The sequence below is a fragment of the Lacibacter sp. genome (genome assembly GCF_057361365.1).
The window spans coordinates 288201-345453 of record NZ_JBMQSG010000006.1 but is presented as its reverse complement, the minus strand read 5'-3'; the positions used below and the strand labels follow the sequence as shown (position 1 = coordinate 345453).

The 57253-nt window shown below is 40.6% G+C and carries 47 protein-coding genes (1 of these 47 running past the window's edge); 36 read left to right on the top strand and 11 right to left on the bottom strand.

Annotated features, from left to right (window positions below):
- The 3 genes from topA to ACO1QW_RS04875 form a co-directional block, all read right to left on the bottom strand.
- The coding region (gene topA, locus ACO1QW_RS04885; protein ID WP_486256232.1) for a type I DNA topoisomerase at positions 1 to 1352 on the bottom strand (1352 nt) is incomplete at its 3' end.
- 148 nt (positions 1353 to 1500) lie between these two features.
- Positions 1501 to 1854, bottom strand: coding sequence for a putative zinc-binding protein (locus tag ACO1QW_RS04880; RefSeq protein WP_486256230.1), 354 nt, complete (start codon positions 1852 to 1854; stop codon positions 1501 to 1503).
- Positions 1855 to 2011: 157 nt separating this feature from the next.
- Complete coding sequence (locus ACO1QW_RS04875; protein WP_486256228.1) at positions 2012 to 2854, bottom strand: alpha/beta hydrolase; 843 nt, start codon at positions 2852 to 2854, stop codon at positions 2012 to 2014.
- 65 nt (positions 2855 to 2919) lie between these two features.
- Here ACO1QW_RS04875 and ACO1QW_RS04870 point away from each other — a divergent pair, with 65 nt between their 5' ends.
- From ACO1QW_RS04870 to ACO1QW_RS04850, 5 genes are all read left to right on the top strand, one after another.
- On the top strand, positions 2920 to 3687 hold the full coding sequence (locus ACO1QW_RS04870) for a Rossmann-like and DUF2520 domain-containing protein (protein ID WP_486256226.1): 768 nt from the start codon (positions 2920 to 2922) through the stop codon (positions 3685 to 3687).
- Positions 3688 to 3711: 24 nt separating this feature from the next.
- Positions 3712 to 4236 carry a KdsC family phosphatase gene (locus tag ACO1QW_RS04865; RefSeq protein WP_486256225.1) on the top strand — a complete coding sequence of 175 codons (525 nt, stop codon included), beginning with the start codon at positions 3712 to 3714 and terminating at the stop codon, positions 4234 to 4236.
- A gap of 135 nt (positions 4237 to 4371) precedes the next feature.
- Positions 4372 to 5316 (top strand): geranylgeranylglycerol-phosphate geranylgeranyltransferase, encoded by a 945-nt coding sequence (locus ACO1QW_RS04860; RefSeq protein WP_486256223.1) that lies wholly within the window; start codon positions 4372 to 4374, stop codon positions 5314 to 5316.
- Positions 5316 to 5882 carry a Maf family protein gene (locus tag ACO1QW_RS04855; RefSeq protein ID WP_486256221.1) on the top strand — a complete coding sequence of 189 codons (567 nt, stop codon included), beginning with the start codon at positions 5316 to 5318 and terminating at the stop codon, positions 5880 to 5882. Before ACO1QW_RS04860 ends, ACO1QW_RS04855 begins: the two co-directional genes overlap by 1 nt.
- A gap of 110 nt (positions 5883 to 5992) precedes the next feature.
- On the top strand, positions 5993 to 7261 hold the full coding sequence (locus ACO1QW_RS04850; RefSeq protein ID WP_486256219.1) for a DUF2851 family protein: 1269 nt from the start codon (positions 5993 to 5995) through the stop codon (positions 7259 to 7261).
- Here ACO1QW_RS04850 and ACO1QW_RS04845 read toward each other — a convergent pair.
- Positions 7251 to 7655, bottom strand: coding sequence for an OsmC family protein (locus tag ACO1QW_RS04845; protein WP_486256217.1), 405 nt, complete (start codon positions 7653 to 7655; stop codon positions 7251 to 7253). The genes ACO1QW_RS04850 and ACO1QW_RS04845 overlap by 11 nt on opposite strands.
- A gap of 101 nt (positions 7656 to 7756) precedes the next feature.
- On the opposite strand from ACO1QW_RS04845, the gene ACO1QW_RS04840 reads away from it, so the two are divergent.
- The 9 genes from ACO1QW_RS04840 to ACO1QW_RS04800 all read left to right on the top strand — a co-directional run bounded on the left by ACO1QW_RS04840 (position 7757) and on the right by ACO1QW_RS04800 (position 18501).
- A complete protein-coding gene (locus ACO1QW_RS04840) occupies positions 7757 to 8581 on the top strand; it encodes a hypothetical protein (protein ID WP_486256215.1) in 825 nt (274 codons plus the stop codon).
- A 30-nt stretch (positions 8582 to 8611) separates the two neighbouring features.
- Positions 8612 to 9541, top strand: a complete 930-nt coding sequence (gene lipA / locus ACO1QW_RS04835) for a lipoyl synthase (protein ID WP_486256214.1) — start codon at positions 8612 to 8614, stop codon at positions 9539 to 9541.
- 7 nt (positions 9542 to 9548) lie between these two features.
- On the top strand, positions 9549 to 10499 hold the full coding sequence (locus ACO1QW_RS04830; RefSeq protein WP_486256212.1) for a phosphodiester glycosidase family protein: 951 nt from the start codon (positions 9549 to 9551) through the stop codon (positions 10497 to 10499).
- 120 nt (positions 10500 to 10619) lie between these two features.
- Positions 10620 to 11384 (top strand): DeoR/GlpR family DNA-binding transcription regulator, encoded by a 765-nt coding sequence (locus ACO1QW_RS04825; RefSeq protein WP_486256210.1) that lies wholly within the window; start codon positions 10620 to 10622, stop codon positions 11382 to 11384.
- 4 nt (positions 11385 to 11388) lie between these two features.
- Positions 11389 to 12807 carry an L-fucose/L-arabinose isomerase family protein gene (locus tag ACO1QW_RS04820; RefSeq protein ID WP_486256208.1) on the top strand — a complete coding sequence of 473 codons (1419 nt, stop codon included), beginning with the start codon at positions 11389 to 11391 and terminating at the stop codon, positions 12805 to 12807.
- A 10-nt stretch (positions 12808 to 12817) separates the two neighbouring features.
- Positions 12818 to 13642: a transketolase gene (locus ACO1QW_RS04815; RefSeq protein WP_486256206.1), complete on the top strand. Its 825-nt coding sequence runs from the start codon at positions 12818 to 12820 to the stop codon at positions 13640 to 13642.
- Between the two features lies 1 nt (position 13643).
- The gene (locus ACO1QW_RS04810; RefSeq protein ID WP_486256204.1) at positions 13644 to 14639 is read left to right on the top strand and encodes a transketolase family protein; all 996 of its coding nucleotides are present in this window, start codon (positions 13644 to 13646) and stop codon (positions 14637 to 14639) included.
- Positions 14636 to 16120, top strand: coding sequence for an FGGY family carbohydrate kinase (locus ACO1QW_RS04805; RefSeq protein WP_486256202.1), 1485 nt, complete (start codon positions 14636 to 14638; stop codon positions 16118 to 16120). Before ACO1QW_RS04810 ends, ACO1QW_RS04805 begins: the two co-directional genes overlap by 4 nt.
- Positions 16121 to 16344: 224 nt before the next feature.
- Positions 16345 to 18501, top strand: coding sequence for a carboxy terminal-processing peptidase (locus ACO1QW_RS04800; protein WP_486256201.1), 2157 nt, complete (start codon positions 16345 to 16347; stop codon positions 18499 to 18501).
- A 45-nt stretch (positions 18502 to 18546) separates the two neighbouring features.
- Here ACO1QW_RS04800 and ACO1QW_RS04795 read toward each other — a convergent pair whose 3' ends face one another.
- Positions 18547 to 19569, bottom strand: a complete 1023-nt coding sequence (locus tag ACO1QW_RS04795) for a threonine aldolase family protein (RefSeq protein ID WP_486256199.1) — start codon at positions 19567 to 19569, stop codon at positions 18547 to 18549.
- Between the two features lie 281 nt (positions 19570 to 19850).
- Between ACO1QW_RS04795 and ACO1QW_RS04790 the strand changes: the two genes are divergently transcribed.
- From ACO1QW_RS04790 to ACO1QW_RS04750, 9 genes are all read left to right on the top strand, one after another.
- Entirely contained in the window at positions 19851 to 20711 is an 861-nt protein-coding gene (locus tag ACO1QW_RS04790) for a sigma-70 family RNA polymerase sigma factor (RefSeq protein WP_129132464.1), read from the top strand.
- Positions 20712 to 20887: 176 nt separating this feature from the next.
- Positions 20888 to 21778: a DUF4249 domain-containing protein gene (locus ACO1QW_RS04785; protein ID WP_486256197.1), complete on the top strand. Its 891-nt coding sequence runs from the start codon at positions 20888 to 20890 to the stop codon at positions 21776 to 21778.
- Positions 21779 to 21867: 89 nt separating this feature from the next.
- The gene (gene trxB / locus ACO1QW_RS04780) at positions 21868 to 22809 is read left to right on the top strand and encodes a thioredoxin-disulfide reductase (RefSeq protein ID WP_486256196.1); all 942 of its coding nucleotides are present in this window, start codon (positions 21868 to 21870) and stop codon (positions 22807 to 22809) included.
- Between the two features lie 8 nt (positions 22810 to 22817).
- On the top strand, positions 22818 to 23219 hold the full coding sequence (gene folB, locus ACO1QW_RS04775; protein ID WP_486256195.1) for a dihydroneopterin aldolase: 402 nt from the start codon (positions 22818 to 22820) through the stop codon (positions 23217 to 23219).
- A 9-nt stretch (positions 23220 to 23228) separates the two neighbouring features.
- The gene (locus ACO1QW_RS04770) at positions 23229 to 23987 is read left to right on the top strand and encodes a tetratricopeptide repeat protein (protein WP_486256193.1); all 759 of its coding nucleotides are present in this window, start codon (positions 23229 to 23231) and stop codon (positions 23985 to 23987) included.
- A gap of 38 nt (positions 23988 to 24025) precedes the next feature.
- On the top strand, positions 24026 to 26221 hold the full coding sequence (locus tag ACO1QW_RS04765) for a B12-binding domain-containing radical SAM protein (protein WP_486256191.1): 2196 nt from the start codon (positions 24026 to 24028) through the stop codon (positions 26219 to 26221).
- 105 nt (positions 26222 to 26326) lie between these two features.
- The gene (locus ACO1QW_RS04760) at positions 26327 to 27004 is read left to right on the top strand and encodes a hypothetical protein (RefSeq protein ID WP_486256189.1); all 678 of its coding nucleotides are present in this window, start codon (positions 26327 to 26329) and stop codon (positions 27002 to 27004) included.
- A gap of 37 nt (positions 27005 to 27041) precedes the next feature.
- On the top strand, positions 27042 to 27689 hold the full coding sequence (locus tag ACO1QW_RS04755; RefSeq protein WP_486256188.1) for a protein-glutamine glutaminase family protein: 648 nt from the start codon (positions 27042 to 27044) through the stop codon (positions 27687 to 27689).
- A gap of 128 nt (positions 27690 to 27817) precedes the next feature.
- The gene (locus ACO1QW_RS04750) at positions 27818 to 29329 is read left to right on the top strand and encodes a fibronectin type III domain-containing protein (RefSeq protein WP_486256186.1); all 1512 of its coding nucleotides are present in this window, start codon (positions 27818 to 27820) and stop codon (positions 29327 to 29329) included.
- Positions 29330 to 29402: 73 nt separating this feature from the next.
- On the opposite strand, the gene ACO1QW_RS04745 is transcribed toward ACO1QW_RS04750, so the two are convergent.
- The 6 genes from ACO1QW_RS04745 to ACO1QW_RS04720 all read right to left on the bottom strand — a co-directional run bounded on the left by ACO1QW_RS04745 (position 29403) and on the right by ACO1QW_RS04720 (position 39172).
- Positions 29403 to 29813, bottom strand: a complete 411-nt coding sequence (locus ACO1QW_RS04745) for a hypothetical protein (RefSeq protein ID WP_486256184.1) — start codon at positions 29811 to 29813, stop codon at positions 29403 to 29405.
- A gap of 86 nt (positions 29814 to 29899) precedes the next feature.
- The gene (locus ACO1QW_RS04740; RefSeq protein WP_486256182.1) at positions 29900 to 30268 is read right to left on the bottom strand and encodes a response regulator; all 369 of its coding nucleotides are present in this window, start codon (positions 30266 to 30268) and stop codon (positions 29900 to 29902) included.
- Between the two features lie 21 nt (positions 30269 to 30289).
- Complete coding sequence (locus ACO1QW_RS04735; protein ID WP_486256180.1) at positions 30290 to 36184, bottom strand: PAS domain S-box protein; 5895 nt, start codon at positions 36182 to 36184, stop codon at positions 30290 to 30292.
- A gap of 465 nt (positions 36185 to 36649) precedes the next feature.
- Complete coding sequence (locus tag ACO1QW_RS04730) at positions 36650 to 37198, bottom strand: dihydrofolate reductase family protein (protein ID WP_486256178.1); 549 nt, start codon at positions 37196 to 37198, stop codon at positions 36650 to 36652.
- Positions 37199 to 37221: 23 nt separating this feature from the next.
- Positions 37222 to 37659, bottom strand: a complete 438-nt coding sequence (locus tag ACO1QW_RS04725; protein ID WP_486256176.1) for a VOC family protein — start codon at positions 37657 to 37659, stop codon at positions 37222 to 37224.
- Positions 37660 to 37813: 154 nt separating this feature from the next.
- Positions 37814 to 39172 (bottom strand): MATE family efflux transporter, encoded by a 1359-nt coding sequence (locus ACO1QW_RS04720; protein WP_486256174.1) that lies wholly within the window; start codon positions 39170 to 39172, stop codon positions 37814 to 37816.
- Between the two features lie 177 nt (positions 39173 to 39349).
- On the opposite strand from ACO1QW_RS04720, the gene ACO1QW_RS04715 reads away from it, so the two are divergent.
- The 13 genes from ACO1QW_RS04715 to ACO1QW_RS04655 all read left to right on the top strand — a co-directional run.
- On the top strand, positions 39350 to 40201 hold the full coding sequence (locus tag ACO1QW_RS04715) for a DUF3822 family protein (protein WP_486256172.1): 852 nt from the start codon (positions 39350 to 39352) through the stop codon (positions 40199 to 40201).
- On the top strand, positions 40189 to 40737 hold the full coding sequence (locus tag ACO1QW_RS04710) for an RsmD family RNA methyltransferase (protein ID WP_486256170.1): 549 nt from the start codon (positions 40189 to 40191) through the stop codon (positions 40735 to 40737). Before ACO1QW_RS04715 ends, ACO1QW_RS04710 begins: the two co-directional genes overlap by 13 nt.
- A complete protein-coding gene (locus tag ACO1QW_RS04705; RefSeq protein WP_486256168.1) occupies positions 40734 to 41306 on the top strand; it encodes a 5-formyltetrahydrofolate cyclo-ligase in 573 nt (190 codons plus the stop codon). The genes ACO1QW_RS04710 and ACO1QW_RS04705 overlap by 4 nt, the downstream gene beginning before the upstream one ends.
- Positions 41293 to 42405 carry a tetraacyldisaccharide 4'-kinase gene (gene lpxK / locus ACO1QW_RS04700; protein ID WP_486256166.1) on the top strand — a complete coding sequence of 371 codons (1113 nt, stop codon included), beginning with the start codon at positions 41293 to 41295 and terminating at the stop codon, positions 42403 to 42405. Before ACO1QW_RS04705 ends, lpxK begins: the two co-directional genes overlap by 14 nt.
- A gap of 47 nt (positions 42406 to 42452) precedes the next feature.
- On the top strand, positions 42453 to 44576 hold the full coding sequence (gene rnr, locus ACO1QW_RS04695; RefSeq protein WP_486256164.1) for a ribonuclease R: 2124 nt from the start codon (positions 42453 to 42455) through the stop codon (positions 44574 to 44576).
- Positions 44577 to 44762: 186 nt separating this feature from the next.
- Positions 44763 to 45725: a polyprenyl synthetase family protein gene (locus tag ACO1QW_RS04690; RefSeq protein WP_486256162.1), complete on the top strand. Its 963-nt coding sequence runs from the start codon at positions 44763 to 44765 to the stop codon at positions 45723 to 45725.
- Positions 45726 to 45934: 209 nt separating this feature from the next.
- Entirely contained in the window at positions 45935 to 50884 is a 4950-nt protein-coding gene (locus ACO1QW_RS04685; protein WP_486256160.1) for a PKD domain-containing protein, read from the top strand.
- 83 nt (positions 50885 to 50967) lie between these two features.
- Positions 50968 to 52653: an amino acid permease gene (locus ACO1QW_RS04680; RefSeq protein ID WP_486256158.1), complete on the top strand. Its 1686-nt coding sequence runs from the start codon at positions 50968 to 50970 to the stop codon at positions 52651 to 52653.
- Position 52654: 1 nt separating this feature from the next.
- Complete coding sequence (locus ACO1QW_RS04675; protein ID WP_486256156.1) at positions 52655 to 53107, top strand: methylglyoxal synthase; 453 nt, start codon at positions 52655 to 52657, stop codon at positions 53105 to 53107.
- A gap of 92 nt (positions 53108 to 53199) precedes the next feature.
- Positions 53200 to 53667 (top strand): DoxX family protein, encoded by a 468-nt coding sequence (locus ACO1QW_RS04670; protein ID WP_486256154.1) that lies wholly within the window; start codon positions 53200 to 53202, stop codon positions 53665 to 53667.
- A gap of 101 nt (positions 53668 to 53768) precedes the next feature.
- Complete coding sequence (locus ACO1QW_RS04665) at positions 53769 to 54791, top strand: Smr/MutS family protein (RefSeq protein WP_486256152.1); 1023 nt, start codon at positions 53769 to 53771, stop codon at positions 54789 to 54791.
- 85 nt (positions 54792 to 54876) lie between these two features.
- Entirely contained in the window at positions 54877 to 56166 is a 1290-nt protein-coding gene (locus tag ACO1QW_RS04660; RefSeq protein WP_486256150.1) for a prolipoprotein diacylglyceryl transferase, read from the top strand.
- Between the two features lie 290 nt (positions 56167 to 56456).
- Positions 56457 to 57253, top strand: partial view of a TonB-dependent receptor domain-containing protein gene (locus ACO1QW_RS04655; protein ID WP_486256148.1) — the 5' end (the start) only. 1681 nt of this gene lie beyond the right edge of the window; the window shows 797 of its 2478 coding nt (coding positions 1-797); its start codon is at positions 56457 to 56459; the stop codon falls past the right edge of the window.

Genomic DNA, 57253 nt, shown 5'->3' with positions numbered 1-57253 from the left:
TAACGTGGAGCAGGACGAGTAAAACGCTCTGTTGCATTCATTTCAATAAAAGGCAATTGCTGTCCAACTGTTAATGGTGGCAACATACCTTCCTGCAAATCATCTTCATTCACATCATCATCATCCCTGTCTTCACGATACACTTTTAAAAAGCCATCGAACTTTAATACTTCACCTTCGGCTTTTAATTCGTCTTTATTAGTAGAAATAGAAATGCTTGCTGTTGTACGTTCCAGTTCCGCATCGGCCATCTGGCATGCCATGGTGCGTTTCCAGATGAGTTCATACAAACGTTTCAGATCAGCATCATCCACCGTTGTATTTTCCATGTACGTTGGGCGAATGGCTTCGTGTGCTTCCTGTGCACTTTCATTTTTGTTTTTAAACTTGCGGAACTGGTGATATTTATCACCATACATTCCTTTAATGGTTTTTGTGAGATCACCAAGTGCAGTATCACTTAAGTTCACGCTGTCGGTACGCATATAAGTGATCTTACCACTTTCATATAACTTTTGTGCAAGTTGCATGGTGCGGCTTACACTATAACCAAGTTTACGACTTGCTTCCTGTTGAAGGGTAGATGTAGTAAATGGAGGTGCAGGCGATTTTTTTCCGGGTCGTACCTGTATGTCGCTTACTTTGTAGTCTGCGCCCTTGCAACTATTAAGAAAGAATTCAGCATCTTCTGAACTGTTTTGTTTTTTGCCTTCTGCTTTAAATGTTACGTTACGATCGCTTAGATCTTTGGCAGTAAACAGTGCTTCTATTTTAAAAGAAGAAGTAGCAGCAAATGCATTGATCTCCCTTTCACGTTCTGCAATTAAGCGAACTGCAACACTCTGCACACGACCGGCGCTAAGGTTATTCCGCATGCTCATCTTGCGCCATAAAACCGGGCTTAGTTCAAAACCAACGATACGATCAAGGATGCGGCGGGCCTGTTGTGCAAACACCAGGTCCATATTTACTGTGCGTGGATTTTGCACTGCCTTTTGAATTGCCGGCTTCGTAATTTCGTGGAAGACGATGCGTTTTGTTTTGTAGGGGTCGAGGCCGAGTACTTCACATAAATGCCAGCTGATGGCTTCTCCTTCACGGTCCTCATCCGTTGCCAGCCATACTTCGTCACTTTTTTTGGCCAGCGATTTCAGTTCTTTTACCACTCGTTCTTTTTCGTCGGGAACTATATAACGGGGTTCAAAATTGTTGTTTACATCAATACCCATCTCGTCTTTTTCAAGGTCACGGATATGGCCATAGCAACTCTTCACTTCAAAGTCTTTTCCAAGGATCTTTTCAATCGTTTTTGCTTTGGCAGGGCTCTCCACTATCAGTAAATTCTTAGCCATAAATTGGTTCCACAGCCGGTTTTTTTTGAGGACATCGGCAGCACAATATTATAAAATGATTGATAAATGCAAGAAAAGAGTGCGAAGAGGGACGATTGGTAATGAAGAATTAAAGAATGTAAATGGTTGGTTTTTAGTTGATGTTTGGTTACAGATTGGCTTGTACCTGTTGCAGAATTGCGTCCGCTTCTGCCAGATCGAAGTCGACGCCTTTTTGTTTTTTAACAGAATAGCCCGATAGTTCAAAATGCTGATCCGGTGTAATATCATGGTTACTTAAACAGGCTTTCACGCAGGCGAGAGGGCAGCCATCGATGGCAATGATCTTCCGGCCCGACTTGGCCGTTTTAACCAACGCTTTTACATTGCCACCCACACCGGCGATGCAGGACATTTCTGCTTTTCCCAAACGATCTAGTTTAATGGCAAGATGATTCGCCATTTGTGCAGCGCTTGAACAGCCGGAGCAGGAATAAACGAGAGGTTTGCTGACATCAGCCATGCGTACATTATTTATTATACGCAAAAATATTGGCGGGGAAGTGTTGATGGACTGCTTGCTGTCATGAAAGGGGATGATGTCTGTTCGCCCAACTGCTGCTTGCACATCATATTAAAAAGTAAATGTTGCACATCCAGCTTTCAGGTGTGCAGACAACTTACAAAAACTCCATAATCGCCTTCTTCACTTTGTTGTCCCTATAAATCCGTCGATGCCCTAAACCTTTGGTAAGCATGAATTGAAAGTTAGAATGATTCTCTGCCTGGATCTTTGCAGCATCGGTCCATGGCGTCACGTCATCATCTTCATCATGAATCCACAACACATCTGCTTTTATTTTTTTTGCTGCATGAAAAATGGAAATCTGGTCAGCCGTAAGTCCACTCTTTTCAAAAATGATCTTCCGCATTTCTTCTTTCACATCATCATTTATCCGTAAAAAATCTGCAAAGCTGTTAATGGCACTGTCGGTTTCTGTAGCAGGGGCGATGAACACCAGTTTTTTATTTTCCTGGTATTCCTGTTCTTCCATAAAAAGTGACAAGGCCAAACCTCCGAACGAGTGAGCAATAAAAGAATGGACAGGCCCGAATTTTTCATATACTGCTTTAATCGTATCACGGTATTGAAATCCATTGATGGTTTTTCCACTGCTATCGCCATGTGCAGGCGCATCAAAAGCAATTACTTCATATCCTTTCTTCACGAGTGGCATCACAAAGTGATCAAACTTTTTAATGGTCGAAGAGAAGCCATGTATTATCAATGCTTTCTTGACTTGCGGATGATTCCATCGATAGCCAACAAGATTATAATCTTCAAATTTTAAATGAAGCTTTTCTGCTTTATCAAACACCGGGGGCATTTTCTGTTTGTTGGTAGCGTATGGGGTGCAGAATAATTCAAATGCTTTTTCAGCAGCTTTTCGTTTCGATAGTTTGGCAAAGATGTTCAGCTTTGCCCTGTAATATCCAACTACTAATTTCTGGGCGAGTTTCATTATTCAGGAATGATGTTTTACTTTGTTGCAAATTACTTCTTCCGTTTCATTAACCCTTGCATTGTATGAACATTGTTCTTCTCGGTTCCGGTAATACAGCTACCGTGCTTGCCAAAATGATCAGGAAAGCCGACCACACAATTGCGCAGGTGTGGAGCAGGAATGCAGCACATGCCGAAGCACTTGCAGCCAAAGTAAACGCAAAAGCCATTACGTCATTAAACGATATTACTACAGAAGCCGATTTGTGTATTATGGCCGTAACCGACAGCGCTATTCCTGAACTTGCAAAACAATTACACTTTAAACGAAAGATATTGGTGCACACAGCCGGCAGCGTTAGTAAAGATGTGCTGCAAAATAGTTCGCCCAACTATGGTGTGTTGTATCCATTGCAAAGTTTACGTAAGGAAATGATGGTTATTCCCCCCGTACCTTTTTTGGTTGATGGAAGTTCTGATGAGGTAAATGTATTGCTGGCCGATTTTGCTGCTACTTTTTCTGAGAATGTACAGCCGGCAGATGATGATACCCGTTTAAAAATGCACCTCGCAGCGGTAATGGTGAGCAATTTCACTAATCACCTGTACGCACTAACTGAAGATTATTGCAAAGACCGCCACCTCGATTTTAAAATGCTGCATCCTTTAATTATAGAAGTGGCTTGCCGCTTAACGCAGGGGCATGCAGTGGATATGCAAACCGGTCCGGCCCGACGTGGCGATGAAGAAACCATTAAAAAACATTTGCTGTTGCTTGAAATTGATGAGCACCTGCAGGACCTTTACCACGAACTTTCAGAAAGCATCCGCAGGCTGTATCGAAAAAAATAAGAACTTCGGCCGTAACAATTTTATATGAACCTGCTCGAACGTTTTTCCAGTATTAAGACTTTTGTGTTTGATATGGATGGTGTGCTTACCGATGGATCGCTGATGATTCTGCCGGGGAATGAATTCGTACGCACCATGAATATTAAAGACGGTTATGCTTTACAGTTAGCTGTTAAGAAAGGTTACAATGTGGTGGTAATCTCAGGAAGTGTGAGCAAGCCATGTGCTGAGCGGTTGGAGTATTTGGGTGTGCGTAATGTATTTATGAAAGTGAAGGATAAAGAGGAAGTGCTGGCACAATTTCTATTATCGAATCATTTGAAATGGGAAGAAACACTGTTCATGGGTGATGATATTCCTGATCTTGAAGTAATGAAGCTGGTGGGGCTTTCTGCTTGTCCGGCCGATGCGGTGCCGGAGATCAAAGCACTATCAATTTTTATTTCTACCATCGATGGAGGTAAAGGTTGTGTGCGTGAAGTGATTGAAAAAGTGTTAAAGCTGAACAACGATTGGGCGGTTGATGCGGCAGCAACGAGTGCGTTATAATTTAAACAGATAAACAATTGGCAATAAGCAATAGCCAATAAGCAAAAAAGAAATGTTAGCTATTGCTACTTGTCTATTGCTTATTGCCAATTGGTAATTCGTATTTAGACTTATCTTCACAGTATAAATTACCCGATGCAGAAGCTCGCCGATTTTTTCAGATTAATTCGTTGGCCCAATCTAGTTTTTATTGCGTTAACACAATTCTTGTTTTTCTATTGCGTGGTGCAGCCTGTGCTTTTTGGTAACCTGTACATGACAAGAGAATATCATCAGTTGTTTTTAATTCTTTGTCTTTCGTCCATATTTATTGCTGCTGCCGGTTATGTCATTAACGATTATTTCGATCTTAATATTGATTTGGTAAATAAACCTGATCGAATGGTAGTTGATCGGGGTATCAGCCGCCGATGGGCCATTTTCTTTCATCTCTTCTTTTCTTTTGCAGGTGTTTTGATGGGCTTTTATATTGGCTTGCAAAATGGCAACTGGCTCATTGGATTTGCTAATATGGGCTGTGTGTTTGTGCTTTGGTTTTATAGCACAACGTTTAAAAAGAAACTATTGACGGGCAATATTCTTATTTCGCTGTTAACGGCATGGGTTGTATTTGTGGTGTATCTGTTGACTGTGCAACACAGTTTTCATTTAATGCATCCGGTACAATTAGGTGCTCATCAAAAACTATTGCGATTGGCTATTCTTTATTCAAGCTTTGCTTTTGTTATTACGCTCATTCGTGAAGTGGTAAAAGATATTGAGGATATGGATGGCGATGCTAAGTATGGTTGTAAAACGATGCCCATTGTGTGGGGCGTTTCGTTTTCGAAAGTGTTTGCCAGCATTTGGTTGATGATATTGCTGGTATTATTGCTGATCGTTTTTTTCTACGTATTGCAATTTAGAATGTGGATAGCTGCGGCATATAATCTTTTCCTGATCATATTGCCTGCTGCTTACTGTTTATACCTTTTGTTTAAAGCAAAGCAAACAAAAGATTTTGCTGCCTTAAGCAAATGGATAAAAGCTGTGATCTTCACCGGAATAGTCTCCATGGTATTGTTTAAATTTTTTGCCTGATGGAACGGATCATACTTGCCTCAAAATCGCCAAGGCGTAAGCAACTGCTCGAATGGGCAGAAATTCCTTTTGATGTAATGGTAAAGGATACGGATGAAATGTATCCGGCTTCGCTTAGTATTGAAAAAGTGCCGGTATATATTGCCCGTAATAAAGCATTGGCTGTAAAAGAGGAGTTGAGTCATGACCGGCTGATACTGGCAGCTGACACCATTGTGGTATTAAACGGAAAAGTGATCGGCAAACCAACAAGTAAAGACAATGCCATTGAAATATTGACTGAGCTTTCGGGCCAGGTTCACCAGGTAATCACCGGTGTGGTGCTTATGCGTGATGATACCGAAACGTCATTTGCTGATATCACCGAAGTCGAGTTTCACAAACTGAGTATTGCGCAGATCGAGTTTTATGTAAACAAATACAAACCTTACGACAAAGCCGGTGCCTATGCCATCCAGGAATGGATTGGGGTGGTGGGTATAAAGCGGGTGAAAGGTGATTTTTATAATGTGATGGGATTACCGGTAAGCAGGGTGATGAGAGCGATTAATGAATTTGAAATTTGAAAATGCAAATACAAAAGCTTCGGTTCTTTTGAACCTTCTTCTATTGACAATCTGAAATTCTTTCTCTAATTTTCAAATTATCAAATTTCCGCATTTTCAAATTGTATTCCATGAACGAACACCTGCTGCAATTCATCTGGCAGCATCTTTATTTTAACCGTGATCAACTTTTAACTGTACAGCAGGAGCCTGTACAAATCATTTCACAAGGCTTACTCAATACAAATCAAGGCCCGGATTTTCAGCATGCAAAATTGCTCATGAACAATGTTACCTGGGCCGGTGCCATCGAACTTCATTTGAAGACAAGTGATTGGCATAAACATGGTCATACTGATGATGAGCATTACAACAATGTAATACTTCACGTGGTGTATGAGCATGATGGAACAGGACCATCTTCTGTTCCCGTATTGGAATTAAAGAATCGTATTTCAGCATCTCTCTTGCAATACTATGCTCAAATGATGGAGCAAAACAGTTTTATTGCTTGCGATAATCAACTGTCGCAGGTAAACGCTATTGTTTGGGATAGTTGGAAAGAACGGATGCTGGCTGAACGATTGCAGCAAAAAAACGATCATATTCAAAATATACTGCAACGAACCAATCGTCATTGGGAAGAAGCATTCTGGCAATTGCTTGCTAAAAACTTCGGGAGCCCGTTAAATGGCGAAGCATTTGAAGCGATTGCACAAACCTTACCGGTTACATTACTCGCCAAACACAAAAACCAAATCCATCAGCTTGAAGCATTGTTGTTGGGGCAAGCAGGATTGTTGACCGGAGAGTTTACAGAAGATTATCCTATTATGCTACAGAAAGAATACAAGTTTCTTCAGCAGAAGCACCAATTAAAACCCATTGCACATCCCATTCATTTTTTAAGGATGCGGCCATCAAATTTTCCAACTATCAGGTTAGCACAACTGGCTATGCTTATTCATCAATCAAATCATTTGTTTTCAAAAGTGATGGAAGCCAAATCACTTGACACCATCAGGCAAATGTTTTCTGTTACTGCCAATGATTACTGGCATTATCATTATTTATTAAATGAAGAAAGTGCATACCGCAAAAAGCAAATGGGAAAAACGATGATCGATAACCTGCTCATCAATACAGTTATTCCCCTCTTGTTTGTATATGCCAATGAACATCGCAATGAACCGGCAAAAGAAAAGGCCATCCAATGGTTGCAGCAAATGCCCAAAGAGAAAAACAATATTACCCACCAATGGGAACAAGCCGGCGCAACTCATCAATCCGCTTTTGACTCACAGGCCTTGCTTTATCTCAAAAAGAATTACTGCGCAACCAAACGTTGCCTGCAATGTGCTGTTGGAAATAATATTTTAAAAAAGCAACTTACCAGTTAAAAACTACGTTCTGTTCTATATCGGGGTGAATGCTTTTCGCAACAGGACAGGTGAGAGCTGCATTTTTCATAATGGCTTTTTGTTTTTCATCGAGCTGAAGATTCGATGGAAACTGAAAGGTTACATCAATGGCACCTACACGACGGGGATCGGATTTCATGTGTTTTTGAATTTCAATCTTTACACCGGTGAGGTCGATTTGAATGTCTCTTGCTTTTATACCCATGATGGTAAGCATACAACTGCCTAATGAAGTTGCCATAAGGTCGGTTGGTGAAAATCGTTCTGCTTTTCCCTGGTTATCTAGGGGTGCATCGGTTTCAATAATATTATGGCTGTAGAGATGTTCTGCTTCGGTGCGTAATTCACCTTTATAAACAATGGATGAAGTCATGTTGTTAAATTTATGGTTCAGGATTTGTACAGCAATATACCATAATGCGGCACTAATCGTTTAAAGATGTAAATTTACGTTCAAACAATAATTTCAAGCTTGTGAAAATATTTTACCTGAGTTTTGCTCTTCTCCTGGTAGTTAGTACAACTGTTGCACAAGAAAAAAACAGCCGCCGAATAGAACGTGATGCAAAGAAAGAAGCACGCCGGGAGAAAATTGATAATCTGATCCGTCAGCAAGAAGAAGGCGCACTTGTTTTCAATAAACAAACCGTATTTGGATTACGACTAAACACCGATGGCTGGGGTTTGGTTTTTGAAAAAGGGTTTTTGAAAACCGTGAAGACCACCAATCTTTTTGCACTTGAGTTAAACGAAAAGAAACATCCAAAAGAGCAAAAGCTCAACAATCTTTTAAATAGCGGTGGGTTTCTTCAAATTGGAAATCCCTATGTATATGGCAAACGCAATAGTTTTTACCAACTAAAACTTTCTTATGGTCAGCAACGCATGATCGGCGGTAAAACAAATAAGAACGGTGTTGCCATTCATGCTATTTATGCCGGAGGTTTTTCTGCAGGGTTAGAACGTCCTTATTATGTTCGCATACAGGATAACAGCCCTGAAGGAACAAGAAATATAAAATACACACCGGCAGATAGTGCTGCATTTCTTCAACCAGGTAATATTTTAATGGGCACCGGTCTTCGCTTTGGTTGGAATGAAATAAAATTTGTTCCCGGTGTGCATGCTAAAGCTGCACTGCGTTTCGATTACGGTCGTTTTAATGAAGTGGTTACCGCTATTGAAGTAGGTGTAAACCTCGAAGCTTATTCCCGTAAAGTGCAGATCATGTTGCTGAATCCCGAACAGCAGGTGTTTTTCAACGGCTACATAGCCCTTATGTTTGGTAAACGAAAGTAGCCTAACTTTGCTCCTCATTTAGTTGAAATTATGCAGGAAATTGTAGTGAATGATGCTGCCGCAGAGCAGAAATTAAAAAAGCCCGATTGGTTAAGAGTACGTTTGCCCATTGGCGAAAGTTATCGCCACGTACGCAACCTGGTTGATAAGAATAAACTCCATACAATTTGTGAAAGTGGTAATTGTCCCAACATGGGCGAGTGCTGGGGCGAAGGCACAGCAACGTTCATGATTTTAGGAAATACCTGTACACGCAGCTGTGGTTTTTGTGCAGTTGCTACCGGCCGCCCCGATCCCATTGACTGGGATGAACCGCAACGTGTAGCCGAGGCAATTCATTTAATGAAAGTGAAGCACGCTGTACTTACTTCGGTTGATCGTGATGAAATAAAAGATGGCGGAAGTATTATTTGGTACAACACCATCCGTGCAGTAAAATCATTGAATCCTGATACGACATTAGAAACACTAATTCCTGATTTTAAAGGGCAGATGGAAAATGTGCAACGTATTGTAGAAGCACATCCCGAAGTAGTGTCGCATAACATTGAAACGGTTGAACGTTTAACACGGCAGGTACGCATCCAGGCAAAATACTGGCGAAGTATGGAAGTGTTGCGTTACCTGAAAGAAAACGGTATGCGGGTGAAGAGCGGTATTATGTTAGGTTTAGGTGAAACAAAAGAAGAAGTGATTCAGACATTACATGATCTGAAAGCGAACGGGGTTGATGTGGTTACCATTGGCCAGTATCTTCAACCAACCAAGAAACATTTAGCTGTGCAACGTTTTGTGCACCCCGATGAGTTTAAGGAATACCGTGAAGTTGGTTACAGTATTGGTTTGGATTATGTGGAGAGTGGTCCGTTGGTGCGTTCCAGTTACCACAGCGAAAAACATGTGCTTCCCGGTTACGGTAAAGCAAAATGGGAAGAAGAAAAAGCATCCATGATCTCATAAATAATACATGAAGAAATTTTTTGCAGGAGCAGTGTTGTATTTCATCACTGCTCCTTTTTGTTTGTCGCAGGTGAAGTGGACGAATGTTGATTCACTTTACGGGCCATTGCCTTCTTCGGTACATGTGTTTACAACCACGGACTTTGTTGAAGGCAAATCAAATATTGCCTACTATGTTATTGCCGATTTGAAAGACAGGAAACTAAATTTCACGACAGATACCACTTATCAACGCCGGTTTACTCCCCGACAGTTTTATGAAAAGAATAATCAGCCGTTATTGGTGGTGAACGGTACCTTTTTTGATTTTGCCACGAACAGGAATTTGAATGCGGTGATCAAAGATGGGAAATTGGTTTCGTACAATGTGCATACAACCGCATTGAAAGGAAAGGACACGTTGATGTATATGCATACGTTTCGCTCAGCGATTGGAATTAGCAAAAAACGCAAGGCCGATGTTGCCTGGTTGTATACAGATTCATCAACTCGATATGCCAAAGCATTTCAACAAGTGCCGGGCTTTTATAAGGATTCAGCTTCATCAATACAGAATAAAAACATATCAGGCCGGTCAACAAAATGGAAAATGAAAACAGCCATCGCAGGTGGACCGGTGTTGATACAAAGGGGGAAGATTTCTATCAGCAATAACGAAGAACGTATGTTCAGCGGCAAAGCCATTGATGACAAACATCCACGCACGGCAATGGGCTATACTGCCGATGGCAAATTGATCATTCTTGTTGTGCAGGGACGAATGCCCGGCCTTGCAGAAGGCGCATCGTTAACACAATTGGCAAAACTTCTGCTTGATCTTGGTTGCGTGGAAGCCTTAAATCTTGATGGCGGCGGCAGTAGTTGTTTATTGGTAAACGGTAAAGAAACGATCAAACCAAGTGATAAAGAAGGGCAGAGGGCTGTGCCGGCAGTGTTTATGATAGCCAATAAGAAATAGAGTTTTTATTCGATAACAACCTTTTGTTTGCTTTTGTTTTCAAAATATTCCTTTCGTTTATTTTCGATTTTTTTTGATTTTTTGCCATTTTTCGCTAATCTTGTTGCGTAATACAGGGTTATGCTCGCCAATCAAAGAAGGGAAAAGATCATCGAATTACTGCAGGAAGACGGATCAGCCAAGGTGCTGAACCTTGCCAAACTGTTTAAAGTAACCGAAGTAACCATTCGCCAGGATCTCGAAAAACTGGATAAGGATGGCCTCATCATCCGTGAACACGGCGGTGCCTTTCTTAAAAATGTAAAAGACCAGGTGCAGGCATTTTCCCTTGCTCACCAGGAGCACCTCGATAAAAAAGAACTCATCGCCAGCAAGTGCCTTGAGTTTATTGAAAGCGGCGATACCATCATTCTCGATTCCGGTTCCACCACAACAGAAGTAGCGAAGAAATTGAAGGGCATGAAAAATCTCACCGTCATCACCAATGCATTGAACATTGCATTGATGCTGGGTGCAGAGCCGGGCATTGAAGTAATTGTAACCGGTGGTGAATTCAAGCCGCCAACACTTTCATTAACCGGTCAAAAAGCCGCTGATTTTTTTAAAGGTTTGCATGTGCAAAAACTTTTCCTTGCCACTGCAGGTATTTCACTCAAAGCTGGTTTAACCTATCCCAGCATCAGCGACATAGTTGTGAAGAAAGCAATGATCGAAGCCGCTGAAACAACTTATCTCGTTGCCGATTCAACCAAAATGGGCAAAGCTGCATTCGCAAGTCTCGGTGCATTATCACTCATCGATTACATCATTACCGATAGTGGTGTGGAAGAAAAACACAAACAGGTATTTAACGACAACGATATTGAATTAATCATAGCAAGCTAAAATTATGAGTACAACAAATTATAAAACTGCAACGCTGGGCGTCATCATTGGTAACCGTGATTTTTTTCCTGATAAACTGGTGGCCGAAGCAAGAACAGAAATTCTTGACCTTTTTAAACAGTTAAATATTAAGCCGGTGTTATTAAGCGATGCCGATACAAAACTCGGCGGTGTGGAAACATTTGCAGAAGCACAGAAATGTGCCGCCTTGTTTAAACAACATGCCGATGAGATTGACGGAATCCTTGTTGTGTTACCCAACTTTGGTGATGAGAAAGGCGTGGCTGAAACCATTAAATGGTCGGGGTTGAATGTTCCTGTGTTGATTCAAGGTTATCCTGATGATCTTGGAAAGATGGATGTGGTGAACAGGAGAGATGCATGGTGCGGAAAAATTTCTGTCTGCAATAACTTGTACCAATTCGGTATCAAATATTCATTAACAACAAAGCATGTTGTTCGTCCCACGGACGAAAGTTTTATTGGGGATTTGAAAAATTTTACTGCCACTTGTCGAGTGGTAAATGGTTTGCGTAAGGTTCGTATTGGAGCGGTAGGTGCAAGACCTACAGCTTTTAATACAGTCCGCTATAGCGAAAAATTATTGCAACGAAATGGTATTTCAGTTACAACAGTTGATCTCTCTGAAATTTTGGGGAATGCCAATAAGTTAACAGCAGATGATAAATCGGTAAAAGAGAAACTGGAAAAGATTCATGCATATGCCAATACCGGTTTAACACCTCCAGATAAACTTGTACAGATCGCAAAACTGGATGTAGTGCTTGCCGATTTCATGGCGGCGAATGCATTAGATGCAACAGCTATTCAATGCTGGACATCATTGCAGCAAAACTATGGTTGTAATGTTTGTACCAGCATGAGTATGATGAGTGAAAACATGTTGCCATCTGCCTGCGAAGTGGATGTGACAGGTACACTCAGTATGTATGCGATGCAGTTGGCAAGTGGTTCACCGTCGGCATTGGTTGACTGGAATAATAACTATGCCGATGATGATACAAAATGTGTGTTGTTCCATTGCGGTAACTGGGCGAAATCATTTTTACCGGATATCAGCATCAGCACAGCACCCATCTTAGGTACAAGTGTTGGTACAGAAAACACATACGGTGCATTGGATGGTCGTACACCTGCAATGCCATTAACATACGGCCGCATCAGCACTGATGATTGTAAAGGCATCATCAAAGCTTACATCGGCGAAGGCGAATTAACCAATGATGCATTGAACACATTTGGTAATCGTGCTGTAGCGCAGATTAATAACCTGCAAGGCTTGATGAATTATGTATGTCGCAATGGTTTTGAACACCACGTTGTGATGAATGCCAGCAAAACAGCAGGCATTTTGAAAGAATCATTTGAAAATTACCTGGGTTGGGAAACTTATGTGCATTAATTGAAACAGCATGACAACTGAAGAATTAAAAATCAAATCAATCAACTACAGGAAAAACATCCTGAAGTATATAGTGGGCGCAAAGGCGGGCCATACCGGAGGCAGTTTATCGTGTACCGATATTCTGAATGTCCTGTACAATGATGTGATGAATGTGTCGCCCTTAAACTTTTCATCGCCTGACCGTGACCGTTACGTGCAAAGCAAAGGACATTGTGTTGAAGCATTGTTCGTAGTATTGGCCGATAAAGGATTCTTTCCGGAAGAGGATCTGAACACATTGTGCAAATACCAATCGCATTATATCGGTCATCCAACAAGAAAAGTAAAAGGTGTTGAACAGAATACAGGTGCATTGGGTCATGGTTTGCCGATTTGCGTAGGCACTGCCATTGCAGCCAAACTCGACAATAAAAATTATCGTGTGTTTACATTAATGGGTGATGGTGAATTGCCTGAAGGCAGCAACTGGGAAGCAGCATTGAGCGCAGCGCATTACAAACTTGATAATCTCTGTGCAATTGTTGATAAGAACAGTTTGCAGATAACGGCACCAACATCCGATGTTATGAATACTGACCCGTTAGATAAAAAATGGGAAGCATTTGGTTGGTCGGTGAAATATGTAAACGGAAATGATATTGATGAATTGAAAGCAACATTTGCAGCCTTGCCTTTTGAAAAAGGAAAACCATCGATGATCATTGCTCATACAACCAAGGGTAAAGGAGTAAGCTTCATGGAGAACGAGTTAAAGTGGCATCATGGAGTACCGAGCAAAGAACAATATGAACAGGCGATGAAAGAATTGGATCACGCATTAACTGTAATCTAATATGGCAGAAGTAATCAATACAAATACAAACGGCGATAAGCCAAACCAGGATGTTTTTGCTGAAACGCTGCAACGATTAGCAGATGCAGACCGCAACATTATTGCTGTTACCAGCGATTCACGTGGATCAGGTAAACTGGTTCCCTTTGGAAAAAAGTTTCCGCAACAAATTGTGGAAGTAGGAATTGCAGAACAAAATCTTGTTGGTGTTGCTGCAGGTTTAGGGTCATGCGACAAAAAAGTATTTGCTGTTTCACCTGCTTGTTTTTTAACAGCTCGCTCATTAGAGCAAATCAAGAACGATATCTGTTACAGCGATCATCCGGTTACAGTTGTGGGCATCAGTGCAGGTGTAAGCTATGGTGCATTGGGAACTACGCATCACAGTCTGCACGATTTTGCAGTGCTGCGTGCCATCAACAATATTACCATTGTTGTTCCTGCGGATAATTACGAAACAGAAAAAGCAACCGAACTGGCTGCTGCAAGTGATAAACCTGTGTACCTGCGTTTCGGCAAAAAAATAATGCCTTCATTAAAAACAGATAACAGCGATGCCTGTCAGGATAACCCGATCGGAGGAGGCTTTGCGTTTGGTAAGGGAAGAGTGATCAGCGACGGAAATGATATCGCCATTATTGCCAATGGCGAAACTGTTTATCCCGCAGTTGAGGCAGCAGAGTTATTGAAAGAACAAGGCATACACGCAACCGTAGTTAGTATGCACACTATTAAACCACTGGATACGGCTTTGCTTTCTTCGTTGGCTGATAAATGCAACGCCATCATTACAATCGAAGAACATAGTGTGAACGGTGGATTGGGGGAAGCATGTGCATCATGGTTATTGCAGCATGGCTATAAAAAACCGTTTAAGATCATGGGTATTCCCGATGAATACACCGTTACAGGTTCGCAGGTAGAAATATTAAATCATTATGGCATAAGCAAAGAAGGAATTGCAAAACAAGTAACGGCATTATTAAAACTATCATGACGAACAAACAATTCATACTTGCAATTGATCAGGGCACAAGCTCTACCAAATCACTCATCTTCGATGAGAAGGGACAAGCTGTTGCGAAAGGTTCTGAAAATTTGCATACACATTATTTCGATCATGGTTTTGTTGAACAGGAACCCGAAGCTATTTATCAAAACGTGCTGGCTTCAGTTACAAACTGTTTGCAGGATTTTGTTGCAAAAGGATATAATGTAACAGAGATTGCAGGTATTGGAATTTCCAATCAACGGGAAACATTTGTTGTTTGGGATAAAGAAGGCAAGCCTTTACACAACGCTGTAGTATGGCAATGCAAACGATCGGTACAGATCTGTGAGGAGCTGAAGCAACAGGGTTTAGCTGAACAGGTAAATCATAAAACGGGATTAGTGATCGACCCATATTTCTCTGCAACAAAACTTATTTGGCTGAATAGAAATATGAAGGCAGTGCAAAATGCAATTGCAAATAGTGAAGCTTATTTCGGAACCATTGATACCTGGCTGTTGTATAAAATGACAAATGGAAAAAACTATACAACTGATTATACCAATGCATCAAGAACGTTATTGTTCAATCTTCATTCGCTGCAATGGGATGAAGAGCTGATTAAATCATTTGGTTTAAAAGGTATTCAACTACCCGAAGTAAAACCATCTTCTGCAGCATTTGGCGAAACAACGTTGGATGGGTTGTTTCCAGAAGCAATTCCTGTTGCAGCTATGATCGGTGATTCGCATGCGGCAGCTTTCGGAGAAGGTTGTTTTGAAGCCGGCACAGCCAAAGCTACTTTAGGAACAGGTTGCAGTATTTTAATGAACATCGGAGACAAACCTGTTCAATCGAACAACGGCATGGTGACTACTATTTGCTGGAGTATCGATGGACGTATTGATTATGCACTGGAGGGAGTGATTGTTTCATGCGGTGCTACTATCGAGTGGTTAAAAAATGAACTGGGTTTATTCAGCAACAGTAGCGAAACGGAAGATATGGCAAAAGCTGCGGCTGATAACGGTGGTGTGTACCTGATTCCTGCTTTTAGTGGATTAGGATCACCGCATTGGCAAATGGACAGGCGTGCATCCATCAACGGAATAAGTTTTGGCACAACAACAAATCATATTGTGAGAGCTGCTTTGGAATCTATTCCTTTTCAAATAAAAGATGTAGTGGGAGCTATGCAATCAGATGCCACAGTTGCTTTAAAAGGAGTAAACATTAACGGCGGAATTTCGGGCAACCAATTCGTTATGCAAATGATCGCCGATCTGTTGCATATCAATATAACACGTTCAGCCGTTGCAGATGCATCGGCACTTGGCACGGCTTTTTTAGCCGGATTAACAACGGGCCTTTACCAAAATCTCGGAACATTAAAACAATGTATTGAAGTTGAGAAACTATACAAACATGTAGTAAACATTGATCTGGAATCCGCATATAAACACTGGCAGTCCCATGTACTTGCGTAGAGAGATCTTCCCCGAAATCGTCTGCCTCCGCATTATTGTAAAAAAATTTCTGCTAAATAAATAATGAGTGTTAGCCCTTTATAAGAAAACAACACCTCATTTTCGGGCACAACTTTTGACCAAATAGCTTGTTAAAAGCTTGTATTTGTATAAGCGGCCAATATTGGCACGCCTTTTCTCGTTATTTTTACGATAATTGTTTTATGTCAAATTTTATCCAATATATGTTTACTAAAAAGAGTTTGCTGATCATACTTGTTCTCCTGCTGGGGGGCAGTATCTTTTACGCCGTACAATCATCCACTACCCGCAACGAACCCGCCAACCGTTTTGAACGCATCTTGCAGTTGATCGGTGAGTTCCTGGAAGAGGGGCATTATAACCCCAAAAAGATTGATGACGAATTTTCGAAAACGGTGTTTACCAAGTTTCTCAAAGAGCTTGATGGAGATAAAACTTATTTCCTGAAATCAGATATCGATCAATTCAAAAAATATGAAGCAAAGATCGATGACGAAATTCATGGAGCAACGCTTGAATCATTTTATGCTATTAATTCCGTGTATAAAAAGCGCATGGAAGAAGTGGCTCTTCTCTACAAAGACATTTTGCAAAAGCCATTCGACTTTAACGTAGAAGAAAAGTATATGGACGATGATGATAAGCGTACGTATCCAAAAACAGAAGCAGAGCGTAAGGAAGCATGGCGCCTGAAATTAAAATATTATACACTCGACCGTTATGTTGATCTTGTTGAACAACAGGAAAAAAATAAAGGTAAGGAAGGCTTTGTAGCAAAGACTCCGGTGCAAATGGAAAAAGAAGCCCGTGAAAAAGTGCTGAAAACTTTCGATCGCATGTTCGATCGTTTCCGTAATCGCTTTAAGGATGAAGATCGTTTCAATTACCTGGTAAACAGCATCACTGAAACAATGGATCCGCATACCAGCTATTTACCCCCATTGGAAAAAATTGCATTTGACGAGCAAATGAGCGGCGGTGAATTCTTTGGAATTGGTGCTTCTCTTCTCGAAGAAGATGGTAACATCAAGATCACAACGATAGTGCCTGCCGGTGCTGCTGCAAAGTCAGGTGAAATACAAGTAGGAGATATTGTGTTGAAAGTAGCGCAGGGAGCCGCCGAGCCACAAGATCTTACAGGTTTTGAAGTGCCTGATGCTGTTCGTTTAATTCGTGGTAAGAAAGGAACAGAAGTAAAATTGACGATTAAAAAGCCAAGTGGTGTGATCAAAGTTGTGTCGATGATTCGTGAAAAAATCGACTTGGAAGAAAACCGAGCAAAGAGTACCATCATCAAAGGACCAGATAATCATAAAATTGGTTACATCTATCTTCCTGCATTCTATGCAGATTTCCAGGATGCAAACGGTAACCGTTGTGCGCAGGATGTGGCAAAAGAAATTATCAAGTTAAAGGCAGAAGGTGTAAATGGTTTAATCATTGATCTCCGTACAAATGGCGGTGGTTCATTGATGGAAACCGTGGAAATGGTTGGTTTGTTTATTGAAGATGGTCCGGTTGTACAAGTAAAGAGTAGGGATGAATCTCCAACCATCTTGCGTGATCGCAACAAAAATGTATTGTGGGATGGACCACTAACGGTTATGGTAAATGAATTTAGTGCATCTGCTTCTGAAATTTTTGCAGGAGCTATCCAGGATTACAAACGTGGTTTGGTTGTGGGCAGCACTTCAACGTATGGTAAAGGAACGGTGCAACGTAACATTGAACTTGATCGTGCAAGCTGGACAAGTAATAATCCATCTGAACTTGGCAATATCAAATTAACATTACAGAAATTCTATCGTGTAACAGGTGCAAGCACTCAATTGAAAGGTGTTGTTCCTGATATCGTTCTGCCTGATCAATATGAGTATTTGAAATTGCGTGAGAAAGATGAACCTTATGCATTAACATGGGATGAAATTGGAAGCGCACAATATAAAGTGTGGAAATCGGACTTCGACTTTAATTATATTGTTCAGCAAAGCAAGCAGCGTGTTAATCAAAGTCCAACGTTTAAACTAATAGGCGAAAAAAGCGATTGGTTATCGAAGTATGATGACAAGCATTTCTCTTTGAAGGTGGATAAATTCCGCCAGGATAAGAAAACACTTGGCACTACGATTCAAACAATTGATTCGTTGATAAAGCTGAACACTCCTCTGGAAGTGTTTAATCTCGAAGCTGATCTTGCAACCATTAAGGGAAATACCAATAAAGAAGAGCGTAACAAAGTATTTATTAGCCGCCTTAAGAATGATGTTCATCTTGGTGAAACAGTAAACATCATGAACGATATGATTCAGCAATATTTTATTGCACAGAATAAACAAGCTGGCCGTTCTAATGGCAAATAATAATTTGATTGAAATAAGTAATAAACCCTGGCTTTAAGCCGGGGTTTATATTTTTTGCAATATCTCCACAGTACGCTGCACCATATTTTCCGTTATATCCAAATGCAATACAAATCGTATCTGTTGTTTTCCCATTGTAAAACAGAGAATGCCTTTTTCTTTTAATTTCATTACCAATTCGTCGGCGTTTATATTCTCATTTACACGGAAGATGACAATATTGGTTTCAACTGGCAAGACAGATTCAACGCTTGCATTAGAAAGCAGCGTGGTCTCAATCAACTTTGCATGAGCATGATCTGTTGCTAATCGATTGACATGATGTTCCAATGCGTACAAACCTGCTCCCGCTATGATACCTGCCTGCCTCATACCTCCACCAAACACTTTACGTATTCGTCTTGCTTTTTTTATCTTTTCATTCGTTCCCAGCAACACACTTCCAATGGGGGACCCAAGCCCTTTGCTTAAACAAATAGAAATGGAATCGAACAATTGCCCGTAATCAGCAGCTGTTTGCCGTTTCGCCACCAGCGCATTAAAAAGCCTTGCACCATCAAGATGTAAAATGAGATTATTGGACTTGCAGATTTCTTTGATTGCAGCAATATCGTCCAATTCATAGCAACTGCCGCCACCACGGTTGCTGGTATTTTCCAAAACAACAAGGCTGGAGATGGCTTTGTGCACATCATCTCTGTTGTTAATGGCTTCAGCAACATGGGTGGCCGTTATTCTTCCCCGATCTCCCTGCAATAAACGAACAGAAGCTCCCGAATTAAAGGCAATGCCGCCGCCTTCGTATTGGTATACATGACTCAGCTCATCGCAAATTACTTCATCGCCAGGTTGGGTATGCATTTTAATGGCAATCTGGTTGGTCATAGTGCCGGAAGGGCAGAATAAACCACCCTCCATTCCAAACATTTTTGCAGCTGTTTTTTCCAACTTATTCACAGTCTCATCTTCACCAAAAACATCATCGCCAAGCTTTGCCTGCCACATAGCCTCCTTCATTTCTTTTGTAGGTTGTGTAACTGTGTCACTTCTAAGATCAATCCATTCCATATCAATGATTTAATTAATAAGCAAATTAACCGTTTATGTAAAATTTTTGTCTGAAAATAAACCTTATTGGCCTTTAAATTGTTGTTTATCAGAGTTAAGTTTCCATTGCAAACGATCCAACAATGCCTAAAGAAGCCTCAATTATTCACATGGGCTATGAAAAACGGCGATTGATGATTAACTTTGCAGACGGTTACAGTGGATTCTTAACGAGATTTTCCCAACTCCCCGTCGATTTTCCCTGTCTTAGTAACGTTTCAAACAATTAAGAGGAATTTAATATGCGGCAGCTCAAAATTGCAACTCAGATTACCAACCGTGACTCACAAGCGGTTGAGAAGTATTTACAGGAAATTTCAAAGATCCCGATGATCACGCCTGAGGAGGAAACGACTCTTGCGCAACGTATCAAAATGGGTGATCAAAGGGCTTTAGATAAACTGGTACAATCGAACCTTCGTTTCGTGGTATCAGTAGCTAAGCAATATCAACACCAGGGTTTATCGTTAAGTGATTTGATCAATGAGGGAAACCTCGGTTTGATCAAAGCTGCTCAGCGTTTCGATGAAACCAAAGGTTTTAAATTCATCTCATACGCTGTATGGTGGATTCGTCAATCAATTCTGCAGGCATTGGCTGAGCAGGGTCGTTTGGTACGTTTACCACAAAATAAGATCGGTACTTACAACAAGGCCAATAAAGCTTATATGGCTTTTGAACAGGAGCATGAGCGTGAGCCTTCAACTGAAGAACTGGCTGATATCCTGGAAATGAGTGAGACTGAAATCAACAATATTTTCCAAAGCAATACCCGTCACACTTCACTAGATGCACCCGTGCACGAAGCAGAAGACGTAGCGATGGGCGATTTGCTGGAAGGTAGTGATGATACAGACGAAGATGTTATGAAAGATTCGTTACGTAACGAGATTCGTCGTGTGTTGAAATCACTCAGTCCACGTGAAGCAGAAATCGTTAACGCATACTTTGGTTTGGATGGCGAAAATGGTGTAACCATTGAGCAAATTGGTCAGAAATATGATTTGACGAAAGAACGTATCCGCCAAATCAAAGAAAGAGCGATCAAACGTTTACAGAAAGCCCGCTACAGCAATGCGCTGAAGAGCTATCTCGGAAATTAATTATAATGGGTATTAAGTATCAAACCCCGGCCTTAGTGTCGGGGTTTTTGTTTTCACACCCTGAGCGCAATCGAAGAGGGTGACATGTATCGAGCGCAGCGGAGATGTTAAACTCGTATTCACAATTAGCATATCCTTCATATAAATTTCAAACGTTCCTGCCTTAAATTTGACCTATGCAAAGATTTGTCTTGCTCAGCAGTTTGTTACTTCTAATGCTGGGTTGTGAAAAGAAAATAGATTTTAACCTGAAAGATGCCGATCAGCTACTTACTGTTGATGCCTCCATTGAAAACGGCCAGGATCCCGTTGTCATCCTTACAAAAAGTCTTAACTATTTCTCCAAAGTTTCGGCCGAAGTAATTGGCAATTCATTGGTGAAAGATGCCGAAGTGTATATCTCTACTGGCAACAGTACACATCAACTTCGACGTTATGACCTAATTGTGCCCGGCACGACGATACCTTTCAGCTATTACAGTACTGATCTTTCCAGCCCGTCAACAATCATTAAAGGCGAATTGGGCAAGCAATACCAACTTCGCATTGTATGGCAGCAAAAGGAGTATAAAGCCAGTACTAATATCCCGCAAGTCAGGAAAACAATTGATTCCATGTGGTGGGTGAAAGCGCCAAATACACCCGACACGAGCACCAAAGTAGTAGTGCGGGCAAAGGTGAGCGATCCACAGCCCTTTGGCGATTATGCCCGCTATTTCACCAGGGTTAACAGAGGAGCTTTTTATCCGGGGTTCAACTCTGTATTTGACGATGCTTTTGTAAATGGCACAACCTACACTGTAGATGTTGATCGTGGTATTGATCGCAATGTTGATCTTGATTTTGAAGAGTATGGTTTTTTCAAGAAGGGCGATACTGTAACTGTTAAGTTCAGCAATATTGATAAAGCCACTTTCGATTTTTGGCGAACTGTTGAGTTTAGCTATCAGAGCATTGGTAACCCGTTTTCATCTCCCACCAAAATATTGGGTAATATCAGCAATGGTGCATTGGGCTACTTTGGAGGTTATGGCAACCAATTTACTACGGTTATCATTCCCCGTTAATTATCCACACCTGTTCGTTTGGAAATGGCGTCAACAATTTATTCATTGAATGGGGCTAAATTTGCCGACTAAATTTTTTTGAGAAGAATATGGAAGCAGCAGAAAAAGTACATTGTTTAATCATCGGTTCAGGTCCTGCAGGTTACACTGCAGCTATCTACGCATCCAGGGCAAACCTGAAACCTGTATTATACCAGGGAATTCAACCAGGAGGACAGTTAACCATTACTACAGAAGTTGAAAATTATCCCGGCTATGCTGATGGCGTACAGGGTCCGGAAATGATGGTTGATTTTGAAAAGCAGGCAGCCCGCATGGGTGCAGACATACGATATGGTTTGGCAACGAAAGTTGACTTCAGCACAACTCCCAAGAAAGTTTGGATCGATGATGAAAAACTCATTGAAGCTGACAGCGTAATTATTTGCACCGGTGCAAGTGCCAAGTGGCTTGGCTTGGAAAGTGAGCAGCGTCTCAACGGTTACGGTGTAAGTGCCTGTGCCGTTTGTGATGGGTTCTTTTTTCGTGGTAAAGAAGTGGCCATTGTAGGTGCTGGCGATACAGCGGCAGAAGAAGCGTTATACCTGAGTAAGCTTTGTTCTACTGTGCACATGCTTATTCGTAAAGATGCAATGCGTGCAAGTAAGGTAATGCAGGATCGTGTGTTGAACACGCCTAACATTAAAGTTTACTGGAACACTGAAACCGTAGAGATTCTCGGCGATAACAAAGTAGACGGAATGAAAGTAAAGAACAATAAAACGGGTGAGGAATCTGTAATAACTGTTCAAGGTTTCTTCGTTGCCATTGGTCACGAACCCAACTCAGCTATTTTCAAAGATTTCATTGATATGGATGAAGCAGGTTATATTAAAACGATTCCGGGCACATCTAAAACAAATGTAGAAGGTGTATTTGCAGGTGGCGATGTGCAGGATAAAATTTATCGCCAGGCTGTAACTGCAGCAGGCAGCGGTTGTATGGCTGCATTAGATGCTGAACGTTATTTATCAGCAAACGGGGTAGTATAAAACCCGATTTGTTCAAAGAAAGTCCTGCTGATACAGCAGGACTTTTTTATTTTCGGCAGATGGTAGCTGTTCATCTAAAAGATTTAAAATTTCACGCACATCACGGCTTGTATGCAGGTGAAGATCAAACTGGCGGGCCTTTCGAAGTAAATCTTTCTGTGTACTATGAGCCTGTGGGTAAAATTATTTCCCTCGACCAAACCATCAACTATGTTGCTCTGTTTGAGATAGTAAAGCAACGAATGAGGCAAAAAAGCAGTCTCATTGAAACGGTTGCGCAGGATATTTGTGATACGATTAAGACCCGTTTTCCCGTTATTACTGAAATAAAACTCGATATTGACAAGTGCTCGCCACCCATTGAAAATTTTGAAGGTAAAACAGGCATAACCTTGCATAAAACATTTTAACCGGATCACATGAAGAAAATCATTCTTATAGTTTTTAGCACGCTCTTTTTCACAGCGGTTTCAATAGCTCAGTCTGTTGAAGAACTGGTGAAGCAGGGCGATTTGCTCGAAAAGCAACTAAGAGAAGAAGACGCTTATCAAAAATTTAAAGAAGTAACAAAACTTCAGCCCAATCATTTGCATGCACTCACACGTTGCAGTGAACTGGCAAGCCGTATCGGCCGAAGACAGCCAACAAAAGAAAAGCAAATGGATTTTTATAAAGCCGCAAAAATTTATGCAGAACGTGCTTTGCGTGTAAATCCAAAAGACAGTGATGCGAACGTTGCCATGTCGTTTGCCTATGCCCGTATGTCGTTATTGAAAAACGGTAAAGAAAAAGTTGAATATGTGCGTGAAATAAAAAATTATGCTGACCGGGCATTAACCTATAATCCACAAAATTTTAAAGCGCTGTTTGTGATTGCACGCTGGCATTACGAAGTAAGCAATTTAAATGGTGTAGAAAAAGCAGCAGTGAAAGTATTCTTTGGCGGATTGCAAAAGAACTCTCTTGATTCGGCTGTGTATTATTATGAAAAAGTAAAAAGCTTAAGTCCTGAATTTGTATTGAATTATTTAGAACTGGCGAAAGCTTATCACCGCAACAATAAGAAAACAAAAGCCATTGAAACGCTTAATCATCTTTTGCGTTTACCTAATACAGCAGCCGATGATCCAACCATTAAATCAGAAGCAAAGCAATTGCTGGCATCGTGGAAGGCTTAAGGGAAAAATCATGTAGGTTTGCAGATTAATCGCCACATTTGAACGCAACGGTTTTTTTATTTACGCCTCCTTTTACACAACTCAATACGCCGTATCCTGCAACGGCTTACCTGAAGGGCTTTCTTAACACAAAAGGCATTTCATCTTTTCAAAGTGATTTGGGGATTGAGGTCACTCTTCGTTTGTTTTCAAAAAAGGGGTTGGCTAAAATATTTTCCACCATCACAAACGGAATGGAAAGTTCTGAAAATGCACAACGTATTTTGGCATTACAGGAAGAGTATATTAAAACGATTGATGATGTTGTGTTATTTCTGCAGGGAAAAAATCCAACCATCGCCCATCTCATCGCTTCACGTAATTATTTGCCGGAAGCAGCACGATTTGCTGAACTCACCGATTTTCATTGGGCGTTTGGTGCCATGGGTTTACAGGATAAAGCCAAACATATTGCCACACTCTACCTCGAAGATCTGGCCGATCTTATTAAAGAATGTGTGGATGAACATTTTGGTTTCAGTCGCTATGCCGAACGTTTAGGACGAAGTGCAAATAGTTTTGATGAATTGTATGCTGAACTGCAGAAACCTTTAACGTTGGTGGATGAATTTTTGATTCAACAATTGCAACTGCACATTGCAAATACACAACCCAGGTTAGTTGCTATTTCGGTTCCCTTTCCCGGCAATTTATATGCGGCTTTCCGCAGTGCACAATGGATCAAAGCAAATCATCCGAACATTCAAGTAACGATGGGTGGAGGTTTCCCGAATACCGAATTGCGTTCATTGAAGGATGTACGTGTGTTTGAGTTCTTCGATTTTATTTCGCTTGATGATGGTGAAGCACCCATCGAACAATTATTGAAATTTATCGCAAGAGAAATTGATGCATCTCAATTGAAGCGAACGTTTTTATTGGAGAACGGAGCTGTTACCTACATCAACAACAGCTCTTGCAAAGATTATAAACAAACCGAAGTTGGTACTCCTGATTATACTGATCTTTTATTGCACGATTATATTTCTGTAATTGAAGTAGCAAACCCCATGCACAGTTTGTGGAGCGATGGAAGATGGAATAAGCTAACCATGGCTCATGGTTGCTATTGGGGCAAATGTACGTTTTGCGATATTTCACTGGACTATATAAAATTATACGAACCCATTGCTGCAAAACTTTTGTGCGATCGCATGGAAGAAATCATTGCACAAACAGGTAATAATGGTTTTCATTTTGTGGATGAAGCTGCACCACCAGCACTAATGAGGGCATTGGCATTAGAGATCATCAAACGGAAATTGGTTGTAAGCTGGTGGACGAATGTACGTTTCGAAAAAAGTTTCACCCGTGATCTTTGTTTATTGTTAAAAGCCAGTGGTTGTATTGCTGTAAGTGGTGGATTGGAAGTAGCAAGTGATCGTTTGCTTGCACTTATCAATAAAGGTGTAACTGTGGCACAGGTTGCAAAAGTGAACAAACATTTTACCGAGGCAGGCATTATGGTGCATGCTTATCTTATGTATGGCTTTCCAACACAAACAGCACAGGAAACAATTGATTCCTTAGAGATGGTTCGGCAAATGTTTAAAACAGGCGTCATGCAATCTGCTTTCTGGCACCAGTTTGCAATGACCGCTCATAGTCCCGTCGGGATGAATCCTGAGCATTTTAAAGTAAAGAAAGCAAAAGAAGTTGAAATATTATTTGCCGATAATGATGTGGAGCATATTGATGAAACAGGTGCTGATCATGAAAGTTTCAGTTTTGGATTAAAGAAATCCTTGTTCAATTATATGCAGGGTGTTTGTCTTGATGATCCGTTACACAAATGGTTCGATCATAAAATTCCTAAGACTTCTCTTTCACCTGACCATATTTTAAACGTATTAAATAACAATGAAGCGCCATTGTTTAAACCGGCTGCAAAAGTTGTTTTCTTAGGCAAAGTGTTGAAGAGTGAAATCATCACAAAATCAAAAAAAGGCGCAAGTTGGGAAGTAATGCAGGTAACGTTCGCAACAAAAAAAGAAAACGTTAGCATTAATACCGATCCGCAAAAAGGAGCGTGGTTGCTTAAAATGTTGCCTCAACTGTCTGTTGAGAATGACAAGCTACTTACCATGCAGGAGATAAAGGATGATTACGAGCAACAGGGCTTTGATGATTTTGAATTATTCTGGGATAATAAACCAATTAGTACGTTGCATAAAGTGGGGTTGTTGAAATTATGATAGGTGTGCCATAATTAATATGGTTTCTATAAATTATAAACATGGTAGCTAAAATTTGCCTTACCTGGAAAATTTGTATTTTAGAGCATAATCCATACGTCGTTTATGAAAAATAGTCTCTTACCGCTTTTGTTGATCACTATGTTTTTTGGATGTGCAAAAAACAGCGACAACCCAAACCAGCCACCTGCTACCATTACCGATCTGAAAGGAAAATGGAAAATTGCTGCTACTAAATCTGGTCCTGATTCTACTAATTCCCAGGGATTGTGGACCAGCATTGATTATGTAAAGCACACAACTATCAATGAAATTTATTGCGTAAATAACAGCAACCTTGGTAAATCATTTCTATCGCAGGTGAACTGTGCTTATTACGAATCACCAGGTTCAATTGTGGGTGTTGTAAGTACGGATTGTGCACGAAGTATTTTTATGCGTGATACGGTATGGAGTCAACTCACCAATTATGAACTTGTGTTGAAAGATGCGAATGCATTTGAGTGGACAGAAGCCTATCGTTATTCAAAATATCTCAACACCATCAATCAGCAATGTACTTCTATACAATATATGCCGGAAGCCACAACTGATTACACCAGAAACGGCACATGGACCTTTGATGAAGCCACGCAAATGATCAGTGTTGAATTTGTGAATGCTGTAAATCCATTCAACGGCGAAACAAAAAGCAAGTTTAAAGTAACAAAGTTCACCGGTAGCGAAGCTGAAATAAAACTCCAGGGCTCCGTTGGTTTAGAACTCAGGCTGCAAAAGCAATAGCAGAGGTTCATGCCTGCAATCCAGTACCTTTACAGGAATGGATTTACAATTAGTGCCTACGCTTTTCGATTATCGCCTTACAGATGTTGTAGTTCCTGCTAAAACGGTAAACAAAGAAGAAGCTGAAAAGCTGTTTACTTTTTTTCAAACCAATGATTTGTTTAAATGGCACGATGTACATAACAATTGCGAAGCGAGAGCCGATGCAGTTTGTCGCATTCTTGATGCCTGGGATATTCCCAATTATAAAGCATGGGTGTTTGGCGGTGCTTTTCTGCGGAAACATATCGGCGGATTAAAACAATTATGGAATTATCATGTGGCAGCTTTGTTGCCAGTAAAAGAAAAAGACCAAACTGTGTTTTATGTTGTTGATCCTTCGCTTTTCAATAGCCTGCAAACGATGTATGACTGGGCTGCAGAAATAACAGCTTATCCGCACAGTTACCATCTCATAAAAGTAAGTGCGTATTATATTTTTCCTTCTGGAAAAATTAAACAAGATAATTGGCATGCAAGAGATAAACAAAATACAAAATGGATGATACAGGGGCTGGCTGGTATTAATGGCGTTTCGCCGGTTGGAAAAGCGCAATTGGTTTTTAATAGGAACAGGATCAGGTCCACTGGTTTAAAACTTAAGTCTTTGAAAGCTGCGAAACCATTTTTTATTCGCTCAATGTAAACTCCTATCAGCAAATACATATAAACTCTCTGCACGTTTTAATAGCTTGCTTTTTATCAGAAAACAAATTTAACAAGAGTTTTTTTTAGTGATCTTTCCCTTTACTTTGCCCTAATTTACCAAAACACATGAGACCAATTTTTACCCTATTTGTGCTGTTTGCATTTGCAGCTTGTAAAAAGTCAGGCGATACAGCAAACAAAGCTCCCCAAAGTTTTACAGTATCTGCCACCGAAGTAAAACCAACAAGTGCCCAGTTAAACTGGACGATTGCTAAAGATCCAGAAAATGAGACTGTGACTTATTCGGTGGAATTAAAAGGTCAATCGCTTACCACTTCATTGACTACAACCAGCTACAAGCTGGAAAATCTTACCGAAAACACAAGCTATACCGGTAAGGTAATAGCAAAGGATGCATCGGGCAATACTACTGAATCAGCTTTCAGTTTTTCAACAGCCAATTCGCCTTCGCCTTCTGCATTTACAGTAACGATGTACAAAGCCAATTACAAATCCATCGAGGTTATGTGGAACGCATCAACATTGCCCGATAACGGTGTAGTTACTTACGATGTGTATGTAAACAATTTGTTCAGGGCTGGAGGTTTTTCAACTCAGAATTATTTAATCACTGGATTGCAACCGCAAACGCAATACAATATAAAAGTGATTGCCAAATCAGCTGCGGGCAAGAGTACAGAAAGTACGTTGCAATCATCAACTACAGTAAACCAGGCACCCGGTGCGTTTACTATCAGTAAAACCGAGGCTGGCGTAAATACAGTAACCATTGCGGGAACAAAACCTGTTGATCCGGAGCAGGAACAACTAAGCTACTTTACAATTATCGACGGCGTGGAAAAGCAAGTGTATCCCACTAATACATCAGCCACTACTTTCTCTTATCGTATAGAAGGATTAAATGGTGGTCAGCAATATAACATTGCAGTAAAAGTAAAAGATGAAGGTGGTGCAGCAGTAACGAGCAATACGCTTTCGGTAACAACCAGCATCAGCCCTGAAAATAATTTTGCGATAACGCCTGCCGCTGAAGGAACAAAAGTTGCTGTTGAATTTGTCACTGCTACACAACTAAAAATTAATGAAACAACTTCGCAATACCTTGTCGGCAACGATTGGAAATATTTTGGATCAGCGCAAATTACATACACTGATATGCCTGATAATAAAACCAAGATTAAAATTCTTATTGATGACGCTGAGTTGCGTACACTATACAATGTAAAGTTTCAGCTCAGTTTGCGTTGGGCACCAGACAACATCACTACCACCAGCTTGCTTGTTTATTACACACACTTTACCGCAACCAGCGCCAGAGTGAGTGTAGCGAATATTGTAGGACCTGGTATTTACCCTCCTCAATGGAGTGTAGCCTTTGAAAATTGTGTCATCAGCGATTACAGCAGTTACGATATTCGGGAAATCGTTTTTGATAACGTGTCGTTTTCAAGTTTTTTAGGTACAGCCATTTGCGACCCTACAAAAATTGGTTATTACACAGGTAACGCTACAGTAGCACAGTACACGTATTTGAAAACTAAAAATTCGGGATATGTAATTGTGAAAGATGCCGGAGGTTATCACAAACTCAATTTTACATACACCTGGCAGGATTAACAATGCCGGTTTATATAAAAACGCCTGCATGTTGTGCAGGCGTTTTTATTTTTAGAGCTTATGTGTTTTTTGATTATTGTTTTGCTGCCATTGGTTTGCCTGGCCTGAAAACAAAACTCAAAACAGTAACGCATATCCATATGGCAGAAAAGTAGAGTAGCCCCTGCAGATTTGATGCCACATCTTCCGGATCAAAACGACCATGAATGCGTTTGTGAAAGAATTTATTTGAATACTCCTGCGCCAGTTCTATGCCATAACCAAACAAGTATAGAAACACAAAAATGAATGCATGAATAATAAAATTGCGTTTTGCAAACAGGATGTTTAAAAAGGCTGCAGCAAGAAAATAAAATGCAGCATGCATTTCTTTATCCATTCCACGAAACATCGATGGAAGCTTTAGCATGAACCCTACAACGGCTATGCCAAAACAGACTACTGCAATAACAATTTTTGTGGTGGTGCGCAGATTTCGTTTCATGCAAAAGGCTAAGAAATAATTGGGTTGTAAGATAGGCCATTTTGTAAGTCTTAATATAAACCAGGCGACCTGTAGCCCACAATCTTTTATTTCTTTATAAAGGAATTTATCTTCTCAATAAAAGCAGTCATTTCAAATGGCTTGGATATAAAATCATCCGCACCGGCTTCTTTGCATATTTTTTCTATATCAGGTAGAGCTGTCATCATTATTGCAGGTATATTGGCTGTGGCTGGATTGCTTTTAAGAGCCATGCAAACATCGGTGCCTTTGACATTAGCAATAAGCATATCAAGAATTATTAAACCGATATTGTTTTGCACGATTATTTCTTCAAGGTTTTCGGCAGTCTGGGCAACAACCACTGTATAGCCTTTATACTCCAGCATCATCTTAATCATGAATCCTACAGATTCATCATCATCTACCACCAGGATGGCAGTTTTTTGCTGCATACAGTTTTGGTTTATTCATTATCACTGTGCTAAAGGTAAAGTAAATGTGAACATAGAGCCTTTGCCGGGTTCGCTGGTTACTCCAATGCTGCCGTTATGCTGTACCAGTATTTCTTTTGCAATATATAAGCCAATGCCAAAACCGGTAAATGTGAAACCTTCTCTACCATCTATCTGGTAAAAACGACCAAATATTTTTTCGTGTTCAGATTGGTTGATGCCAATGCCAAAATCCTGGATACTTACTTCCACGGTGCCTTCCGATTTCTGATCAATCACAACATTGACATGTTGTTTTTGGGGCGAATATTTTATGGCATTATTAACCAGGTTAATGATCACCTGTTGTATGCGGTCTTTATCGGCAACTACCCATGCCTTAAAAAGTTCCTGCACATTAATATGATGGGTTTTACTGGTAAATTCTATATCGTTGATTGTTTCTTTTATAAGGTCGTTCAAGAGTAATTTTTCTTTTTTAAGGCGCAGTTTGCTTTCTTCGAGTTTGCCCAGGTCCAACATTTCGGTGATCAACCTGGTCAATCTTTTTATTTGCTCATCCATGCGTGATAAAGAAGATTTTACCGGAATGCCTTTTGTGTCAATCTCTTCTTTCTCGTTCAGCATGCTCATCAGCATCTGAACATATCCTTTTATAGAAGTTACAGGTGTTTTAAGCTCGTGGCTTACCATCTTTATAAAGTCTCCTTTACGCTGTTCTTCTTCTTTAATTTTTTGAATTTCGGTAGCTGCACCAATCCACTTTGTAATTTCGCCTTTATCATTTTTTACAGGCACAGCCCGGTTGATGTGCCAGAAATATTCACCGTATTTATTTTTTATCCGGTGTTCCATTTCAAATACGTTACCTGTTTGTACTGAGTTTACCCACCCGGTTGCTAATTTTTCTAAGTCGTCGGGATGTATGGTTTGTGCCCAGCCATCGCCATACAAGTCTTCATGTGTAAGCCCGGTATAGTCTATCCAGTTTTTATTGTAATAAAACACACTGCCTGCTGCATCAGCATTAACAATTTTCTGAGGTACTTCTTCTGATAGAAGTTTGAAGTTAGCTTCGCTTTCCTCAATTTTTTTACGTGCAATTACCTGGTCTGTTATATCCCTGGCAATTTTTGAGGCTCCAATGACATTGCCCTCTTTATCTTTTATGGGCGATACCGTAAGCGAAATGTTTATTCTTCTTCCATCTTTAGTTTGCCTGATAGTTTCATATTGCTGAACCGAACCGCCTTCTTTTATTTTGCTGATCACCATATCTTCTTCCTGGTGTAATTCTTCCGGTATCAGAATAAAAATGGGTTTACCCACAACTTCATTAGCTGTATATCCAAAGATCTGTTCGGCACCTTTATTCCAACTCGTAATAATGCTTTCCAGTGTTTTGCTGATGATAGCATCGCCTGATGAATCTACAATAGTAGAAAGAAGGGAAAGCTGTTGCTGTGTTTCAATTTGTTTGGTGATATCGGTATTGGTACCCAGCCATCGGATAATTTTACCCTGTTCATCAGTTAAAGGATAGCCACGGGTTAGGAACCACCGGTATTCTCCATCATACCTTCGTAATGGAAAGGTTAATTCAAACGGTTCATTGGTAACCCAGAGTTTTTTTGATATTTCTAATATCCTGTCCACATGATCGGGATGGTGTACTTTTTGCCAGCCCCATCCTTTCATTTCTTCCAGTGTCAGGCCTGTATAATCTAACCAACGCCTGTTGTACCAGTATATTTCTCCATGCCCATCAGCAAGCCAGGCAAGGTTTTCCATATTTTCGGCCAGTGTGCTGAACTGTTCCTGGCTTTCTTCCACTTTTTGTTTTGCCAGTACGATATCTGTTACTTCTGCGCCAGTATTTATCACCGCATAAATTTCTCCTGCAACATTGTACAAAGGTGTAAAACTGTAATTAAAATAGTAAGGCTGCAGTTTTCCATCCACAACAATATCCACACGCTGGTTTTTTGCATGAAAGGGCACACCTGTTTCCATTACCTCGTCAATCTGTTCAAATATTTTCTGATTGGCAAGTTCAGGTAAAATTTTACGGTAAGATTTGCCTATAACATCATTTCCTTTTCCATAAATATCTATGATGGATTGGTTTGCAAATTCGATGAGGAGTTCCTTACCAACATATACTGCAATTGGAAAAGGAGAGTTTTCAATTACTGATCTTAATTTTAATTCACTATCCTGTAAGGCTTTTTCATTCAATTTACGTTCGGTGATATCAATACTGCTGCTGATATGTCCTGCATAAGAACCATCGGGATGGAGTCTCACGCCTACTTTAGTGTACAGCCAGCTGTAGCCACCATCTTTGTTCAGTATCCTGAATTCGCCTTCATACGGTTCTTTTTTATTGAAGGCATCTAAAAATTTATTCATGAAAGGTTCCCTGTCATCGGGGTGCAACAGGTCTAACCATCCAAGGTTAAGCATTTCCCCTACAGGTCTGCCGGTTAATTTTTCCCAGGCTTTGTTAAAGTAAACTGCATTAACGGATTCATTGTTTACCCCAATCAATATATCAGAAGATTCGGCCATTGTGCGGAACTTTTCTTCACTTTCTATGATCTGCATTTCGGCCCGGCGCTTTTCAGTGATATCGGTATGTACGCCTACCCAGCTTTTTATGCTTCCATCTTCGTTTTTTAATGGGATGGCCTTAATGGCAAACAGTCTCCACGATCCGTCTTTTACTTTTACCCGGTGTTCAAAAACATAAGTCGTCCTGGTATTTACCGCCTGTTGCCATGATGCAACTGAGCCTGCTGCGTCGTCGGGGTGTACAGCTTTGGACCAACCATAGCCCTGGTACTCCTCAAAAGTCTGGCCTGTGAGGTTTGCCCAGCCTGTTTGTTCGCCTTCCATTTCGCCAATTGCATTGTTTGTCCACACAACTCCTTCTACTGCCTGCACTGCCGCCTGAAACTTTTCGTCGCTCTCTTTAATTTTTTTAGTTAGCAAAGCATACGGCGTTACTTCGCTTGCAAGAATGGCCACACCTTCTATGTGCCCGTTGATATTTTTTTGTGGTTGATAGATAAAAGTATAGTAGCGGGTTTCAGTATGTCCATCATTGGTTATGGGTATTGGAATTTCGTAACCATAAAATGGCTCACCTGTTTTGTAAACTTTTTCCAGTTTTTCAAAACTGCCACGCTCAACGCTTTCGGGGATGGCCTCTTTAATCGGCATACCAATTACCTCTTTACCCTTGCCCCATGTTTTTAGTATTGCATCATTTGCATTTTTTATAACCAAGTCTTTGCCTTCGAGTATGGCAATCATAAAAGGAGAGGAATAAATCATACTGTGAAAGCGATGTTCGCTTTCTTCTATTTTCCTGGCAGCTTGCACAATATCGGTTACGTCTTCAATAATCAGTAGTATCTGTTTTTCGCCCTTTTCCCTCAATATTTTACGGGCATTCAGCCGCATGATCTTTCGGCCTATGTTTTGAAAATTATGCTCAACCTCATAACCGAACAAAACGGTTTTTTCAGCAAGCGTATTTTCAAGCAGTGTTCTAAGATTAGCAATATCCCATTGTTTATTCCCGATCTCGTACACCAGTTTGCCTTCCGTTTGTACTTCATTAACTAAAAACTTTTCATAAAATAACTGGTTGGCAATGATAACACGCAGGTCTTTATCCAACACCAGCATCGGCGATGGTATTGTTGCTATAATGGCTTCTGCATAATCTTTTTCGACATTCAGTTGCTCATTAAGGTTTACCATCTCCTGGTTTACCACGGTAAGTTCTTCCACCGTGCTTTGTAATTCTTCCTTGCTCGTTTCAAGTTCTTCATTCAGGCTTTGCAACTCTTCATTACTGCTTTGCAGTTCTTCGTTGCTGCTTTGAAGCTCTTCATTGCTTGCTTCCTGGTCCTCAGTAATGGTTCGCATGTCTTCACGCAGTTGGGCAAGTTCATGTTCCATTTGCTGTATGCGTAAAACATCTTCATCTTTTTTACTGCCTGCTGCAGATCCCGAAGTTTTTTTGTTTATCACTTTTACACTGTCGTTAAAAACCAGCAGAAAGTGAGGATCTGCCATACCGGGCAAAGGCATGGCTTCAAGCGTTATCAATCGCTGAACATTGGCAACCTGGAAAGGAATGTTTTCTTTCTTTACATGTGCTTTTTTCCTGATGGTTTTATGGATAATGTTGCGTAACTCAAAAGCAAGCCCTGGCTTGGCCATTTTGAGCAGGTTGTGCGTGGGTTTGCCCTGCGACTGTTGTAAATATATAGCCGTGTTACCCCGGAAGTGTACAATATCCATCGCTTCGTTAACTACTACAGCAGACGGACTATAGTTTGCCAGCACTAAATCATCGGCCAATTTGTGAAAATCGGTACGCTTGGTTTCGGGCGGCTTAACTATTATTTCTGACGTTGAAACAAGATCAACCCGCTTGGATGTGATGGGCATTTGCCTGGAAGGCACATTTTTACGGGTAAATATTTTTTCGGCTTTATTGTTACTTACAAAAAGGTCGGTGATGCCGATGGTATTTTCTGATTTACCCAGAATTAAAAGTCCCTTTGGGTTAAGTGCATAATGAAAAGTTGCAAGTGCTTTTTTCTGCAGATAGCTATCCATATAAATAAGCACATTGCGACAACTAATGAAATCTATTTTTCCAAAGGGAGGATCTTTTAAAAAATTATGTACAGCAAAAACGCACATATCACGCAGGTCTTTGTTTACCTGGTAACCACCCTTTACGGGAGTAAAAAACTTTTTTATACGATGATGGCTCACTGCTTCTGCATCGGCCTTGCTGTAAATGCCGGCACGGGCTTTCGCAATGGCGGGCTGGCTTAGATCTGTAGCAAAAATCTGCACTTTTTCATCCTTATCTCCCAGGTATTCTTTAAAACAAATAGCAATGGAATAAGCTTCTTCGCCCGTGCTGCAACCGGCTACCCAAATGCGTATAATGCCATCGGCCTGTTTGTTTTTTACAAGGTTTGGAAAAACTCCATCGCATAAATTGCTGAACGTTTTTTCATCTCTGAAGAAACTGGTAACCGGGATCAGCATATCCTGGTAAAGGCCATTTATTTCGGTATTGTTTTTTTTCAGGTAGGTTATATAATCAGTAATTGTTTTGCTTTTGTTCAATATCATGCGCCTCAATATCCGGCGGCGTATAGTTGTTTGTTTATAAAAAGTAAAATCCATGCCCTTGTGCACATGGAGCAACGATAATATTTCTTTAAACGAATCATCATCGCCTTCAATGCTTACAGCGCCGCCTTCATCTGCACTTATGACTTTTTTGATGGCAGCCAGTTTCTTCGGCATTTTTTCGGGAGCGAGCTTAAAATCTACCACGCCTGCAGCGATGGCGCTTTGGGGCATATCGTTGTAAGCAGCCGTTGCGATGGTTTGGCAAAGTGTAATGCCCCCATGATCTTTTATGGCTTTAAGACCCCGGGTGCCGTCGACTCCCGTGCCTGATAAAATGATACCGATAGCATTTTCCTGGTATATCTGTGCCAGTGATTCAAAAAAACTATTGATGGGATAGGAGGACTGTGTTTTATCAACAGGCCGTTGTGCTAATTTAAATTTGCCATCCTTTACAGAAAGTAAATTGTTGGGCGGCACCACGTAAATGTTGTTTGGCTTTATCTGGATGTTATTGCCGATGAGGCTTACGGGCACTGCCGCAATTTTTTGCAGCAACAATACCAGTTTACTTTCGTGGTTGCGCTGCTGATGTTGAATAAGTACCCATGCAATGCCTGAACTGGCAGGAATAGCTTTAACTAATTTCTTAAAGGCATCCAGCCCACCGGCACTTGCACCTACACCGGCAACCGGAAAAACATGTTTGGGAGAAACTGCTGTCTTTAAACGCTGAGCTGCCATACTGTGAATTTAAAATATTACCATCAAATGCACGTAAAGGGCTTCTCATTATCTCCAGACATTAAAAATTGTGTAAACTTGGTGCTGCCCAATCTTGTGCAAAAGACCTGCAAAATACGCTTGTTGATGCACAACACAAATTCGTTCCTGAAGGTTCATGAATTGGCTGATAAATCGGATTTATTGCAGGTTCATCCTTTAATGCTGCCTTCTCAAAACAACTTAATGTTTCGTCAATAACCCAAGAAAAAAGCTGAAACCAAAGCGCCGATACCAGCGATAAGAAAAGTGATTTGTGGAATTGAAATGGTTGCTACACGAGTTTGTATTCGGGTGCTGAAAATACTTCCTTTAAAAAAAGTAGTGGTAGTAGCCAATCGGATAAAAATTTTTGTTCCTTAGCCGCAAGCAATTGGTAGTAAGATGAGGTAGTTGATGCGATTAATTCAGCGGATAGTCGTCCTATTATTTTGTAGGTTGGTAATAGAGAATGATCGCACCTTCGCTGAATGTTTTTGTTTTACTGAGTTTCAATTCATTCCTGTCCTTCAAGTGTTCAAATAAAGGCAAACCGCCGCTTGCTAACACGGGATGAACACAAAGTTGTAGTTCATCAAGCAAATGAAGATTCATTAACTGGATGATGATGCTGCGACTACCTGCATAAATATCTTTACCCGGTTGTTGTTTGAGTGCTGCTATTTCGTCTTCAAGTGATCGGTCAGCTATCCTTGCAGTGTTCCAGCCAGTTTCTTTCAACGTGTTTGAAAAAACGATCTTCGGAACACGATCGATCGCCACTGCGAAATCGTTCATCGATTTTTCATCGGATGGATTTTCTAAGAACGCTCGCCAAAATTCCATGAGCTGATACGTAATGCGGCCATACAAGATCGCATCTGCATCGTTGAGTAGTTGGGTGTAATGATCATGTACTTCTTCACCGGCCGACAAAGCTGTATGATCGCAAAAGCCATCAATGGTCATGTTGATTGCTCCAATTACTTTTCTCATTGTTGCTATTGCTGTTTATTACTTTACACTTCTCCCTTATATTTTGCATCATAGTCAACCATCCATTCAATACCATATTTATCCCTGAACATGCCGAAGTAGGATCCCCATGGACTATCAGCCATCGGTACTTCAACGCTGCCGCCGGCAGACAAACCATTAAATATTTTATCGGCCTCTTCTCGACTCTCTGCACCCACAGATATCTTCGACCTGTTTTCCTGTTCGTTCACCTTACCCATAAAGGACGGAACATCATTGCCCATTAATACGTTTTTGCCAATTGGGAGTGCAATGTGCATCACCTTATTGGCTTCCTCTTCTGCAATTGGCATTTCAGCACTTGCCATGTCTTTGAAACGGACGATCATTGCAAATTCGCCACCAAATACAGATTTGTAAAAGTTGAAAGCTTCTTCGGCATTGCCATTGAAGTTGATGTGAGGATTGATGAGTGCCATAATTATTGTTTTATGTATCCAAAAGTATTGATTAACTATAAAGAAAGTAGGGGAGTTAGCGTCAAAAAAGAGGTTGTTTGCGACAGGGTATTCACTAAGCAAAAGACGAGAATAAAAGCGCTATTGCGTTAAGTAAGTCAACCTTTCCCTTAACTCAAATCACCTTTCCCTTCCACTTCCCACTCTTCAAATAATTAAAGGCCATCACAAAAATCACACTCCAGTAAATTAATTCGGAGGCCCAGGCCCACAGCAAACTTAGTTTGTACACTTCCAATACCAGATACACGTAAACGAGATAAGCAACAATGGTCACCGCTTCAATGATCAGGTTCATTCGAGTATTACCAGTGCCTGTTACTGCATTGAGCCACACAACAGAAATAGACATAAACAACATACCCGTTGTTACAATTCGCAACACCGGCACAGCTGCATCAACAAATTCTTTTGATAATCGAAACACCGATAATAGCTCATATGCAAACACGTTGAACAATACAAACATGAACAAAGCAGAAACAAAACTCAACGTCATAATACGGTTGATGAGTTTGTGTACATCATGACTTCGTCCCTGGCCAATAATATTGCTTACCATCGCATTGGTGGTGGAAGCAAAAGCCCAGATGAACACACCCGACAAAGAAAAAATATTCCGCATCACATTCGATACAGCAAGTGCACGTTCACCATGATGTTCAATTAAAATGTAAAAGATCAACCAGCTGATAAGACTGATCGAAAACTGTCCTATAAGTGGTGCAGAAATATTGAGAATAAGTTTTGTGAGTTCCCTGCTGTAGCGCAGGTAGTTAAACAAATGAAAACGAATATGTAATCGCTTTACAAAAATGAGCAGGAACACCACAATCATACCAATGAATTCTGCCAACACCGATGCATAAGCCGCACCATTAAAACCCAGCTCAGGCAAACCGAAATGACCATAAATAAATCCATAATCAAAAAAGATATTGGCACCAGCTTCAAACAAAGTGCCGATCATCAGGTAGCGGCTGTTGTTCGTTCCTACTAAAAATGCATTCCCCATCTGGAAGAGATAAAGAAAGGGCAGCCCCCAAACTCGGATCTTTAAAAAGTTTACAGCACTTGCATCCACATTTTGCGAACGCAACGCATAATTAAAAATCATGGGTGCAAACAAATAGGTAAGGGTTATACCAATAGTTGCAAAAATAAAAGCGATGCGTACCCCTTGTGAAAACAGTTTGCCAATTTCTTTTAAACGATTTTCACCGGCTCGTCGTGCAATAAGTGATTGAATAGCGTTGTTGAGTCCGTTGCCAATAACGGCCACTACCAAAAAATACACACCTGTAATGCCGGCCGTGCCCAAAGCCGCTTCGCCCAAACCACTCAGAAAAAAATTATTGGCGGTGAAATTTAGAAAAGGAACCAGCAGCGATAAACTGATGGGCAATGAAATGGAAAGAATTTGCCGGTTGGTAATTTCCACTTGCAGGTTGTTCTTCGGTAAAGCTGTTTCCAAGCAGTGTCGTTTTTGGCGAAAATAATGAAAAGCTGACCGCTTCAAGCTAATCGCTGCAAGCGAAGACAGAAGAAAGGTTTATAAAAAAAAATCATGGCATCATATTGGCGAATGGCTTCAACTAACAGCCGCAACTAACAGCTTGCAGCTTTTTCGTATTATTGCAGCAATTGAATAATGATAACTGTGTTACACCCTTCTGTTTTTATTGAATCTCCCGACGCAAAACAAGTGGATACTGCTACAGCTTATTTGCTGGTTCAAACCGGCAATGGGTTTATTGGTTTTGCATCGTTTCAGCCCGGTGAAAAAAAAGTGAACAGTTGGGTACTGTTTAAAGTGGATGAACAGCTAACCGCTGCGCAGTTTGAAGAAAAATTAAGTGCAATCGCTGCTAACTATGCATGGGTGCATACCAATTATCAGAAAGTGATTTTACTTCAGTATGCATCGGTTAATGTGCTTGTGCCTGCCATGCTAAATAGCGATGCAGGGAAAGATGAGTTACTGCAGTTGGTGCATGGACCGCAAACAAATCGTGTATTAGTGAAAGATATTGTGTTGCAGCAGAGCCTGGTAAATCATTATGCCGTGGATGCAGATATTGCTTCCATTTTAAATAAGCGCTTTACAAAAGGAGAGTGGTGGCATGTGCAATCGCTGCTGCTCACAAAAACGGCTTCGGCCGAAGCAAGAATTACTGCAACCATCCATTTTAATGAGGTTCAGATAACCGTTGAACGAAACGGGAAATGGTTGTTATTGCAAAGTTACCATTATCATACACCGGAAGATGTATTGTATTACCTTCTCAATACCATGCAACAGTTCGATCTTTCGCAGGAAGAAACAACAGTATACCTGCAGGGGATGATCGATCAACATTCTGCTTTGTATGATGTGCTTTACCTTTACATCTTAAATTTAAGGTTGAAAGATGAACTGCAATTCAGTTTTCCTCCTGCAACCGAAGAACATCCTGTACATTTATCAGCTTCACTCGACCAGGTTTTAGTATGCGTATCATAAGTGGAAAATTTGGCGGCCGCACATTTCAGCCACCGGCTAAAATGCCTTACACAAGACCAACAACCGATCTTGCAAAAGGTGGTTTGTTCAACGTTATCCAGAATAATCTTGATATTGAAGAGTTAAAAACACTCGACTTGTTTGGTGGCACGGGCAGTATCAGTTACGAGCTGGCAAGCCGTGGCGCAACCGATCAAACCATTGTGGAGAAAGATACCAATATGGCTGCATTCATTCAACAAACCAATGCCAAGCTGGGTACCAATATAAAAGTGGTGAAGATGGATGTATTCAAATACATTGAACAGTGTAACGAAAAATATGATTTTATTTTTGCTGGCCCGCCATATGCGTTGGGTACTATTGATGAATTGCCGAAAATGATCTTTAAGCATGAATTATTAAATGAGGGTGGATGGTTTGTATTGGAACATACGCCCCGCAACAGTTATACACAGTTTCCTTTTTTCAGTGCGCAGCGTAACTACGGCACCACCATCTTTTCTATCTTCGTAAACAAACCAAAGGAAGAATGACGAAAAAAGAGGCAAGGAAATTATTTAAAGAAAAACGGTTAAGCCTCACCGTGGGAGAACGCAACAGGTTTGATGATTTGATCCTTATCCATTTTCAGCAACTTTCTTTACCAGATCTTTTCTACGTTCACACATATCTTGCCATTAAAGAACGACAGGAAATAGAAACCGATCATCTACTGCATTACCTCGAATTCCGTAACCCGGAACTGAAGATCGTTATACCTCGTATGGATCATGAAAAAAATGAATTGCTCCACATTGAGTATGATGAACTGGTAGATGTAATGAAAAATGAATGGGGTATTCATGAGCCGGTGAATGGAAATTTGATTGATGAAAACCAAATCGATCTTGTTTTTGTTCCGCTTTTAGCGTTTGATGAGCAGGGTTACCGTGTTGGTTATGGGAAAGGTTATTACGATAAATTTCTTGCCAGGTGCAGGCCCGATGTGTTGAAAGTTGGACTTAGTTATTTTGATGCAATTGATGCCATCACCGACCGTGCACAATTTGATATACCTTTAAACTATTGCATTACGCCGCAGCGCATTTATGAATTTGGCTAATCTCACATTTCAATCCATTCGCTTTTTACTGGTGCCGTTTGCCTTGTTATACGGCGCAGCTGTATGGTTGCGGAATCGCCTCTATGATAACCGTGTATTAAAATCCACTTCCATTAACCTGCCCATCATTTGCGTGGGCAATCTTAGTGTGGGCGGCACGGGTAAATCACCAATGGTCGAATATTTGCTACGATTATTGAAAAACGATGTGAATATTGCAACACTAAGCCGTGGTTACAAACGAAAAACAAAAGGGTATGTGTTGGCGAACGAAACTACAAGTGCATTGGAAATAGGCGATGAACCTATGCAGTTTCATGTTAAGTTTCCCGACGTAGTAGTAGCTGTAGGAGAATCAAGACTGGAAGCCATTCCCCAGTTGTTGCACGACCGGCCAAAGACACAAGCTATAGTACTGGATGATGGTTTTCAACACCGGGCTATCAAGGCAGGTTTGAATATTTTACTGACGGATTACAGCAATCTTTTTACACGTGATTTCTTTTTGCCCACTGGTGATCTGCGTGATGAACGCAGCAGTTACAAACGGGCAGAGATAATTGTGGTAACCAAATGCCCGGCTGAACTAACAGAAGAAGAACGTAAAGAGATTGAAGAAGAGATAAAACCTTTGCCACATCAGCAATTGTTTTTCTCGACAATTGAATATGGGGTGCCGTATCATATCCTGCATCCGCAACAGGATTATCATTTACATAAGCAACTGGAAGTACTGTTGCTTACAGGCATTGCCAATATTGAACCATTGAAAGAACATATACTTGCAAATACTTCTACGTATGAAACTGCAACCTTTGGCGATCATCATATATTCAGTATTGATGATCTGAAGGAAGTGCGTAAGCGTTTCAGTAAAATGGAGCATGAAACAAAAATTATTGTCACAACTGAAAAAGATGCTGTGCGATTGGTAAAATTTAAAGAGGAGCTTGAAGACCTGCCATTATTCGTTTTACCTATCCGCCATCGTATTTTGTTTAACCAGGAAGAGCAGCTGAAAAACTCGGTGATTGATTTTATTCAGCAGTTCTCTAATACAGGAAACACTCAAAAAAATAAACTAACCGGCAAACATTAATATGTGATTGACGAGAAGAAGCTATATAAGAAAAAACAAGAAACACTATGAAGAAGAAAAAGATCAACAAAGAATCAAAACACAAAGAACAAAAAAGTTCTTCCGGTAAACATAAATCAGCAAAGCTTGCAACGGGTAAACATAAACATCCGCAGGCCAATCATCGTGGTGTAATTGATATCACAAGAAGCGGCATGGGGTACGTAACCGTTGCAGACATGGAAAGGGACATCATTGTTCGTCCGCAGCATTTTAATACAGCTTTACATGGTGATACTGTTGAAGTACAGATCACCAAAAGCGGTGGTGGAGGCGGAAGAATGGAGGGCGAGATCACTAACATCATTGATCGGAAACAAAGGCAGTTCATAGGCCGCATCAGCATACAAAAGAATTACAGTTTTTTTATTCCTGAAACAGACAGGCCTATGCCCGACCTGTTTATACCAACTGATAAATTGAATGGTGCTAACCATAATGATAAAGTAGTAGCAAAGCTAACGGTATGGGATAAGGCAAAGCGTGTACCCGAAGGTGAAGTGCTGGAACTGGTGAAACAGGAAGCAGAGAATGATATTGCTATGAAGCAGATATTACTTGCTGCCGGTTTCAATTTAAGTTTTGATGATGAAGTAATGGAACAGGCCGAACGTTTTCCTGATGGAGTGAGTGATGTAGAAGCGGCAAGACGCAGAGATTTCCGTGATATATTAACCTTCACAATAGATCCGGTTGATGCAAAAGATTTTGATGATGCACTTTCCATCCAACGTTTGCCAAATGGTTTGTATGAAATAGGCGTGCATATTGCTGATGTGAGTTATTATGTAGAGCCGGGCACCACATTAGATGATGAAGCATACGCCAGGGCAACATCAGTTTACCTGCCCGATCGTGTATCGCCGATGTTACCCGAACGTATCTCCAATGAATTGTGCTCTCTTCGTCCGAAAGAAAGTAAATACACCTTCTCTGCTGTATTTCAAATGACAGAGAAATGTGAGATCAAAGATGTATGGCTGGGAAGAACAGTAATCCATTCTGATCATCGTTTTAGCTATGAGGAAGTACAGGAAATTATTGAAGCGGGTGAAGGATTGTACAGCGATGAAATTATGTTACTCAATACGCTTGCACAAAAGATGCGTAAAGAACGTTTCAAAAAAGGAGCCATAAATTTCTCATCGCAGGAAGTACGTTTTGTATTAGATGAAAATCGTAAACCGATCGGCATCACCATTAAAGAAAGTAAAGAAGCTCATCAACTGATTGAAGAGTTTATGTTGCTGGCCAATAAACATGTGGCAGAGTTTATCAGCAAGATTACGGTGAAAGATAAGCCGGTGCCTTTTCCTTATCGGGTGCATGATGTACCAGATGAAGCGAAGCTTGGTCCGTTTATGGTATTTGCAAAAAAATATGGTCACACATTTGATGTGTCATCGCCACAACGCATTGCTGAATCATTTAACCAGATGTTGAAAGATGCTGAAGGAAAACCTGAGCAGCATGTATTGGAAGCGCTTGGTATTCGTACCATGGCCAAAGCGGTTTATACTGCTGAAAATATCGGTCACTATGGTTTAGGTTTTGAAAACTATTGTCATTTTACTTCACCTATCCGCCGTTATCCCGATGTGCTGGTGCATCGTGTTTTGCAACAATGTCTCGACCGGCAACCGCAGATCGATAAAAAAATGGAAGCAAAATGCAAACATTGCAGCGAACGTGAACGTGCAGCAATGGAAAGCGAACGTGCCGGCAACAAATACAAACAGGTGGAATATATGAGCCAGTTCCTTGGTGAAGAATTTGAAGGTGTGGTGAGTGGCGTTGCTTCATTTGGTTTTTGGGTTGAAACGGTTGAACATAAATGCGAGGGACTTGTTAGTTTGTTTTCGCTTAGTGATTATGACGATTTCAGGCATATTGAAGAAGATTATAAACTTGTTGGTAGAAGAAGTGGACGTAGTTTCAGAATGGGCGATAAAGTGACCATCAAAGTTGTAGCTGCAAATCTGGAAAAGCGACAGCTTGACTATGAATTGGTGCTCGGGCACATCGATTCAACGGAAGAAGAAATGCTCGGTGCAAAATCTGAGCAGCGGAAACCACCAAAATCGAGTCCACGTTCATTCGGCGAACAGAAAAAGAAAAAAGGGAAAAAGTAGGAGAAGGATATATGATTTGTGATGTTGGATTTTTGGTGGACACGACTGTAACCCGTCGAACCATTTTAACCTTGCTACTTTATAAAAAGCTGTGACGGTCTGCGACCGTACCGACCAACGTAATTCTTATCTTGCAGCCTGTCTAGCAAATCATAAATCCGACATTAGAAATCATACATCAAAACAATGCAGTCTTTTGAGCAATTACTAAAGCAATTCGAGGAATATTTTAATAAACGTCATTTTCCTGCAGAGCCTGCATCGTTGTATGATGCGGCCCAACATATTCTCAGCATTGGTGGCAAGCGGGTTCGACCTGTTGCGGTATTAATGGGTAATGAATTGTTTGATGATGTGAAACCTGATGCATGGCAGGTGGCAACTGCCATTGAACTCTTCCATAATTTTTCTTTGATACATGATGATATTATGGATGAAGCACCACTTCGCAGAGGCAAACAAACCGTGCATGCGATTCACGGAGTGAACACAGCTATACTCGCAGGTGATGTTGCGTTAACCATGTCGTATGAATATTTGAGCAAAGTAGATGGAGATGTAAAGTCAATCCTTGCATTGTTCAATAAAACTGCATTGGAAGTATCGGAAGGTCAGCAGATGGATATGGATTTTGAAAAGAGAGAAACTGTAAGTCTGGATGAATATGTGCGGATGATCGAGTTGAAAACTTCTGTGCTGTTAGCCGCAAGTTTAAAGCTTGGTGCAATGATCGGTGGAGCAAGCATTGGCAATACAGATCATATTTACCAGTTCGGTCGCAACCTTGGTATTGCATTCCAGGTGCAGGACGATTATCTCGATTGTTTTGGCGATCCTGAAAAATTTGGTAAACAGGTAGGAGGTGATATTAAAGCGAATAAGAAAACCTTTTTAATGATTCATGCATTGGAAACGGCTCCTGCACAACAGCAGCAACAGTTGAAAGAACTCATGCAAAAAAATCCTTCTGATAAAGTGGAACAGGTGCTGGCTATTTATAAATCGGCGGGTGTAGATGAATGGGCCATGCAACTGAAAAATCAATATTTCGAAAAAGCAATGCAGCACCTGGAAGATATTGCTGTGCTGAATAAACGTAAAGAACCATTACGACAACTTGCTCAATTTTTAGTGCAAAGGGAGTATTAATCCTTGGTCAAAATAATCGCTGAGGTTCATATTTAACTCGCTGAAGCGTCAATATGCGGCAGTTATTTATTTTTTGAAAATTAATGTCGCTAGTTGCTTTTGATTCAGTGACGTTGCAATGAAAAAGAATACGCTTAGAAACGTAAAAAAAGCTTTTCAAAACTTTCTCCGCAAGTCATTTTGCATTAACATTGCTCCGCCCATTAGCCATGAACGGACCAGTGACCAAAACATTTCTGACGTTTCTCTTCTTACTTATTTCATTTCTGTTGAAAGCACAGTTAAATGCTGAGTTTTCCATTTCAAACGGCCAGGGTTGTGTTCCATTAAAATCTACTTTCAGTAATTTTTCTACAGGCGTTTCTGTCAACACCGTTTATAGTTGGAATTTTGGGAATGGTAATTTGTCTTCTTTGAAAGATCCTTCGGCTGTTTATTTAACTGAAGGTACTTACACGGTTACATTAACGGTGAGAGATGGCAACCAGGTTTCCACCAAAACGAGAGAAGTAAAAGTTTATAAGAAACCACAGGCTGATTTCACTTTTTCAAGTGTGAAAGGATGTTCACCGATGACGGTTTCGTTCAACAGTACGTCTACAGCTGGTGATGGTGTTATCAATTCTTATTTCTGGGATTTTGGCGATGGTTCAACTCAGCAAACCTATTCGCCTTCTGTAACACATACTTACCAGGTTAAACAAAAAGCATCTGTAAGCCTTACGGTTACTAATCAATACGGATGTTACAATACCATTGTTAAGAATGATATTATTGATGTGCTTGATCCGCTCGTTGCGGATTTTACAGTTGATCAAACGGTTTTGTGTAAGATAAGTGATGAAGTGCAGTTCACGAATAAAAGTAACGGTCCCGGAACCTTAAGTTACCTATGGGATTTTGGTGATGCAACCACTTCAACAGAAAAAGATCCAAAGCATATTTTTAATAAGAAAGGAATTTACAGCATCAGGCTTACAGTAACCAGTTCCGACGGTTGCGTGGTTACAAAAACGGTATCAAACTATGTGAACGTTGCATCTTACAAAGCGGATTTTAATTTAGTCAGTTCGGAAGTTTGCCTTGGTACACCTGTTCAAATTACAACATTGAGCACTCCCTCGCCAACTCAATCTACCTGGCAAATGGGCAATGGTAATTCAGCGTATTTCAGTTACGATTTTAGTCACTGGTACTATAACAAAGGCGATTACCAGATAAAACTGGTGAATAGTTTCGGTGCTTGTAAAGATTCCATTACAAAAACGGTTAAGGTAAAACCCACGCCTGTTGTTAACGGCTTCCTTGATACATTAGTTGACAAATGTGGTGCTCCCGCACGTATTAAGTTTAAAGACACAACGGCTGGAGCAACTTCCTGGGAATGGTCGTTCATGTATGATTATTACAATCCCGTCATTAATTCAACAATACAGGAACCGGTCTTCACCTATCCCTCAAACATTACTTACAATGTTCGGTTGAAGGTTACCAATGCTGAAGGCTGTAGTGCGCAAACAACAAAGTATGTAACTGTTACCAAGCCACAGGTTTATATTACTCACACTTACTCATCGGCAAACAGCAATAGTTCCTGTACGCCATTTACAATGAAGTTCAAGGTTTCAACACAGGAAACAATTACATCTTATAAATGGAACTTCCCGGGAGGTGTGGTAAAGACAGATACAACCCCTGAATTTACATTTTCAACTGTGGGTACCCATCGTGTAACATTAGATTATACCACAGCAGCCGGATGTGCAGGCACCGCTGTTTATGATAATATCAACCTGCTTCCAAAGCCCGTGGCCAATTTTGTATCAATGAATGGCACCGATATTTGTGGTAACACGTTGGTACATTTTGATAACCTTTCTCAAAATGAAATATTCCGTGGCAGCTGGTTCGTGAATGGAATATTTACTTATGGCGAATCTTTTAATCTCAGTAATACCGATCTCTACTACAGGTTCACGAATGCAGGCAAGTATACAATCAGGTTTGTAGCAACAAACGGTATTTGTAATGATACCATGACCAAGGTAGAATACATTACCATTAAACCTCCCTTTGTAAAAATTGGGGGACATACAAAAAGCTGCGATGGAAATGGAGGCCAGGTTATTTTTCAAGATGCAACAACGGAAGCTACAAGTTGGCTGTGGGAATTTGGCGATGGAAACACGGCAACTTATACAATATACCAACCCAACATCACGCACCAGTATGCAGCCTCAGGCACATACAAAGTGCGTTTGAGTGCAACAAATGGTTCCTGTACAGTTCGTGATTCTGTTACGGTGATAGTAATGCTGAAACAGAATCTGCAGTTAACGCTTAATAACCCAAGCCTCTGTTCTAATGAAAATCTTGGCTATAGTGTTTCCGGTTTGCAACCATCGCCCCAAGGCACATATCCTTACTCGTTTTATCGCATTGAATATGGCGACGGAACCTCGTTTAACGGTTATAACAGTTATTATTACCTCAATCAAAATCCTTTCTTTGGATCGCTTCAATCAGTAGATCCTTCAAAAGATAAACTGCGGTTTATACTTTACAATTTTATTTCTGGTTGTAGTGATACCACCAACTATGTCAGTTTTTCGGTGAAAGGGGCAAAACCTTCGTTCAGTATTGAAGGTGATAACAGGTGTTATCAATTGCCGGTAACATTTAAAGACAAATCAAGCGTTACGGGAAATAATTCCATTGTATCATGGGAATGGAATTTTGGTGATGGTAATTCAAAGACAACCACTGCCAGCGGAGATGTTACTCATACCTATTCAACTCCGGGAAGTTATTATGTAACATTAAAGATTAAAGATGCTGCTGGTTGTACAACTACAAGCGCATATTACGATGGATATGTTTCAGTAAAAGGACCGAAGGCTGCATTCAATGCATCCGGAACGAATGTCCCATTAAATACAACTGTTTATTTTTATAATTACACAAACAGCTATAACGCATATAACACGCAATACAGTTGGGATTTTGGAAATGGCGCAACAAGCACACAAAATTCACCACAATACACCTACACAGTTGCAGGAACTTACACTGTAAAACTGAAAGCTACTGACCCTTTAACAGGTTGCAGCTCTGAAGCAACGCAAGTGATAGTGGTTCGTGATTTTAATTCTGCTTTCAACTTTAATACTTCTTTTGTTGGCAATGCAAGTTGTCCGCCGGTAATGGCAAGGTTCAATAATACATCTGCCGGTGCGGTGAAAGTGAAATGGGATTTTGGCGATGGCTCAACTGCTGATAACGTTAACTATCCGTCTCATATTTATACCAAGGCCGGTACTTACATTGTAACCCTGTATGTCTATGGTTATAATGGGTTGACGGGAACTTATACCGATTCAGTAAAAGTAAAAGGATTGGATGCGACAATTAAATTCAATCCAACAGAAACTTGTTCGTCACAACCGGTGAATTTTAATGCATCTGCCAAAGGAGTTTCAAGCTATGTGTGGGACTTTGGTGATGGACAATTGTTTTCATCAACCGATAGCACTTCAATTCATTTTTACAAAGGCCCCGGAGTTTACAAGCCATCATTGCTTATTACCAATACAGATGGTTGCACAATTGCTGCACCCTCAACAGAAAAAATTACCATTGATAGTTTATCCGCAAAGATCAAAGGCATTCCCTCGCAGGCATGTAACCAGGTGAAGATTAATTTTAATGCCGATGTATACAGTGTGGGTGCATCGCAAAACCAAAACTTCCTTACTTATAAATGGAATTTTGGAACCGGAAATGCTGCTGACACAGCTAACACGGCCAATCCTGTTTTTCAATATAACTCTCCCGGCACCTATACTGTTTCGTTACGTGTTACTGCCCGTTCAGGTTGTGTGAAAGATGTAACGGAAATTGTTGTAGTAAAACAATCATCGAAGGGAACCATTACAGCGCCTGCACAAATTTGCGCTGGGCAAATAGCAACGTTTACTTCTTCTGCAACAATAGCTAATGGTGTGCAATGGAGCTGGGATTTCAAAAACGGCCAAACGTCATCCATTCAAAACCCTGCTACGCAAACTTATTCAACAGCCGGAACATATCCTGTTACACTTGTTGTTAACAATCAAGGTTGTTTAGATACATCAACATATACTTTAACAGTGCATGCATTACCTGTTGTTCAATTATTACCAGCACAACCCAAAGTTTGTTTAGGAAATAGCATACAGTTAACAGCAAGCGGTGGCGATACATATCAATGGTTGCCGGCAGCAACACTTTCAAATGCAACAATTGCTAATCCATTTGCTTCACCGGTAATACCAACAAACTATAAGGTGGTTGTTACAAATCAATTCGGTTGTAAAATAACAGATTCAGTAACGGTAAGGGTAGTACAACCTATTTCCATTTCAGGAAAGTTGAACTATGATATCTGCGAAGGTGAGACAGCACAACTTGCTGTTGCAGGAGCAACGACTTACAGGTGGATTAATAATACACAAGGATTAAGTTCAATATCATCAGCATCAACCAATGCTTCTCCTGTAACAACAACAACATACACTGTTGTGGGCTTTGATGCAGAAAATTGTTTTAGTGATACATTAGATATTGCTGTTGTGGTTCATCCTAAACCAACGGTAAGTGCAGGGCCCGATATGCAATCGCTCCCCGGCAATACAGTTCAGTTAAATGCAACTGGCAGTAATAACATTAGTACGTGGATGTGGCAGCCGCCTGATTTTTTAAGTTGCGTGCAATGTCCATCACCTGTAAGTTCTACCAACAGAACCATCACATATATTGTTCTGGCAAAAACTGATAAGAATTGTTCAGCTTCTGATTCTGTTACAGTTGAAATACTTTGTAATGGCAACCAGGTATTCATCCCCAATTCATTTACGCCCAATGGTGATGGCAAGAACGATTATTTTTCTGTGCTCGGCAACGGTGCATCACTCATTAAATTGTTTGTGATCTATGATCGTTGGGGAAACAAAGTGTTCGAACGTAAAAATGTTTCAGTTAACGATCCAACAGCAAAATGGGATGGCAATTACAAAGGCTATCCTGCGCCAAACGGAAGTTTTACCTACTCCGTGCAACTTACCTGCGATGCCACAGGCGAAAGCTTTGTGCGTAGCGGAAGCGTTACAATTATCAGGTAGCTCACTCAAAAAATCATCTTCTTTCTTTGGTGAAATTTTTGTTTCACCATTTTTCCCTATTTTGAACACTTTAAATTAATTATATGAGTCGTTTGTTCCGAAAGAAAAAGATCAATACAATTGTTGCGCAGGGTGGAGATGAGGTGCATGGCGGAGTTGGATTGCATCGTATTTTGAATGTTCGAGATCTTACCTTCCTTGGTATAGCTGCAGTGATTGGAGCAGGCATCTTTTCCACCATCGGATCGGCAGCATTTCATGGCGGCCCGGGTGTTTCATTACTTTTTGTAATTACAGCTATTACCTGTGGTTTCTCGGCATTGTGTTATGCTGAGTTTGCAAGTCGGGTACCCGTGAGCGGTAGTGCATATACCTATGCTTATGTAAGTTTTGGGGAATTAGTTGCATGGATCATTGGCTGGGCCTTGATACTCGAATATGCTATTGGAAATATAGTGGTGGCAATCAGCTGGAGCAGTTATTTTAATAATCTTTTGCAAGGGTTAAATATACATTTGCCGTTTTGGTTAACCACAAATCTTACCACTGCAAAAGAAGCATTAGCTGCAGTAAATGAGCAACTGGCTACGGGTGCTGCTGCAACACCTGAAATGCAAACCATCATCAATGGATTTAACAGTGCACCAGATATTGGCGGAACCAAATTGTTTTTGAACCTGCCTGCATTTTTTATTGTTGCTTTAATTACCTGCCTGGCATATGTTGGTATGAAGGAAAGTAAACGTAGCGCCAATGCTATGGTAATATTTAAAATTGCTGTGATCATTTTTGTGATCATTGTTGGTTTCTTTTATGTGGATGCAAAAAACTGGAATCCGTTTATGCCGAATGGTTTTACGGGTGTGTTACAAGGAGTGAGTGCGGTGTTTTATGCATATATAGGCTTTGATGCTATTAGTACAACTGCTGAGGAATGTAAAAATCCTCAACGTGATCTGCCAAGAGGTATGATGTATGCGTTGCTTATTTGTACCGTACTATATATTCTCATTGCTTTGGTGCTGACGGGTATGGTGAATTACAGCGAACTGAAAGTAGATGATCCGCTTGCTTATGTGTTTGATAAACTTGGTTTGAAATGGATCGGTTATATCATAAGCATTAGTGCTGTAGTTGCAACAACAAGTGTGTTACTGGTATTCCAGTTGGGTCAGCCACGTATCTGGATGACGATGAGCAGGGATGGTTTATTGCCAAAGCGTTTTGCAAAAGTTCATCATAAATATAAAACGCCAGCATTCGCAACAATAATTACAGGTATTCTTGTTGGTATACCATCCATGTTTTTGCCATCATCTATCATGACTGATCTTACTAGCATTGGAACATTGTTTGCGTTCGTACTTGTTTGTCTTGGTGTTTTATTATTACCGAAATTGAGAGAAGAAGGTGCAGGTAAATTCAAACTGCCTTATATCAATGCACAGTTTATTCTTCCGCTTATTGTTGCCGGATTTATTTTCCTGTTTCGTGAAAGAGTAATGGCATCAATGTCAAACCTGTTTAATGAAAATCACCAGGAAGTATTGTTTCTCCTGTTTATCATTATTGCGGTAGTGATGTCCATTTTAACATTCATGCGCAAATATTCATTGATCCCCGTATTAGGTGCCTTGAGTTGTTTATACCTTATGATTGAAATTCCGGTGAACAGCTGGTTTTGGTTTTTTGTGTGGATGGGAATAGGGTTAGTCATTTATTTCTTTTATGGTTATCGAAAAAGTAAATTAGCCACTCAACAAGTTTAGCATGCCAACGAGGAAAATGAAGATCCGCAAGCGTATTGCATTAGTAGCACACGATCACAAGAAAACAGATATAATTGATTGGGCTTATTTCAACCGGACTGCTTTATCAAAACATGAATTGTTTGCAACGGGCACAACAGGAAAATTGTTGGAAGAAAAACTTGATCGGCCTGTTACCAAATTACTTAGTGGTCCGTTAGGTGGAGATCAGCAAATAGGTGCCATGATTGCCGAAGGCAAAATTGATATTCTCATTTTCTTTTGGGATCCAATGGAAGCGCAGCCGCACGATCCTGATGTAAAAGCATTGCTTCGTTTAGCGGTAACCTGGAACATTCCAACCGCATGCGACCGTGCCACAGCCGATTTTATTTTCACATCGCCACTTATTCTTGACGATTATGTCATTCAACTTGAAGATTATAGTCAATATCTAAAGCGTAAAATCAATTAAGATGGCTCTTTAATGTGCAGAATTTGGCTTGCAAAAGCGGGAAAACGGTTGTAACTTTTGCATAGCTTCTTTCACATTTAAAATTTGCCATTATGAATTTCGTACAACGCATGGAGAAATGGGGCGATGCTCATCACCCTAAATGGATCGATTTTATCCGTATTGTTTTGGGGATCATCCTTACCTTAAAAGGTGTGCAGTTCATTAACAACATGCAACCATTGGTTGATCTTATTGCGGAAAGCGGTTTTCTAGGTTCCTTATCTGCCGGTTTACTTGCACATTATGTAGTGTTTGCACATTTATTAGGCGGTCTCATGGTGGCCTTTGGCTTACTAACAAGGTTCGCCTGCCTGGTGCAGATACCCGTATTATTAGGCGCTATAATTTTTATAAACATATCGGGCGGTATTTTTCAACCACATTCTGAGTTATGGTTATCTGTGCTCATTCTCATTCTGCTGGTGTTTTTCGTGGTAGAAGGTAGCGGAAAGTTGAGTGTTGATGAGTGGATGCGGAGAAATCCTGATGAGCGGCCTCATAGACATAAGTGGGGCTAATGGTTCCAGTGTGGTGTGATTACCCCGGCAATAAATTCTTACAACGATTGTTTGAACAGGATTTGTTGACCGGGGTTATTTTTGCAGGATAATTACAGACAATGAAATTTCAGATTGGAGATAAAGTGTTGCTACTGCATTCAAATGAAGAAGGTGAAGTGGTAGAGATCATCGATAAGAGAATGGTAACGGTTGATGTGGGTGGCGTGCAGTTTCCTGTATATACTGACCAGATCGATTTTCCATATTTCAAACGTTTTTCTGAAAAGAAAGCACCTCCTCCAAAGCAAAAGAAATATGTTGATGATGTAAAGAAAGAAAAAGGTAGTGCTATAAAAGGGTATAATGTGGCTGAGGGTGTTTGGATATCTTTTCTGCCGGTTTTCGACAAAGATGTTTTTGATGATGATGTGGTGGAGTATTTCCGCATTTATCTTGTAAATAATTCCGATACCGAATTCAAGTTTGATTATCATCTGCGCTACACTGGCGAAAGTGAATTCAATCTTCGTAATCAAATACGACCGTTCAGTGATTTTTATATTCATGATGTGGAGTTTGAAAAATTAAACGATGCTCCACGTTTTGACTTTGAATTTTCTTTAGCAACGCCCGATAAAAAGAAAGCCGATCATTTTGAAGCATCGCTGAAGATGAAAGCAAAACAGTTATTTCAACGTATTGAAGAAATGCTGAAGAAGCAAGAAGCGAGTTTCAGCTATCAACTCATGGCAAGCTATCCGGATAAAGTACATACAGAAAGAGTTGACCTGCATAAATTATCTGCTGCAGGATTTAAAGTGTATGATGCAGGAGAAGCGAGGCAACATATTCCACCAGCACGTTCAGTTGTTGATCTGCATATTGAAAAGATCAGTAATCATTGGAAACATCTCAGCAATTTCGAGATACTTACAGCACAACTGCACGAGTTTGAAAAGTATTATGAACTGGCTGTATTGCACATGCAGCCAACACTCATCATTATTCACGGTGTAGGTGAAGGAAAGCTACGGGATGAAATTCATGATATACTTAGGTTAAAATCAGAAGTAAAATCGTTTGTGAACCAATATCATCCTTTGTATGGTTATGGTGCTACTGAAATTTATTTTCAATACTGAGTGCTTATCATAAGCACAAACTGTAAAATCGGCCTACGGTATCAATCCAATTTTTTCAAGTATCATTGCAACTCAAATATTCAGCATGTATCCTAATCTGTATTATTTCTTAAAGGATGTTTTTGGTGTAGAGTGGGAGGGAGCAAGATTTCTCAATTCATTTGGTTTCTTCGTGGCACTTGCTTTTATAGCAGGAGCTATAGTTTTAACCAAAGGACTTCAAAGGAAAGAGAAACAAGGTCTGTTATTTCCCAAAGAGGAGAAGCGGATGTTTGGTCAACCGGCTACAACCACCGAATTGCTGTTGAATGCTTTGCTGGGTTTCATCATGGGCTATAAGATCATTGGTGCCTTTTTAAATGCAGGTGAAGGCGTCAATCCACAGGAATATATCTTCTCATCACAAGGTAGCTGGGGCGCTGGTATTGTTTTAGCCATACTTTTTGCCTGGCTGAAGTGGTACGAAAAGAACAAGCAAAAAGCTGCCAAACCCGAAGAAAGAAAAGTGCGTGTGTGGCCGCACGAACGGGTGGGGGATATAACAGTTATTGCAGCCATTTTTGGTTTTGCCGGGGCAAAGGTTTTTCACAACCTGGAGAATTGGGATGAATTTGTAGCTGATCCTGTTGGTGCACTGGTTTCCTTTAGCGGATTGACTTTTTACGGGGGATTGATTTGTGCCGCAATCGCAATCATTGTTTATGCAAAGCGAAAAGGTATTTCCATTCGTCATCTTGCCGATACGATGGGCCCAACCTTAATGCTGGCTTACGCTATTGGCCGCATTGGTTGCCAGGTTGCCGGTGATGGGGATTGGGGGGTGCCCAACGCTGCATACGTAACAGATTCAAGTGCAAATGTTCAATTGGCCAAGCCAGGTGAGTTTCAACAGGCGGTTCAGAACAATACAACTTATATCCACCAGGAGTTCGGTCGTGATTTCAAGGTGGAGAATGTTCCATCAGCAAGTTTTAAAGCACCATCGTTTCTTCCTTTATGGATGGTGGCTTACACCTATCCTCACAACGTAAACAGCATGGGTGTAAAGCTTCCCGGCTGTGATCAACCGGAGCATTGCAACTATTTGCCTTTGCCCGTTTTCCCGACTCCATTTTACGAGACAGTGATGTGTTTAATACTTTTCGGCATTCTCCTTTTCGCCCGGGATCGTATTAAACTGGCTGGCGGAGTATTTTGTCTTTACTTAGTACTGAATGGGCTTGAGCGTTTCTTTATTGAAAAAATCAGGGTGAATACGAAATATGAAGATCTTCTATTTCAACCTACCCAGGCCGAGCTCATTTCTCTTGGACTTATTATTTTAGGAATTGTGCTTTACTTCGTATTTAAGAAAAAGGCCCAGACGTTAAAATAATCTGGATTTGTAATATTCAAGAAGGCTCCTCAACAGGAGCCTTTCTTTTTTCCAGCTATCTCCAAATTCTTCCGCTTGTCCCGATTATGGCAGCTTTCTGTAACATGTTTGCACTTTGCCCGTCACATGTGTGTCATTGTTTTGCCGGACATAAGTTAAAATTGCCGTTCAGCATAAAACAATGTACTATGCAAAACATAGAACCTACTTTTGACATGTAATAGAAAAGAACAGGTACTGTCAACTGTTAAACCTTATCATTTAAACCGAATCATCAAACCTTCATCATCATGAAAAAGATTTCTGCATTTCTAATTGCGGCCTTGCTAACCTGCACCTATTCTTCCAATGCTCAAACAACTTCACGTGTAAAAGGCGAGGTGAAAGACGAAAGTCAAAAACCCGTTTCCGGAATCACTGTGTCGTTACTCCGTGGTAAAGACAGCTCGCTGGTGAAAGCGGCCATTACGGACAAAGGCGGTGCTTACTCTTTTGAAGCTGTAAAAGATGGTTCGTACCTATTGGGAATCACCAGTGTTGGTTTCCAAAAGAAAATCAGTAACAAATTTGAAGTGAAGGATGGAGCAGAGGTTACATTGCCATCTTTTAGTCTTTTACCTGAAGCAAAGGGTTTGAAAGAAGTTACTGTTACTGGTAAACGCCCCATGTTTGAGCAAAAGCCTGATAAACTGGTGGTGAATGTTGATGCATCGCCCACCAATGCAGGCGCCAACGCTTTGGAAGTTTTGGAAAAATCGCCTGGTATCACGGTTGATAAAGATGGCAACATCAGCTTAAAAGGTAAAGCAGGGGTGCAAGTGTTTATCGATGGTAAGCCAGCTTACTTATCAGGTGCTGATCTTGCCAATTATTTACGTAACCTGCAGGGCCCACAATTGGATCAGATTGAGATCATGACCAACCCGCCTGCAAAATATGATGCAGCAGGTAATGCCGGTATCATCAATATAAGAACTAAGCGTACGTTGCAATTTGGTTACAATGGAAGCCTGACAACCGGCTACACTCAGGGACGTTACCAACGCTACACCAACAGTTTCACATTTAACTACAGGAAGAATAAAGT

Bases quoted from the DNA above. Each gene is read 5' to 3' on its own strand.
- ACO1QW_RS04875 (WP_486256228.1), bottom strand. From the start codon at position 2,854: ATGAAACTCGCCCAGAAATTAGTAGTTGGATATTACAGGGCAAAGCTG.
- ACO1QW_RS04675 (WP_486256156.1), top strand. From the start codon at position 52,655: ATGCCAACGAGGAAAATGAAGATCCGCAAGCGTATTGCATTAGTAGCA.
- ACO1QW_RS04805 (WP_486256202.1), top strand. From the start codon at position 14,636: ATGACGAACAAACAATTCATACTTGCAATTGATCAGGGCACAAGCTCT.
- ACO1QW_RS04770 (WP_486256193.1), top strand. From the start codon at position 23,229: ATGAAGAAAATCATTCTTATAGTTTTTAGCACGCTCTTTTTCACAGCG.
- ACO1QW_RS04685 (WP_486256160.1), top strand. From the start codon at position 45,935: ATGAACGGACCAGTGACCAAAACATTTCTGACGTTTCTCTTCTTACTT.
- ACO1QW_RS04660 (WP_486256150.1), top strand. From the start codon at position 54,877: ATGTATCCTAATCTGTATTATTTCTTAAAGGATGTTTTTGGTGTAGAG.
- ACO1QW_RS04785 (WP_486256197.1), top strand. From the start codon at position 20,888: ATGCAAAGATTTGTCTTGCTCAGCAGTTTGTTACTTCTAATGCTGGGT.
- ACO1QW_RS04690 (WP_486256162.1), top strand. From the start codon at position 44,763: ATGCAGTCTTTTGAGCAATTACTAAAGCAATTCGAGGAATATTTTAAT.
- ACO1QW_RS04705 (WP_486256168.1), top strand. From the start codon at position 40,734: ATGACGAAAAAAGAGGCAAGGAAATTATTTAAAGAAAAACGGTTAAGC.
- ACO1QW_RS04795 (WP_486256199.1), bottom strand. From the start codon at position 19,569: ATGGAATGGATTGATCTTAGAAGTGACACAGTTACACAACCTACAAAA.
- lipA (WP_486256214.1), top strand. From the start codon at position 8,612: ATGCAGGAAATTGTAGTGAATGATGCTGCCGCAGAGCAGAAATTAAAA.
- ACO1QW_RS04710 (WP_486256170.1), top strand. From the start codon at position 40,189: ATGCGTATCATAAGTGGAAAATTTGGCGGCCGCACATTTCAGCCACCG.
- ACO1QW_RS04855 (WP_486256221.1), top strand. From the start codon at position 5,316: ATGGAACGGATCATACTTGCCTCAAAATCGCCAAGGCGTAAGCAACTG.
- ACO1QW_RS04850 (WP_486256219.1), top strand. From the start codon at position 5,993: ATGAACGAACACCTGCTGCAATTCATCTGGCAGCATCTTTATTTTAAC.
- ACO1QW_RS04810 (WP_486256204.1), top strand. From the start codon at position 13,644: ATGGCAGAAGTAATCAATACAAATACAAACGGCGATAAGCCAAACCAG.
- ACO1QW_RS04820 (WP_486256208.1), top strand. From the start codon at position 11,389: ATGAGTACAACAAATTATAAAACTGCAACGCTGGGCGTCATCATTGGT.
- ACO1QW_RS04725 (WP_486256176.1), bottom strand. From the start codon at position 37,659: ATGGCACTCATCAATCCTCACATCAACTTCAATGGCAATGCCGAAGAA.
- ACO1QW_RS04825 (WP_486256210.1), top strand. From the start codon at position 10,620: ATGCTCGCCAATCAAAGAAGGGAAAAGATCATCGAATTACTGCAGGAA.
- ACO1QW_RS04755 (WP_486256188.1), top strand. From the start codon at position 27,042: ATGGATTTACAATTAGTGCCTACGCTTTTCGATTATCGCCTTACAGAT.
- ACO1QW_RS04745 (WP_486256184.1), bottom strand. From the start codon at position 29,813: ATGAAACGAAATCTGCGCACCACCACAAAAATTGTTATTGCAGTAGTC.
- ACO1QW_RS04740 (WP_486256182.1), bottom strand. From the start codon at position 30,268: ATGCAGCAAAAAACTGCCATCCTGGTGGTAGATGATGATGAATCTGTA.
- ACO1QW_RS04880 (WP_486256230.1), bottom strand. From the start codon at position 1,854: ATGGCTGATGTCAGCAAACCTCTCGTTTATTCCTGCTCCGGCTGTTCA.
- ACO1QW_RS04860 (WP_486256223.1), top strand. From the start codon at position 4,372: ATGCAGAAGCTCGCCGATTTTTTCAGATTAATTCGTTGGCCCAATCTA.
- ACO1QW_RS04670 (WP_486256154.1), top strand. From the start codon at position 53,200: ATGAATTTCGTACAACGCATGGAGAAATGGGGCGATGCTCATCACCCT.
- lpxK (WP_486256166.1), top strand. From the start codon at position 41,293: ATGAATTTGGCTAATCTCACATTTCAATCCATTCGCTTTTTACTGGTG.
- ACO1QW_RS04750 (WP_486256186.1), top strand. From the start codon at position 27,818: ATGAGACCAATTTTTACCCTATTTGTGCTGTTTGCATTTGCAGCTTGT.
- ACO1QW_RS04730 (WP_486256178.1), bottom strand. From the start codon at position 37,198: ATGAGAAAAGTAATTGGAGCAATCAACATGACCATTGATGGCTTTTGC.
- ACO1QW_RS04800 (WP_486256201.1), top strand. From the start codon at position 16,345: ATGTTTACTAAAAAGAGTTTGCTGATCATACTTGTTCTCCTGCTGGGG.
- ACO1QW_RS04815 (WP_486256206.1), top strand. From the start codon at position 12,818: ATGACAACTGAAGAATTAAAAATCAAATCAATCAACTACAGGAAAAAC.
- ACO1QW_RS04735 (WP_486256180.1), bottom strand. From the start codon at position 36,184: ATGGCAGCTCAGCGTTTAAAGACAGCAGTTTCTCCCAAACATGTTTTT.
- ACO1QW_RS04680 (WP_486256158.1), top strand. From the start codon at position 50,968: ATGAGTCGTTTGTTCCGAAAGAAAAAGATCAATACAATTGTTGCGCAG.
- ACO1QW_RS04665 (WP_486256152.1), top strand. From the start codon at position 53,769: ATGAAATTTCAGATTGGAGATAAAGTGTTGCTACTGCATTCAAATGAA.
- ACO1QW_RS04870 (WP_486256226.1), top strand. From the start codon at position 2,920: ATGAACATTGTTCTTCTCGGTTCCGGTAATACAGCTACCGTGCTTGCC.
- trxB (WP_486256196.1), top strand. From the start codon at position 21,868: ATGGAAGCAGCAGAAAAAGTACATTGTTTAATCATCGGTTCAGGTCCT.
- ACO1QW_RS04760 (WP_486256189.1), top strand. From the start codon at position 26,327: ATGAAAAATAGTCTCTTACCGCTTTTGTTGATCACTATGTTTTTTGGA.
- ACO1QW_RS04865 (WP_486256225.1), top strand. From the start codon at position 3,712: ATGAACCTGCTCGAACGTTTTTCCAGTATTAAGACTTTTGTGTTTGAT.
- ACO1QW_RS04715 (WP_486256172.1), top strand. From the start codon at position 39,350: ATGATAACTGTGTTACACCCTTCTGTTTTTATTGAATCTCCCGACGCA.
- rnr (WP_486256164.1), top strand. From the start codon at position 42,453: ATGAAGAAGAAAAAGATCAACAAAGAATCAAAACACAAAGAACAAAAA.
- ACO1QW_RS04830 (WP_486256212.1), top strand. From the start codon at position 9,549: ATGAAGAAATTTTTTGCAGGAGCAGTGTTGTATTTCATCACTGCTCCT.
- ACO1QW_RS04845 (WP_486256217.1), bottom strand. From the start codon at position 7,655: ATGACTTCATCCATTGTTTATAAAGGTGAATTACGCACCGAAGCAGAA.
- ACO1QW_RS04790 (WP_129132464.1), top strand. From the start codon at position 19,851: ATGCGGCAGCTCAAAATTGCAACTCAGATTACCAACCGTGACTCACAA.